This is a genomic window from Candidatus Laterigemmans baculatus, from assembly GCF_010367455.1.
In the GTDB taxonomy this organism is placed as follows: domain Bacteria; phylum Planctomycetota; class Planctomycetia; order Pirellulales; family Pirellulaceae; genus Laterigemmans; species Laterigemmans baculatus.
The window spans coordinates 1-57671 of sequence record NZ_WRPR01000077.1 but is presented as its reverse complement, the minus strand read 5'-3'; the positions used below and the strand labels follow the sequence as shown (position 1 = coordinate 57671).

The 57671-nt window shown below is 64.0% G+C and carries 40 protein-coding genes and 2 tRNA genes (1 of these 42 running past the window's edge); 29 read left to right on the top strand and 13 right to left on the bottom strand.

The window, feature by feature from the left end; genetic code table 11:
* Together trpE and GNK13_RS15290 are read left to right on the top strand one after the other, a co-directional pair.
* Nucleotides 1–102: the final stretch of an anthranilate synthase component I gene (trpE, locus tag GNK13_RS15295; RefSeq protein ID WP_164103429.1), read on the top strand. 1386 nt of this gene lie to the left of the window's left edge; the window shows 102 of its 1488 coding nt (coding positions 1387–1488); its start codon lies beyond the left edge, outside the window; the stop codon is at nucleotides 100–102.
* A gap of 268 nt (nucleotides 103–370) precedes the next feature.
* Entirely contained in the window at nucleotides 371–1873 is a 1503-nt protein-coding gene (locus GNK13_RS15290) for a Gfo/Idh/MocA family protein (protein WP_164103428.1), read from the top strand.
* 198 nt (nucleotides 1874–2071) lie between these two features.
* Here GNK13_RS15290 and rpsT read toward each other — a convergent pair whose 3' ends face one another.
* A complete protein-coding gene (gene rpsT / locus GNK13_RS15285; protein WP_164103427.1) occupies nucleotides 2072–2353 on the bottom strand; it encodes a 30S ribosomal protein S20 in 282 nt (93 codons plus the stop codon).
* A gap of 234 nt (nucleotides 2354–2587) precedes the next feature.
* Here rpsT and cobA point away from each other — a divergent pair, with 234 nt between their 5' ends.
* The 5 genes from cobA (at nucleotide 2588) to GNK13_RS15260 (ending at nucleotide 7767) form a co-directional block, all read left to right on the top strand.
* Nucleotides 2588–4141, top strand: coding sequence for a uroporphyrinogen-III C-methyltransferase (gene cobA / locus GNK13_RS15280; protein WP_164103426.1), 1554 nt, complete (start codon nucleotides 2588–2590; stop codon nucleotides 4139–4141).
* A gap of 89 nt (nucleotides 4142–4230) precedes the next feature.
* Nucleotides 4231–4557 (top strand): carboxymuconolactone decarboxylase family protein, encoded by a 327-nt coding sequence (locus GNK13_RS15275; RefSeq protein ID WP_203329088.1) that lies wholly within the window; start codon nucleotides 4231–4233, stop codon nucleotides 4555–4557.
* Nucleotides 4558–4607: 50 nt separating this feature from the next.
* The gene (mobA, locus tag GNK13_RS15270; RefSeq protein WP_164103425.1) at nucleotides 4608–5294 is read left to right on the top strand and encodes an NTP transferase domain-containing protein; all 687 of its coding nucleotides are present in this window, start codon (nucleotides 4608–4610) and stop codon (nucleotides 5292–5294) included.
* Entirely contained in the window at nucleotides 5291–6484 is a 1194-nt protein-coding gene (locus tag GNK13_RS15265) for a molybdopterin molybdotransferase MoeA (RefSeq protein ID WP_164103424.1), read from the top strand. Before mobA ends, GNK13_RS15265 begins: the two co-directional genes overlap by 4 nt.
* A 257-nt stretch (nucleotides 6485–6741) precedes the next feature.
* Nucleotides 6742–7767 (top strand): endonuclease/exonuclease/phosphatase family protein, encoded by a 1026-nt coding sequence (locus GNK13_RS15260; RefSeq protein ID WP_164103423.1) that lies wholly within the window; start codon nucleotides 6742–6744, stop codon nucleotides 7765–7767.
* A 54-nt stretch (nucleotides 7768–7821) separates the two neighbouring features.
* Here GNK13_RS15260 and GNK13_RS15255 read toward each other — a convergent pair.
* Nucleotides 7822–7894 (bottom strand) — tRNA-Ile (locus GNK13_RS15255).
* 739 nt (nucleotides 7895–8633) lie between these two features.
* Between GNK13_RS15255 and GNK13_RS15245 the strand changes: the two genes are divergently transcribed.
* The 4 genes from GNK13_RS15245 to wrbA all read left to right on the top strand — a co-directional run bounded on the left by GNK13_RS15245 (nucleotide 8634) and on the right by wrbA (nucleotide 11997).
* Nucleotides 8634–8990: a TadE/TadG family type IV pilus assembly protein gene (locus GNK13_RS15245; RefSeq protein ID WP_235935202.1), complete on the top strand. Its 357-nt coding sequence runs from the start codon at nucleotides 8634–8636 to the stop codon at nucleotides 8988–8990.
* A gap of 160 nt (nucleotides 8991–9150) precedes the next feature.
* Complete coding sequence (locus tag GNK13_RS15240) at nucleotides 9151–10311, top strand: vWA domain-containing protein (protein WP_164103420.1); 1161 nt, start codon at nucleotides 9151–9153, stop codon at nucleotides 10309–10311.
* 23 nt (nucleotides 10312–10334) lie between these two features.
* Nucleotides 10335–10829 carry a TadE family protein gene (locus tag GNK13_RS15235; protein WP_164103419.1) on the top strand — a complete coding sequence of 165 codons (495 nt, stop codon included), beginning with the start codon at nucleotides 10335–10337 and terminating at the stop codon, nucleotides 10827–10829.
* Nucleotides 10830–11379: 550 nt separating this feature from the next.
* A complete protein-coding gene (gene wrbA / locus GNK13_RS15230) occupies nucleotides 11380–11997 on the top strand; it encodes an NAD(P)H:quinone oxidoreductase (RefSeq protein ID WP_164103418.1) in 618 nt (205 codons plus the stop codon).
* Between the two features lie 5 nt (nucleotides 11998–12002).
* Here wrbA and GNK13_RS15225 read toward each other — a convergent pair whose 3' ends face one another.
* On the bottom strand, nucleotides 12003–13148 hold the full coding sequence (locus GNK13_RS15225) for an EAL domain-containing protein (RefSeq protein WP_164103417.1): 1146 nt from the start codon (nucleotides 13146–13148) through the stop codon (nucleotides 12003–12005).
* Nucleotides 13149–13427: 279 nt separating this feature from the next.
* Between GNK13_RS15225 and GNK13_RS15220 the strand changes: the two genes are divergently transcribed.
* The 3 genes from GNK13_RS15220 (at nucleotide 13428) to GNK13_RS15210 (ending at nucleotide 18728) form a co-directional block, all read left to right on the top strand.
* The gene (locus tag GNK13_RS15220; protein ID WP_164103416.1) at nucleotides 13428–14750 is read left to right on the top strand and encodes an AAA family ATPase; all 1323 of its coding nucleotides are present in this window, start codon (nucleotides 13428–13430) and stop codon (nucleotides 14748–14750) included.
* 21 nt (nucleotides 14751–14771) lie between these two features.
* Nucleotides 14772–18038: a serine/threonine-protein kinase gene (locus GNK13_RS15215; protein ID WP_164103415.1), complete on the top strand. Its 3267-nt coding sequence runs from the start codon at nucleotides 14772–14774 to the stop codon at nucleotides 18036–18038.
* A 120-nt stretch (nucleotides 18039–18158) separates the two neighbouring features.
* Nucleotides 18159–18728, top strand: coding sequence for a superoxide dismutase family protein (locus GNK13_RS15210; protein ID WP_164103414.1), 570 nt, complete (start codon nucleotides 18159–18161; stop codon nucleotides 18726–18728).
* A gap of 202 nt (nucleotides 18729–18930) precedes the next feature.
* Here GNK13_RS15210 and GNK13_RS15205 read toward each other — a convergent pair whose 3' ends face one another.
* From GNK13_RS15205 to GNK13_RS15190, 4 genes are all read right to left on the bottom strand, one after another.
* On the bottom strand, nucleotides 18931–20484 hold the full coding sequence (locus GNK13_RS15205) for a sugar porter family MFS transporter (RefSeq protein ID WP_235935200.1): 1554 nt from the start codon (nucleotides 20482–20484) through the stop codon (nucleotides 18931–18933).
* A gap of 223 nt (nucleotides 20485–20707) precedes the next feature.
* A complete protein-coding gene (locus tag GNK13_RS15200; protein ID WP_164103413.1) occupies nucleotides 20708–22105 on the bottom strand; it encodes a hydroxysqualene dehydroxylase in 1398 nt (465 codons plus the stop codon).
* Nucleotides 22106–22393: 288 nt separating this feature from the next.
* Nucleotides 22394–26053, bottom strand: a complete 3660-nt coding sequence (locus tag GNK13_RS22105) for a protein kinase domain-containing protein (RefSeq protein WP_164103412.1) — start codon at nucleotides 26051–26053, stop codon at nucleotides 22394–22396.
* A 235-nt stretch (nucleotides 26054–26288) separates the two neighbouring features.
* Nucleotides 26289–27392, bottom strand: a complete 1104-nt coding sequence (locus GNK13_RS15190) for an Lpg1974 family pore-forming outer membrane protein (RefSeq protein WP_164103411.1) — start codon at nucleotides 27390–27392, stop codon at nucleotides 26289–26291.
* Between the two features lie 389 nt (nucleotides 27393–27781).
* On the opposite strand from GNK13_RS15190, the gene GNK13_RS15185 reads away from it, so the two are divergent.
* Nucleotides 27782–35758 (top strand): dockerin type I domain-containing protein, encoded by a 7977-nt coding sequence (locus GNK13_RS15185; protein WP_164103410.1) that lies wholly within the window; start codon nucleotides 27782–27784, stop codon nucleotides 35756–35758.
* Nucleotides 35759–36111: 353 nt separating this feature from the next.
* Here GNK13_RS15185 and GNK13_RS15180 read toward each other — a convergent pair whose 3' ends face one another.
* Entirely contained in the window at nucleotides 36112–36372 is a 261-nt protein-coding gene (locus GNK13_RS15180; RefSeq protein WP_164103409.1) for a PLDc N-terminal domain-containing protein, read from the bottom strand.
* Between the two features lie 294 nt (nucleotides 36373–36666).
* Here GNK13_RS15180 and GNK13_RS15175 point away from each other — a divergent pair, with 294 nt between their 5' ends.
* Nucleotides 36667–37617 (top strand): hypothetical protein, encoded by a 951-nt coding sequence (locus GNK13_RS15175; RefSeq protein ID WP_164103408.1) that lies wholly within the window; start codon nucleotides 36667–36669, stop codon nucleotides 37615–37617.
* A 255-nt stretch (nucleotides 37618–37872) separates the two neighbouring features.
* Here GNK13_RS15175 and GNK13_RS15170 read toward each other — a convergent pair whose 3' ends face one another.
* The 4 genes from GNK13_RS15170 to GNK13_RS15155 all read right to left on the bottom strand — a co-directional run bounded on the left by GNK13_RS15170 (nucleotide 37873) and on the right by GNK13_RS15155 (nucleotide 41978).
* The gene (locus GNK13_RS15170; RefSeq protein ID WP_164103407.1) at nucleotides 37873–38025 is read right to left on the bottom strand and encodes a hypothetical protein; all 153 of its coding nucleotides are present in this window, start codon (nucleotides 38023–38025) and stop codon (nucleotides 37873–37875) included.
* Between the two features lie 31 nt (nucleotides 38026–38056).
* On the bottom strand, nucleotides 38057–38527 hold the full coding sequence (locus GNK13_RS15165; RefSeq protein ID WP_164103406.1) for a hypothetical protein: 471 nt from the start codon (nucleotides 38525–38527) through the stop codon (nucleotides 38057–38059).
* On the bottom strand, nucleotides 38524–38712 hold the full coding sequence (locus GNK13_RS15160) for a hypothetical protein (RefSeq protein WP_164103405.1): 189 nt from the start codon (nucleotides 38710–38712) through the stop codon (nucleotides 38524–38526). Before GNK13_RS15160 ends, GNK13_RS15165 begins: the two co-directional genes overlap by 4 nt.
* A gap of 1088 nt (nucleotides 38713–39800) precedes the next feature.
* Nucleotides 39801–41978, bottom strand: a complete 2178-nt coding sequence (locus GNK13_RS15155) for a trypsin-like peptidase domain-containing protein (RefSeq protein WP_164103404.1) — start codon at nucleotides 41976–41978, stop codon at nucleotides 39801–39803.
* A gap of 1151 nt (nucleotides 41979–43129) precedes the next feature.
* On the opposite strand from GNK13_RS15155, the gene GNK13_RS15150 reads away from it, so the two are divergent.
* The 5 genes from GNK13_RS15150 (at nucleotide 43130) to GNK13_RS15130 (ending at nucleotide 46171) form a co-directional block, all read left to right on the top strand.
* Complete coding sequence (locus GNK13_RS15150) at nucleotides 43130–43642, top strand: hypothetical protein (RefSeq protein WP_164103403.1); 513 nt, start codon at nucleotides 43130–43132, stop codon at nucleotides 43640–43642.
* 66 nt (nucleotides 43643–43708) lie between these two features.
* The gene (locus tag GNK13_RS15145; RefSeq protein ID WP_164103402.1) at nucleotides 43709–44749 is read left to right on the top strand and encodes a hypothetical protein; all 1041 of its coding nucleotides are present in this window, start codon (nucleotides 43709–43711) and stop codon (nucleotides 44747–44749) included.
* Between the two features lie 160 nt (nucleotides 44750–44909).
* A complete protein-coding gene (locus GNK13_RS15140; RefSeq protein ID WP_203545370.1) occupies nucleotides 44910–45203 on the top strand; it encodes a TlpA family protein disulfide reductase in 294 nt (97 codons plus the stop codon).
* Between the two features lie 395 nt (nucleotides 45204–45598).
* Nucleotides 45599–45683: transfer RNA gene (locus GNK13_RS15135), tRNA-Leu, on the top strand.
* A gap of 29 nt (nucleotides 45684–45712) precedes the next feature.
* A complete protein-coding gene (locus GNK13_RS15130; RefSeq protein ID WP_164103400.1) occupies nucleotides 45713–46171 on the top strand; it encodes an SRPBCC family protein in 459 nt (152 codons plus the stop codon).
* 25 nt (nucleotides 46172–46196) lie between these two features.
* On the opposite strand, the gene GNK13_RS15125 is transcribed toward GNK13_RS15130, so the two are convergent.
* Complete coding sequence (locus tag GNK13_RS15125) at nucleotides 46197–47960, bottom strand: DUF3352 domain-containing protein (protein ID WP_164103399.1); 1764 nt, start codon at nucleotides 47958–47960, stop codon at nucleotides 46197–46199.
* A 324-nt stretch (nucleotides 47961–48284) separates the two neighbouring features.
* Between GNK13_RS15125 and GNK13_RS15120 the strand changes: the two genes are divergently transcribed.
* From GNK13_RS15120 to GNK13_RS15085, 8 genes are all read left to right on the top strand, one after another.
* Nucleotides 48285–49220 carry a hypothetical protein gene (locus GNK13_RS15120; RefSeq protein ID WP_164103398.1) on the top strand — a complete coding sequence of 312 codons (936 nt, stop codon included), beginning with the start codon at nucleotides 48285–48287 and terminating at the stop codon, nucleotides 49218–49220.
* Nucleotides 49221–49415: 195 nt separating this feature from the next.
* Nucleotides 49416–50441, top strand: a complete 1026-nt coding sequence (locus GNK13_RS15115; RefSeq protein ID WP_235935198.1) for an AAA family ATPase — start codon at nucleotides 49416–49418, stop codon at nucleotides 50439–50441.
* Entirely contained in the window at nucleotides 50438–51352 is a 915-nt protein-coding gene (locus tag GNK13_RS15110) for a DUF58 domain-containing protein (protein WP_164103397.1), read from the top strand. The genes GNK13_RS15115 and GNK13_RS15110 overlap by 4 nt, the downstream gene beginning before the upstream one ends.
* Nucleotides 51349–52377 (top strand): hypothetical protein, encoded by a 1029-nt coding sequence (locus GNK13_RS15105; protein WP_203545369.1) that lies wholly within the window; start codon nucleotides 51349–51351, stop codon nucleotides 52375–52377. The genes GNK13_RS15110 and GNK13_RS15105 overlap by 4 nt, the downstream gene beginning before the upstream one ends.
* Complete coding sequence (locus GNK13_RS15100; RefSeq protein WP_164103395.1) at nucleotides 52377–53414, top strand: VWA domain-containing protein; 1038 nt, start codon at nucleotides 52377–52379, stop codon at nucleotides 53412–53414. The genes GNK13_RS15105 and GNK13_RS15100 overlap by 1 nt, the downstream gene beginning before the upstream one ends.
* Nucleotides 53415–53530: 116 nt before the next feature.
* A complete protein-coding gene (locus GNK13_RS15095) occupies nucleotides 53531–55573 on the top strand; it encodes a VWA domain-containing protein (RefSeq protein WP_164103394.1) in 2043 nt (680 codons plus the stop codon).
* Nucleotides 55574–56005: 432 nt separating this feature from the next.
* Nucleotides 56006–56578, top strand: a complete 573-nt coding sequence (locus GNK13_RS15090; protein WP_164103393.1) for a hypothetical protein — start codon at nucleotides 56006–56008, stop codon at nucleotides 56576–56578.
* A 302-nt stretch (nucleotides 56579–56880) separates the two neighbouring features.
* Nucleotides 56881–57546: a transposase gene (locus GNK13_RS15085; protein WP_164103392.1), complete on the top strand. Its 666-nt coding sequence runs from the start codon at nucleotides 56881–56883 to the stop codon at nucleotides 57544–57546.
* Nucleotides 57547–57671: the final 125 nt, after the last annotated feature.

Here is a 57671-nt window from a genome sequence, read left to right as displayed (position 1 = left end):
GTCGCCGACAGCAATCCGGACGCCGAGTACGACGAGACGGTCAACAAGGCGAGAGGCATGATGGCCGCGATCGAGCTGACCCACGCCCGCCTCGGCCTCTGAGACCCCGCCCCCCAGGCATCGGCCAGGAGAAGCACCCCCGACACCCACCCCCCGGGAGGGTCGCGAGGAACGAGCGGGGAGGGCCGGTGAAAGCGACGCCCTGGGCTGTGATGCTGGAGCCCTTCGGGCTGAGGGGGAAGTACTCGTGAGCGACCGGCTTCTGCTATACTTTACCCAGCCGACCAAACCTTCGTCGGACCCGCCTCACGAGCACTGTCGTACTCACGAAGCGCTCTTCAGTTCCTTCTTGGCCCTCCCAGGAAATCCTATGACCCAACTGAATCGTCGCCATTTTCTCGGCACCTCCGCTGGAGCGGCTCTCGCACTCTCGGCCAGCAGTCGCGTGTGGGCACAGTCGCCGAACGAAAAATTGGGCGTGGCGATCATCGGCACCGGCGGCCGGGGACAGTCGCACATGTCGGCGTTCCTCCAAGATCCGCGGAGCGAGATCCGGGCGATCGTCGACGTCGACGAAACGCACGCCGCCCGCTCGGCCGACGCGATCGAGAAGCAGCAAGGCAAGCGTCCGCTGGTCCTGGCCGACATGCGGCGCGTCCTGGACGACCCGTCGATCGACGCGATCAGCACCGCGACGCCGAACCACTGGCACGCCCTGTGTGGCGTGTGGGCCATGCAAGCGGGCAAAGATGCCTACATCGAGAAGCCGATCAGCCACAACATCGCCGAAGGTTCGGCGCTCGTCGCGGCCGCGAAGAAGTACAAGCGGATCTGCCAAGTCGGCACCCAATGTCGCTCGAGCGCGGCGGTTCGCGACGCGGTCGAGTTCCTGAACAACGGCGGCATCGGCGAAGTCAAGTTCGCTCGCGGCCTGTGCTACAAACGCCGCAAGTCGATCGGCCCGCTCGGCGATTACCCGATCCCCGCCGCGGTCGACTTCAATCTCTGGAGCGGACCGGCCCCCTACACCGATCCCCGCTCGACCCGCGAACGGTTCCACTACGATTGGCACTGGCAGCGTCTCTACGGCAACGGAGACCTGGGCAACCAAGGCCCGCACCAGACCGACATCGCCCGCTGGGGCTTGGGAATCGAAGAGCACCCGCGGAACATCATCAGCTACGGCGGCCGGCTCGGCTACAAGGCCGAGCGGAAAGACCCCAACTACGTCGACGCTGGCGACACGGCGAACACCGAAGTCACGATCTACGACTACGGCGACAAGACGATCGTGTTCGAAACCCGCGGCCTCGACGTCGACAACTCGGCGGACGAACAGATCAACCAAATGTTCGGCCCCAAGGGCAACAAGGTCGGAGTCATCTTCTACGGATCCGACGGCTACTTGGTCCAGAAGACCTACTCGGAGTGCGTTGCCTACGACAAGGACATGAACGTCATCAAGGAATTCAAAGGTGGCGGCGACCACTTTGGCAACTTCCTCGATGCCTGCTACAGCCGCGATCCGTCGGATCAGTTTGCGACCGCTCGCGACGGACACCTCTCGGCCGGAATGAGCCACCTTGGAAACATCTCCTACTACCTCGGTGAGGAGAACAAGGTCTCGGTCGACGAGCTCGAGTCGGTGATCAGCAAGGTCAAGAGCCGCGACGACAACGGCGAGACCCTCGCCCGGACCGTTCGGCACCTTCGCGACAACGGCGTCGACCTCGAGCGGTACCCGCTGTCGCTCGGCGTCCAGCTCGCCTTCGATCCGAAGCGGGAAGTCTTCACCAACGCTCCGCAAGCCAACCCGATGCTCACCCGCGAGTATCGCAAAGGCTTCGAGTGCCCGACGGCCGACGCCGTCTAAAGCACCCCCGAGCCAAAAGTACGTCAGCCTTTCCAGGCTGACGTGCCATAGTCGCCTTTCGCTCCGCGAAAGTTGCGGAGAAACGCTACTTTCGCGGAGCGAAAGGCGACTATGAGCAGCCCACGAAAAAACCCCGGAGCTCACTGCCCCGGGGTTTCTTTCTTGGTTCAAATTGCTGGCTGCGAGAAAGCCCTTCGCTCAGCTGGCGGCGGTGGCCGTCTTGGCGGCTTTGATCAGGTGCTGCAAGCGGCTTTTGGTGCGATCGGCGACGTTCGGGTGAATGATCCGCTTCGCACCCGCCTTGTCGAGCCGCTTAGCGGCCAAGCGGAATTCGGCTTCGGCTTTCTCAATATCCCCGGCCTTCACCGCAGCCCGGACCGCTCCGACCTGGCGGCGCATCACGCTCCGAACCGCTCGGTTGTGCATCCGGCGGGTTTGATTCTGACGCAGGTCTTTCTTAGCGCTCGCTGAATTCGGCATCGTGACAGCAAAAATAAACTTGAGGGAGAGAGAATATACGAATCGCGACTCCTTTCCGCGGGAAAGGACCGCTACTGTCGTGGACAATTAGTGCGAATCGCAGAGTATGCCAAGCCCCGGGTTTCTTGTCCAGCGGTGTTTCGAACCGCTCCCGGAATCTCCCCCGATCTGCGATATTTGCGCTCCTGCCTTCCGCGCTCGCCGCATTTTGACCGCTGCAGTCCGATTCACCGCATGCCCGCCTCTTCCCGACCCGTCTCGTTGCCCCGCGGCCCTTCGGAGCATCCCCGCGGAATCGTCTATCTCGTGGGTGCCGGTCCGGGCGATCCGGGCCTGTTGACGCTCCGCGGGGCCGAGGTGCTTGGCCAGGCCGACGTAGTGCTCTACGACGGCCTGAGCAATCAAGCGCTACTCCGCCACGCTCCCGGTGCCGAACACATCTGCGTCGGCAAACATGGCCAGAGCCGCATCTGGCAGCAGGAAGAGATCATCGACGAGATGCTCCGCCACGCCCGCAGCGGCCGGGCGGTCGTCCGTCTCAAAGGGGGCGACCCGGCGGTCTTTGCTCGAACGGCCGAAGAGGTCGCGGCGCTGCGAGCGGCCGAGATTCCGTTAGAGATCGTCCCCGGCATCACCGCGGCACTGGCTGCCGGTTCCTACGCCGGAATTCCGGTGACGCATCGCGGGCTGGCCTCAGCGGTCGCCCTGGTGACCGGACACGAGGAGCCGAGCAAGACCGAATCGGCACTCGACTGGGAGGCGCTGGCCCGGTTTCCGGGAACGCTCGTGATTTACATGGGGGTGACGACCGCCGAGACGTGGACCTCGGCCCTGCTCTCCGCTGGCAAACCACCCGAGACCCCGGCGGCGATCCTCCGCCGCTGCAGTCTGCCCGACCAGCAAACGATCCACTGCCGGCTGGATGAGGTCGCTTCGCGGCTGACTCCCGCGTCGCGATTGCGCCCGCCGGTGATCGTGATCGTCGGAGCCGTGACCGAGTTGGCGGCAACGATGTCGTGGTTCGACTCGCGTCCGCTGTTCGGCACGAGCGTTCTCGTCACGCGAGCGACGGACCAGGCGGAAGAGCTCGCCGCCCCGCTTCGCAGGCTCGGGGCGGAGGTCCTCCTCCAGCCAGCGATTACGATCGATCCGCCGGAGGACTGGACCGCGGTCGACGCGGCGATCGAACGACTCGGCGAGTTCGACTGCGTCGCCTTCAGCAGCTGCAATGGCGTCGCTTACTTCCTGCAGCGGATCTTCGCTCTCGGCAAGGACGTGCGGGCCCTCGGCTCCTGCACGCTTGCGGCCGTCGGCACGAAGACCGCCGAGGCGCTTGCGCGGTACCATCTGCGAGCCGACTACGTGCCAGAGACCTTCGTCGCCGAAGGGCTGGCGGCGACGCTTGCCAAAGCGGTCGCGGGTCGCTCGGTGCTCCTGCCCCGCGCGAGCCGCGGCCGCGAAGCGCTGCCCGAAAACCTCCGCCGCGCCGGTGCCGAAGTGACCGAAGTCGTCACCTACCAGCACCGCGACGTCCTCGCAGCCGATCCGGTTGTTCACGACGCGATGGCCGCCGGAAGGATCGGCTGGACGACCGTGACCAGCAGCGGCATCGCCGAATCGCTGGTGAACATGTTCGGCGACGCGCTGCACCAGACACGGCTGGTCTCGATCAGCCCCCTGACCTCCGCAACGCTTCGCCGCCTCGGCTTCGCTCCGGCGGCCGAAGCCACTGAGGCGACGCTGGCGGGGATCATCGAAGCCCTCCAAACCGCCTCCTCCACTCCCTAGCTGGATAGGACCAATTGGGGTCACGATCAATTGGGATCACAGCCCTTTTCCAATCCTGCCATCTCCCCATTCCCCTGAGCTCGCCGTCGATGATCCCGAAATCGTACCAGCAGATGCACGCTGACTACCCGGCTTTCATGCGGGCTTACGAGTCGTTTGGCGAAGAGGCGCGGCAGGCGGGGCCTCTTTCCCCGCGGGAGGTCGCGCTCGTGAAACTGGCGATCTCGATCGGAGCCGGTCTCGAAGGAGCCGCCCACTCCCACTGCCGCAAGGCCTTGGCAGCCGACTGCACGCCGGAGGACCTCCGCCACTTGGCCCTGCTCTCCGCCCCCACGATCGGCTTCCCCACAATGATGCGAGCCCGTTCCTGGATCGAGGACGTGCTGCAGAAGTCCAACGAAAAAAGCGACTCGTGAGTTCCGCCAGGCTGTGGGGCGTTGTGCTGGTCGGGGGTCGATCGTCGCGGATGGGTCGCGACAAGGCCGCGCTCCCGCATCCCGCTGGCGGCACCTTCCTCGAACAGGCGATCACTCGGTTGCTTGCCCTCGGCTGCCCCGTCATTCTTTCGGGCACGGAAACAATCCCGCCAGCCTTCCAGAGCGAGTCGGCATTCCAGAGCGAGCCAGCCTTCCAGAGCGAGTCGCCCTTCCAGAGTGAGCCAGCCGTCACCGCCCTCGCCGACCCGGGCCACCCCACCAAGGCAGGTCCGGTTGTGGGTTTGGTCGCGGCCTTGGAGCATGCGGCAGCAGCCGGTGCGACCGGGATCTTGGCAACTCCGGTCGATATGCCCTGCCTGACCAGCGACCATCTCAAGTCGATGCAGAGGGCGTTTAGCGAACTTGCCAAGACCCGCGAAGATGCCTCCGAGGCTCCAGCCGCCCGCGAACTGCCCCTCGTCGGGACCTTCGATGGCCAGCACCGCGAACCGCTGATCGCGATCTATCCCCGGACAGTGCTCGCTTCCCTCCAGCACCTTGCCGCTGCCAGCGACCGCAGCCTCACGCGGTGGCTCGCCGCGGAACCGCATCACCTCCACTCCCTGCCCACCGCGGCCTCTCCCAACGTGAATACACCAGCCGAGTACGAGCAACTCTGTAGCGACCCTGCACCTCCTGCACCTCCTGCACCTCCTGCACCGGGGCGCACCCCATGAGCGCGTTGGATGTAATCGACGACCTCGCGGCTTGCTTACGGACCGCTGGCACGATGCGGTTGCCGCTAGCGGACGCCGTGGGTCGAGTGCTCAGGAGCGACCTGAGAGCCGATCGCGACAGTCCAGCCGCGAACGTCTCAGCAATGGACGGCTATGCGCTGCGAGCCAGCGACCTGCGGGCCGGCGCCGAGCTGGCGGTCACGGGCGAATCGACCCCGGGAGCACCTCCCCCGACGACTCCCTCCCCCGGCGAAGCGATCCGGATCTTCACCGGGGCGGTCGTTCCACTGGGCTGCGATGCAGTGCTCCGCCGCGAGGATGTCGCGGAACAGCCCGAGCGAATTCAAATTGCCGCCAGCGGCGAACTTCCCTCCGGACGCCATATTCGCTTTCAGGGCGAGAACAGCACCGCCGGTTCAACGATTCTGTCTTCTGGCTCCATGCTCAGCCCCGGAGGCATCGCCGCCGCAGCAAACTTTGGCGCGGCCACGCTCGAGGTTTCCCGGCCGGTGCGAGTGCAGACGATCGTCACCGGCGACGAACTTCTCCGCGTCGACGAACCGGTCCAGCCGTGGCAGCTCCGCGACTCCAACGGCCCGACGCTCGCAGCCCTGCTTCGCCCCCATCCATGGCTTGAACTGCTCCCGGCGATGCACGTTCGCGACGAACTCGAGCGGATCTGCGAGGCGGTCGAGCGGGGGCTGCAAAATGCGGACGCTCTCCTGCTGACCGGCGGGGTCTCGATGGGCGACTACGACTTTGTCCCGGCGGCGGTCCAGCGAGCCGGCGGCCGGCAGATTTTTCATAAGCTCCCGATCCGCCCCGGTAAGCCGATCTTCGGTGCCGTGGGCCCAGAGCAGCAGTTGATTCTCGGGCTGCCCGGAAACCCCGTCAGCGCAGCGGTCGGAACCGTACGCTTCGGCCTCCCACTGCTGCGGCGGATCGCCCACTGCGATCCGTGGATGCCCAGCCGCCCGCGGGTCGAGCTCCGCGACGACGGCTCCCTCTCCAAGACCCTGCCCCTGCACTGGTTTCGGCTGGTTCGGCTCACCGGCCACGGAGTTGTGGAAAGGGTCGCCACCCAAGGTTCCGGGGACCTCGTCTCGCTGGCCCTCAGCAGCGGCTTTATCGAACAGCCCCCGGGCACCAGCGGCCCCGGCCCCTGGCCCTACTGGAGCTGGACCGACTGAAGAATCGTCGCCTGCCGGAGCCGTAGAACGTAGGGCCGCGAGCGATGCCCGCGCTGGCGACTTCTCCCGCTAATCGCTGACGAGCGGCGCGCCTCCGGAAGCCGTGCCGTCATGGCAGGCACGGGCTTCGCAGGCAGAGTGAAGCATGGACCGGGGGAAGCATGGGCGTGGATCGGGGTGACGCTGCCCAGAGCGCGACCAGCGGAGCGCGACCAGCGGAGCGCCACCATGATCGCCGCGGAGGTGAGGAGTCGAGCATGAACGACGAGCTGCGGAACGAAAGTGGAGAGACGTCGAAGGGGCGGCCCCGGCAGGGGCCAGTATCGCTGTCGGTGGGGCGCGTTTTCGGAATGCTGGCGGCGGTCGTGCTCCTGCTGACGCTGCTGGCCTTCCTCGGCAATTCGGCGTGGTGGCTGGACGTGCTCAACCAAGGCCGGATGCAGTATCTCACGATTGCACTGGTCCTCGTGGTGATTCTGCTCCTGACGCGGGCTTGGTCGTGGCTGGCCATCGCGGTGGCAGCAGCGGCGATCAATGCTTGGTTTGTGGCACCGTGGTTCTGGGGAGCTCCCGAGAGTGCGCCCGCCGACGCCGACCGCGACCTGCGTCTGATGGTCCTCAATGTCCGCGGGCCAAGCGAAGACTTCGAACCGGTCCTCGAACTGCTTCGCCGCGATCGTCCGGACCTCGTGGTGCTCAACGAGGTTGACCCCGCGTGGCTTGAGCAGATCCGCGACGTGTCTGCGGGATACGAGATCTACGATACTCCGACGCAAGGCAAATTCGGCGTCCTGCTGCTGAGTCGCCTTCCGGTCGAGTCGGTGGAGGTTGAGACCTTCACCGGCCGGTGGTCTCCGAGCATCGTGGCGCGGCTCGACATGGGCGGCCAACCGGCAGTGCTCATCGCCACGCACCCGCCGGCGCCGCTGGACTCGAAAACCTGGGAGAACCGCAACGAGCACCTCCAGGAGCTCGCCCAGTACGTGGGCGGGCGGGCCGAGCCGGTCCTCGTGGCAGGCGACCTCAACATCACGATGTGGTCGCCGCACTTCGACGAGCTCGTCGAACAGGCCGATCTCTCCGATACGCGCGACGGCTTCGGGTTGCATCCGACGTTTCCAGCGTCGCGATGGGGCCTCGACCTTCCCTGGCCGCTCCGGGTGCCGCTGGACCACGTGCTCGCGACCGAGGAATGGACCACCCTCAGCTGCCGAGCCGGCCCGAACGTCGGCTCGGACCACCTGCCGTTGATTGTGGACGTCGCGCTGCGAAAGCGGGATTAGGTCCCGCCGAGTTTTGGCGGCTGTCGGCGGGCCGTGGCGGGAGGGTGAAGAAAGTAGGGCCAGAGGGATTCGAACCCCCGACCAAGGGATTATGAGTCCCCTGCTCTAACCGCTGAGCTATGGCCCCGAATGGCGTTTCTCTTATATGCGAAACTGCGTCCTCTGCGACGCTTCCGCTGGAGCATTTCCACCGGAGTACCAAATAGGAGACCCAGCAGAACGCCCGCAGCTTCGCCGCCGCGGCCCAATTGTACCCGCCGAGCCCGCCCGAGCGACCGGGCAGAAATTCCTGCCGACACCGGAGTCGCGCTCCGCCCGAGGGATGCCCGCGCTCGCGAACTCCTCCCGCAGCCGCCCTCACACCCCCATTCCTTCACCGGCCCCACCCCTTCACCGGCCCCATCCCTTCACCGGCGCTGTCGGCGAGCCACCGGCTTCTTGGTGGCGAAGTAGCGGACCAGGTACCCTCCCGCGTGGAGCTCCAGCGCGCGCTGCATCATCAAGACCTCCGCGAGCCCTCCGGTCAACGAGCCGGGCCAAACTGCCACCACTCAGCCTGAGGATGACTGCTCGCTGGCAGGGGGGGAACGAAAAAACTGCGGCCGCGGCGGCGCCCCCGAAATTGGCGAGCTAGGCTTCCACGAGAGACCCCAGGTGCGCCCGCTTCTGACCGACCTCGTGGTGCGGAGGCGGAACGCGAGTGGCGTGTGGAGAGCCTTCGGAACATGAACCACCTCAACGAGTCCCCGCCCACAGCCGGCTGCGGCCACTCCGCCCCCCACGGCCATGCAGCTCATCGCAGCCACACAGCTCAACGTCACCGTCGTTTGGGTCTCGGAGGGCCGCGGCGTCGCGGTGCGGCAGCGGTGGAAACGGCCATCGCACTGCCGCTCCTTCTCGTCCTTGTGTTTGGCGCGGTCGAGCTGGCCGATGGGATTTTTTTGAAGCAGGCGCTCACGGTCGCCGCCTACGAAGGCGCTCGCGAGGTCACTCGTCAGAAGGGCACGGCTGCCGCTGGACAGCGCCGGATCGATGAAGTCCTCGCCGCTCGCGGGATCACCGAGTACGGCTATTCGGTCGAGCCAGTGGCAACTGAGGAGACGCCGCGGAGCACGCGGTTGACGGTGCGGCTGACCGCCCCGGTGGATTCGGTCTCCTGGAGCCCGCTAAGGCTGTTCACGGGAAAAACGATTGAGAAGACGGTCTCGATGGTCCGTCAATGAAGGCTCCCCATCCACGCCCAACAGCGCAGGCTCAATGATGAAGTTTCGTTTCTGCGATTCGTGCGAAGCCGACGCCTTGGCCACCGGCCGAACGCTCCTTGCTGGAAGAGCACCGAAAGCGCGTCACTCTCGAACGGCCGGCGGCCGTCGCGGGGCATCGATGGTTCTGATCGTCTTCATGCTCTTTACATTCGTTGCCGCCGCGGCGATCACCGTCGATTTCGCCCACATGCAGTTGGCCAAGACGGAGTTGCGGGTGGCGACCGACGCGGCGGCCAAAGCGGGTGCCGAAGCGCTGGCGAGAACCGAAAACCGAAATCAAGCGAGAGCCGCCGCGGTTGAGTACGCCCGCTTGAACACGGTCGCTGGCGAACCCTTCCGGATCCGCCGGAGCGACGTGGAACTCGGTCGGCTCGCATTTGGCAGCAACGGTCGGTGGGAGTTTGTTCCGAATCTAGAACCCGCAAACGCCGTTCGGGTCGACGGTCGTACCGGCGGCGGAGCGCGGCACTCGGCAATTCCCTTATACTTCGGTCAGATCCTCGGACGCGATTCTTTCTCTCCACGGCATCAAGCCACCGCAGGCCAGCAGCAAGTGGAGATTTGCCTCTGCCTGGACCGCTCCGGATCGATGCTGTTTGACATGTCGGGCGAAGCGTACTCCTATGCACCCGGCAACCCTTATCTGATTGCAAACCGCTCGATGGGTGAGATGTGGCGGAACCATGTTTCGCCTCCCCATCCCACAGCCAGCCGCTGGGCGGTGCTCGCCCGAGCGGTCGACGTTTTCTTGGACGAAGCGGCGGACTACAACCCGCCGCCGCGAACTTCGCTCGTCACCTGGGGCTCGGACTACCAGATGCCACTGTCGCCTTACACGCGATTCGAGCGGTCGAGCGTCAATGTTCCACTCCCCTCGCCGGAAGAACACTCGTGGCCAACCAACCGGAGTGCCGTGGCGAGCGCTGTGGAACAGTTGGGGCGGAACCCCATGATGGGCTCGACCAATTTGGCCGCCGGTCTCGATGCTGGCATCGAAGTACTGGCCGGGCCCAACTCCCGCACCCTTCCTAATAAGGTAATCATCCTCTTGACCGATGGTCAGTGGAATGAGGGCCGCGATCCGGTGGCCGCCGCGGAGGATGCGAAAGCTGCCAACATCGTCGTCCATACGATCACGATGATGACCGCCCATCAGGCCGATCTCGCGGAAGTCGCGGAGATTACCGGCGGGCGGTACTACCACACCCGAAGCGAACAAGAACTCCGCGAAGCCTTCCAAGAGCTGGCCCGCTCGATTCAGGTCGTGTTGATCGAGTAACCCGACGTCCATGGCAAACGCCCATGTCCACATACCATCAAGATCAAGCGAGCCATCTCTCCGGTGGCTCCTCTTCTTTCCGCACCCGGCTGCGAGGCCCCACTCCGCGCAGCCGCCAGGGGGAGCCGAAACGGGGCCGGCGAGGGAACGGGCGACGAGGCGTGACCGCTGTCGAGTTCGCCGTCGTCGCTCCGGTGATCTTGCTGCTATTTCTGAGCGCGATTGAAGTCACCCGGTTGAACTTCCTCCGCCACACGGCCGCCAACGCTGCCTACGAGGCGGCCCGGCACGCCATCATCCCTGGAAGTACCGCCAGCGACGCCGACGCCGCCGCACTGCAACTGCTGGCCGCCGTCCAAGCCGATCGAGGAGTCGAGATCGACGTGGAGCAAACGCTCGAACGCGTTTCCGTCACGGTCACGATTCCGGTCAACCTCAACTCGTGGGGTGTGAGCCGGTTTACCTCGGGCTACACGATCGTCCAGTCCTGCACGCTCTCTCGCGAGACGAACCGCTAAAGGGTTGTCGTAAATCCAGTCGCGTGTCCGCTGAGCCGACGGCGCTAGCCGCGGGTGCACCAGCGAAAACTCCGGGGCTGCGAGGCCCGAGGCTAAGGCTCTGCCAGAAAACCCAGCTGACACCCTCCCCCCGGGAGCCCGACCCTGGGATGGTGAAAAGCCCGGAAGAAAAGGGCGTCAGAAGTAGAAACGGCGAGTCAAAACATCATCCTCCCGCTTGCGGGAGGGTCGGGCTCTTAGGCCCGGGGAGGGCAATGGGTTTCGGCACGAACTCCCGATGAAGCCGTTAAAAAAGAAGCCAATTCGTTGAGGAAAAAGGGTCACACCCACTCATCGCGCGAGCGTCTACCAGCCCCTCCCCGCTCGTTCCTCGCGACCCTCCCGGGGGGAGGGTGATGGGGAAGCGTGCTTTTCTGACAGAGCCAAGGCCCGCGACAGGCACGGAAGATGCGGTTCCGCGATTCTGCTATCGTGCGAGCCGCGATGCTCTGCAGCCCGCTTTCACGCTCGGCTGCCCCTGCCCTCCCCTGCTCCAAAGGATTTGCACACCATGGCGGTCAAAGTCCAGATTGTCTTCCACAGCCTCTACACCCACGTCTACCAGTTGGCCGAAGCGGTGGCCGAGGGTGCTAAGGAGGTCGCCGGCGCCGAAGTGCGGCTCGCTCAGGTACAGGAGACACTCTCGCAGGAGATCTTGGAGAAGATGGGGGCCGTCGAAGCGAAGAAGAGCTTCGCCCATATCCCCATCGCCGATCCCCAGGACTTGGCCGACGCCGATGCCATCCTTCTTGGTGCACCGACCCGGTACGGCGCCGCGTGCGCGCAGATGCAAGCGTTCCTCGATGCGACCGGCGGGATGTGGGTCAAAGGAGCGCTCGTGGGAAAGGTCGGCAGCGCCTTCACTTCGACGGCGAGCCAGCACGGAGGACAAGAGACCACGCTCGTCCACATGCATACCTTCTTCTATCACCAGGGCATGGTGGTCAGCGGTGTCCCCTATGCCGCTCAGGAACTGCTGAACCTTGAAGAGATCAGCGGCGGCACCCCTTATGGGGCTTCGACGATCGCCGGTCCGCGCGGCGAGCGAACCCCGACGGCGAATGAGTTGGCGATCGCCCGTTTCCAAGGCAAGCACGTGGCCCAATTGGCCGCCAAGCTGTCCGCCTGAGCGGCCTACAACGGGAGACCGGGAATTTCGGCTGGTGCAGGCATGCCGTAGTAGAAGCCCTGCGCCAGGTCGAACTCGAGCTCTCGGCAGACTTGACCCTCGGCCTCCACCTCGACTCCTTCGGCTAGCGCCGAGATCCCCAGGTCGCGAACCATCCGCACCAGATTCTCGATCATCTTCCGGCGGTGCTCGTCGGCTTTATGGATGTCGCGAATGAGCGAGATGTCGAACTTCACATAATCCGGGCGAGCCTCAACCAGTTCCGCCAACCTCGCTTGGCCGGAACCGAAATCATCGTAAGCCAGCTGGATTTCCAGATCCTGGAGGTGGGCCGAGAGCTCTTTCATCATCGCCGGCTCGGTCACGGCCGCCTCGTGGATCTCCAGCACGATTTGGTGGTTGCCCGCCATCTCGCGGAGCGTTTCTAGCGACTGGCTCAGCCCCGGACCGCTCATTTCCTTGGGATGCGTATTGACGAACAGCGTTGGCTTGCCGCCGAGCTCTCGTCCGACGCGGATCCCTTCCCAGCGGAGCAGACAGCTCAGCTCCACTTCCAGATTGAGCTGAGCTGCCGCATGGAACATGGCGCCAACGCTCTCGAGCCCAAACGCCCGCCCGCGGCCAAGCACTTCGCAACCGACTTGGACCCCATCGGCGAGGCGGACGATCGGTTGAAAGTGCGGGACCACGAGCCGCTGGCTCATCAGCCGATCGAACTGGACCAACGCCAGCGCCTGGTCGCAGACATTCTCAGCGATCGTGCCATTGTTGAGGTTCGTGGGCGACTGTCGGCGGACGCGAAACGGCGCCTCGGCAAAGTGAATCAAATCCTCTTCCTGGACCTTGACGGCCACCTCCCCGAGACGCTGCCCGTTGACATAAGTCCCGTTGGTGCTGTTGAGATCGCGGAGAAAGAGCTCGCCATTATTCACGGACAGCGAAGCATGGGTTCCGCTGACCGTATTGAATTGCAGCGCCAGAGCGGTTCCCGCCGCAGCCCGTCGGCCCACGACGAAGGGATTCTCATCAACCGAGATCAGTCGAACGGCCTCTCCCGCTCGCGTCGGACCGGAGAGAAACCATGCATCTTCCATCGCGGTCAAACCTTGGCGGGAGGAATCGTGCGGCAGGGATTCGAGATTGGTTTGCATCACGATCGACTTATCAGTGGACCTACGAAAATGCGCCACGCGGGGACGGGCCAGCGAAGTCAGACGGCCCATTCACCCCCCCAATGTGGCGCAGCACGCCAAACAACTCTAGAACGCAAACCAGCCAGGCGTCGGCGTTTTCAATAGCAATCACCTGCGGGTTGCCGCCGATAGATCCGCGAGCGGTTCCACCCCGGAATGGCAGAAACGACGAGCTATGGTTGTACGACCCGCCGCTTCTGAGCCACTTGGCCCACTGATCTACCGCAGGTTTTGCATATGTCGCTCGTTCACGAGACTCACCCGATCGATTCGGGATACCTCAACGGCCTGCTGTCCGAAGATACGTACTGGCCGATCCAGCCCCGCGACAACCATGAAACAGGTCTGAGCGAAGCTTACATCGAAGGGTTAATCCTCAAAATCGTCGCCTCCGGAGGAACCCTCCATGGGCGCGCGATCGCCGAGGCGAGCGGACTTCCGTTTCGCTTGATCGAACCAGTTCTCGACGTCCAGCGAACGCGCAAATTGATCGCGCATGTGCGCCCGGCGCCTTTCAACGATTATTACTATTCCCTGACCGAAGCCGGTCAGCGGCGAGCGCAGGAACAATTCCGTCAGTGCGCATATGTCGGGCCCGCTCCCGTTCCCCTCTCCGACTACGTGTTGAGCGTCGAAGCGCAGATGGCCGGGCTCGAGCCGATCGATCGCGATCAGCTCCGCCGAGCGCTGTCGAGCATCTCCTATCAAGACGAACTGCTGGATCAACTGGGACCGGCGATCAACAGCAATACGGGATTATTCCTGTTCGGGCCGCCCGGCAATGGTAAGACCACGATCGCCCGCTGCCTGACTTCCTGCCTGGGTCAAGAGATTTGGATTCCGCATGCCATTCTCGATGATGGAAACCTCATCAAGTTGAAAGACGACGCCTTCCATCGACCAGCTCCGGTTCCCGAGGGAGGTGGACGGCTGCTGGAGATGCAGGAGTACGATCGCCGCTGGGCCCGCATCCAACGGCCGACGGTGATCGTTGGCGGCGAGCTGACGATGAACAATCTCGAGGTTCGACACGACGCGCGAAGCAACATCAGCGAGGCTCCGCTGCAGATGAAAAGCAACTGCGGCTGTCTGCTGATCGACGACTTCGGCCGTCAGCGCGTCGCCCCCGAGGAGCTGCTCAATCGCTGGATCGTCCCGCTCGAGAGTCGCTGCGATTTTCTCACGCTCCCCACTGGGAAAAAGATTCAGATTCCGTTCGAACAACTTATCATTTTCTCGACGAACTTGAATCCCGACTCGCTGGTCGACGAAGCCTTTCTACGTCGGGTGCCTTATAAGATCCTCGTCGGCGATCCGACCGCCGCCGAGTATGCGCGACTGATGGCGGAGATGGCCGAATCGCTCGGTTTCCCTCCGGCTCCCGAAGCCGCCGACTATCTGTTGGCTCGCTACAAACACGAGAAGCGAGGGCTGCGGCGGTGCCATCCGCGCGACTTGCTCACTCAGGTCCGCAATTTCTGCATCTACCGCAAAACCCGTCTCCAGTTGCGTCCGGAGTATTTAGATCAGGCGTGGCGAAGCTACTTCAGCCAACTGTAGAAGCCCCGATCAGTAACGATTATGAGTACCATCGAAGCAACTCTCATTCAGCCCGGTTATGAACCGATTCCCGGTTACCGGCTGGAGGAACAGATTGGCAGCGGCGGGTTCGGCGAAGTCTGGCGTGCCGAGGCACCGGGAGGGCTGTATAAGGCCATCAAGTTTGTGCATGGAGCGCTGAACGAACGCCAGGCGACGCGGGAGCTGCGGTCGCTCGAGCGAATCAAAGGAGTCCAGCACCCCTTCTTGCTGACGCTCGAGCGGTTTGAAGTCGTTGCCGGGCGGTTGATCATCGTCACCGAGCTGGCCGATGGGTCGCTCGAGGACACCTATCGCCGTCACCGAGAGCGCGGCTCCTGCGGCATCCCCCGCGCTGCGCTCTTGGCGTATTTGCACGATGCAGCCGACGCCCTCGATTACCTCCACAATCGCTACCAGCTCCAGCACTTGGACGTCAAACCAGGCAACCTGTTGATGGTTGGCGGACATGTCAAGGTTGCCGATTTCGGGTTGCTCAAGGATCTTCGCGACGTCGAATGCTCCATGATTGGCGGCCTGACTCCCATCTACGCGCCGCCGGAGGTTTTTGACGGGCGGCCGAGCCCGACCAGCGACCAGTACAGTTTGGCGGTGATGTATCAGGAACTGCTGACCGGGACGCGGCCCTTCACCGGAAGAACGATCGCACAACTGGCGACGCAGCACGTTCACAGCGCCCCGCATCTCGAACCCCTCCCCCCGTCGGACCGTCCGGTTATCGCCCGTTCGCTCGAGAAGAATCCGTCGCGGCGGTACGGCGGCTGTTTGGAATTAGTCGAAGCGTTGCGAGCGGCGGGGGATCGTGCGGCCCAGCCGCGGGGCCGTGGTGATGCGAGCACGCCCCGCAACGGCGAGAGCTGGGAACTCGACAGCGATACGCGGACGAGCACCTTGTTCGACACGGGCCGCCCGCAGGTAGCAGCGGTCGAAGATCTGCCCAGCCTCTCGGCGGGCTCACTTTCGGCGGGCTCACTCTCGGCGGACCCACTCTCGGCGGGCCCAGCGGTGCTCTCCGCGCAGGCTGCCGCCCAGGTCTTGTTGGTCGCCGTCGGTGGAGCCGGAGCGGAATGCCTGCAGCGCTTGGGCGAGCGGGTCGCCGCCGAGCAAGGTCCGTCGCCGCTGGAACTCCACTCGGTCCTGATCGATACCGCGTCCGACGCACTCGATGCGGCGAGGAATCGCGAGAGCTGCGAAGGGCTGCCGCCCTCGACGCCAATCTGGATTCCGCTCCGCACGCCGGCCCAGTACCGCGACAATGGCACTCGACACCTCACGAGCGTCAGCCGCCGGTGGGTCTATAACGTTCCTCGCAGCGGCCGGACCGAAGGGCTGCGGCCGCTCGGGCGGTTGGCGCTGGTCGACCACGGTGAAATGGTGTTCCGCAAACTGTCCGAGGCCGTCGAAGCCGTGGCGGCGGCTGCGGGTGAGCGAACGCCACAGGTCTATCTGGTCGGTTCGCTCGGCGGCGGCACCGGCAGCGGCACGGCGTGGGATTTGGTCCACTTGCTCCGCCACCTGCTGGACCAGCATGGACTTCCGCAGGCGACCGTGACGCCTCTGCTCGCCTCTCCAGCACTTGAACCCTCGTCGCGGGAACCGTTGGCGGCCGCCGATTGCCATGCCGCGCTCTCGGAGATGCATCACTATCTCCTGCCGGGTAACAGTTATCCCGGCGACCCGGCAGTGGGTTGGCCGAGCGTTCCGGCGGCCCGCTCGCCGCTCAGCCAGGCGTATGTGGTGGCGGCCCGCGAGGGGGCCCATCCGTCACCGACGCCGATGGAAATGATCAGCGATTACATCTGGGCCGACTCCACCATCGCCGGCGCGGTGCTTCGCGCAGCCCGCGAGGCGAAAGGAGGTACCGAGGCCGCGGGTGGGAGTCACGAACCGGTCCTCCGCTCGCTGGGGATCGTACCGCTGCAATCGGCTGACCAGATTGAACGGCCGAGGCTGGCCCGCGCAATCGCTTCGCGGCTGCTCCACGGGTGGCTGGGGCATCCCGCCGACGCCCGCGAGTCGGCAGCGCGGGTGCGAGAGGAGCTGGCGGGTTGCTGCGGATTGGATGTCGCCTCGCTCGTCGCCGACCGCGCGGCTCCCCTGCCCGTCGCCGCCGACGCACGACGCTCGGTCCTCGCCGAGCGGCTCCGCCGACACGCCAGTCGAGCTCGGCTCACTCCCGAAGCGATCGAGGGCGGGCTCCGCGAGCTCGAAGCTGCCCGCCCCGCGACCGGTGAAGCGTTCACGACAGCGGCAGAAGTCGCGATTCGTTCGCTCCGCAGCGAACTGTCGTTGCGGCTGAAGGATCGTCGGCTGGACTTGACGACTGCCGTGCTGTGCGTCAGCCAGCTCGCCGATGCGCTCCGAGTCGCCGCCGAAAGCCACGCCACATCCAGCAGCCGACATCGTGCCGCGGTGGAGCGAGCTGCGATCGCCTTCCAGAGTGCCGCCGCAGACCATTCCGCCGAACGGCTGATCGGTTCGCTCGAGCAGCCCGGTCCGGCTCTGCAGTTCGCCGAAGAGCGATGGCTGGCGGGTGCCGAGTCGCGTGCTGGACGGTTGTTGAGCGAGCTGGCCACGCAGCTTTCGGCGCTCGTCGAGTCGCTCACCGACCATGCGGCCCAGCTGGCGATGGCGATCCAAGAACTCGGTGACTCGCGACCGCGTGAGGCGAGTGTCAACCAAGAGCCGTGGGCGATCCTCCCTGCTGAGATCCGCGGCCGGGGTGACAAGTTGCTCGCCGCCGTCCACCGCGCGATGGTCGCTCCGCTGCTTTCGGATCCCGTTCGAGAACCGGCCAACGCGGTCGGCGGGAAGACAATCGCCGAGGCGAGTGGTTCCGCCACGCAGCAGGTTCTCGAAGGAGCCCTCGGTGCGGCTCCCTCCCCACCACCTGCGACCACCGGGGCGGGCCCGGCCTCGGAGGAGTCGGCGGACCCGATTCTGCAGGCCGTGCATGCGGCGCGACCGACGCTTCTGGAGTGTGGCGGTCAGCAGCGGCTACTGCTGCTGGTAGGCAGCGAAGCCGAGCGAACGGCGTTGCAGAACCGCGTCGCCGATGCCCACGGAGGAACCCTCTCAGTGGCGGTGATTCCCGGGATCAGACCGCTCCTGGTGCACGAAGCGCAGCGGATTCCCCTGTCACGCGTGCTCAACCGGCTGGTGACGACGCTCGGCGGCGACGAACGGATTTCGGCGAGACTGCAGTCCAGGTCCGATATTCGCTGGAACAGCCCTGAGGCGGCCGAGTAGGGGCGGCAGAGATTCGCTCTCCGACCTGCTACAGTAGAAACTCTAGCGATTACGATGAGTTTCCGGGGTCGCTCCCATTTCACTTTCCCCTCCCTGTTTCCGGAGCTTGAGAACATGCGCATGATTTGCACCCTCCTGATTGGCACCGCCCTGGCCCTCGGCAGCAGCTTCGCGCTGGCTGACGAGCATGCTCACGGCGAAGCGGGCACGCACGCTCACATGGAGATGCCGAAGCTTGGGATCGCGATCCTGGTTCCCACCGAAGGCAACAAGACCCGAGGCATGCTGCGGTTGTCCCAGATGGGCAAAGACCTCAAAATTACCGGCAAAATCCGCAACCTGACCCCCGGCGAACATGGTTTCCACATCCATGAGTTCGGCGACCTCCGCAGCAAGGACGGCACCGCCGCTGGCGGCCACTTCAACCCGACCGGCCACGAGCACGGTGCCCCGGGAGAGAAAAGCCACGTCGGCGACCTCGGCAACATCACCGCGAACGAGCAAGGCGTCGCCACGGTCAATATCGTCTCGAAGGATACGCCGCTCGGCCTCATCCTCGGCCGCGCTTTTGTCGTTCACGCAGGCAAAGACGACCTCAAAAGCCAGCCGTCGGGCGACGCCGGACCTCGCGTCGCAACGGGCGTGATCGGAGTCGGCAACCCCGAGTTCAGCGCCCAGCCGAAGAACTAAGCAGGCCTTTCGCCGATGCGGTCTGAACACTCGATCAGCCGCCAGGCGCTCGGCCGGACCATTTATCAGCCGCCGGGCGCTAGCCCCCGGTTTCCGATAACGCCGTGAAAACCGGACGCTAGCGCGTGGCGGCTGATGCGTCCGATCGAATGCCCGGCGGCTGATTCTCTGGCCCCATCTTTTCCTGACGTCATCTCGGGCGTCAGCGGATGCCGAGCCGCTTTTGGATCTCTTCGAGTGGCACTCCCTTGGTCTCCGGCATCACCGCCAGCACCCAAATCAGTTGGACGAACATCATCAGCGCGTAGAACGCGAAGATGTGCCCTCCGGACCACTCGGCGATCTTCGGAAACGTCCAGGAGATCAAAGCCGCCATCGCCCAGTGGGTAAAACTGCCGAGGGCCAATCCCCGGGCGCGAACGCGGTTGGGAAAGATCTCGCTGATGAACACCCAGATCACCGCACCCTGGCTGAAAGCGTGTGAGGCGATGAAAGCGATCAGACCGATCAGCACGATTCGGCTGCCTCCCTGCGCTTCTTCGGCCGCTGCGGCGAACGCGGCCCGGGCTTCCGCCTCAGCTTCCCGCGTTGCTCGTTCGAGCGGCACACCGTCCTGCGAGGCGGCCTCGCTCGGCGGCTCCGCGATTCGTTGCTCGACGTTCTCGAGAGCATCGGCCGCTTGCGTCGCGGCTTGGAACTCGGCTCCGTAGGCATAGAACGCCCCGGCGGTCGCGCCGAGGCTGAGGATGTAACCGAGCGATCCGATCAGCATCAGCCGCCGTCGTCCAAAGCTGTCGATGATCGCCATCGCAATCATCGTGAACAGCAAGTTCGTGCCGCCGACCGCGACCGCCTGCAGCAGCGCTTGGTCCGTCCCGGCCCCGGCCATCTTGAAAATCGCCGGGGCGTAGTACAGCACCGCATTGATTCCGGACAACTGGTTAAAGGCAGCAATCGCCACGGCCAGCAGAATCGGCTTGCGATAATTCCTTCCGAAGAAGGGCTCCTCGAGTTGGTGATGTTCCAGATCGATCGACTCGCGAATTTCCCTCAGTTCGCGTTCGACATCGTCGCGGCCAAGCCTCGCGAGCACCTCCCGAGCTTCGGAATCGTGGCCCTTCGTCATCAGCCAGCGGGGGCTACGGGGAACCAACCACAGCAGCACTCCAAAGGCGACCGCTGGCACCGTCTCGACGCCAAACATCCACCGCCATGCGGTCTCTCCGAAACCTGCTTGGGCGATGAGATAGTTTGAGAAAAAAGCCAATAAGATGCCGAGCACAATATTGAACTGCGTGACGGCCACCAACCGTCCCCGCAATCGCGCCGGCGAAATCTCCGCGATATACATTGGCGAAACGACCGACGCGGCTCCGACCCCGATCCCGCCGATGAATCGAAACAGCATGAACGAATACCATTCGGGAGCAAGTGCGCTGCCGATGGCTGACACCGTGAACAGAATCGCCGTGAGCGAGAGGATCGCGCGACGGCCCCAAGCATCGGCCGGTCGCCCCACCGAGATCGAACCCAGAATCGTCCCCACCAGCGCCGTGGCGACCGTGAATCCCAGGGCGCCGCTGGACAGTTCGAACTGGACTTCCAGAGCCTCGGTCGTGCCCGAGATCACCGCCGTGTCGAAGCCGAACAGCAACCCACCGAGCGCCGCCACCAGGGTGCTCAGAAAAAGCAGCCCACTGCTGGAGGAGTGGCGATCGGAAGCCGCCGGAGTCGCGCTCATCGAGGTAGCACTCATGTTTCTCTCCCGTCAGGCACGTCGGAGTTTTGCCATTTTGAGCCGTAGGCGCTAGCCTCGGGCCCCTGAGCCGTAGGCGCTAGCCTCGAGCCCCTGAGCCGTAGGCGCTAGCCTCGGGCCCCTGAGCCGTAGGCGCTAGCCTCGGGCCCCTGAGCCGTAGGCGCTAGCCTCGGGCCCCTGAGCCGTAGGCGCTAGCCTCGGGCGCATCGGGGCCCCCTTTTCCTTAAACCCGACTGCGAGGCAGATCGGGAAGCAGCGCGCAGCGGACTTCGCGGGCGCAGTACTTGCCGCCCCGCACCGCCCCTTCCTGGCTGCCAAAGAATTCTTGCTGCGTCCAATCGCCAGCCAAAAACAAGTTGGGCACGGGTGTCCGCTGCTGAGGACGAGCCGACATGGCACCGGGAAGGGGCCGCACCAAATGCTGGCGATGTTTGAGAACGACCGACTTGGTCACCACAGCATCGGCCACGACTTGGTTGACGCTGCCGATCGACTCCACCACCATTCGCACCAGCGCATCATCCTCCAGATCCAACAACTCATCGGCTGGGGAGACGATCACCGAGATTCGACTTCCCCGAGCGACGGGATACGTGTGCGGCGACTGCTCTTGATAGACCGGCGCGTGCGTCCGAGCGACCAGATAAAAGCCGGGGCCACCGGTAACCGCTCGGTCAAACCAAATCTGCACGGAGATCGCCGGAGCGACTGGAAGATTGGCGATCTCCGCAAAGAACGTCTGCTCGCGGAGTGCGGATGGCATCAGCGGTGCAAAGATCCAGGGGGGGACCGCCACCACATACGCGTCCGCCTCGACGCGCTCGCCATGGTCGAGCTCAAAACCCTCGACACGTCCGCCAGCGGCATCGCAATGAATCGCGCGGAGGGGGGTCCCGGTGCGAATCGTGGCGCCTCGGTCGGTAAGATAGCGGCCCAGCGGCGCAAAGATCAGATCGTCGCGAGCCCCCTCATAGCCGCCCAGGCGGATGTTGCGGATCCCATAGATCGCGTTGTGTGCCCAGCCGAGAAAGTCGTAGGCGGAAAACTGATCCGGATCGGTAAATTGCAAGCCGCGGCAGAGCGGGCGGAGCACCCGCTGCATTACATCTTCCCGCCCACCCGCTTTCCGCCACCACTCGGTAACGGTCAAGCCATCATAATTTTTCTGGATCGCTTCCAAACTGGCAAACGCCGGCGCGGCCAACGGAACGATCGATAATTTATCGAGGATACCTAGATAATCATTCTGGCTGAGCGCGCGGAACAGTGTTTTGAGGGGAGCATGGATGGGGTTCAGACCATACGTTGCATGGTGGCCATCGCGGTCCTGATAGTGGACGTCATCCATCCAAAACAAGATATCATCGGCGAACTGCCCAATCTCGTTCAACAGCGTCATGAATTCACTGTAGACGCCCAGAAAGATGTGCAGTCCCTGCTCGACCCATTCGCCATCCTGATCGCGATATGTCGACGCGCGGCCTCCCAGAAAAGGCAAGCTCTCGACCACCGTGACCTGCAGACCGGCGTCGACCAAATATTTGGCACACGTCAAACCGGCCAATCCGCCGCCAGCAATCGCCACACGCCTCGCACCCTCTGCCGGCATCTTGATCGCCATGGATGAGTTCCTCGGTGAGTGGCCGTTGCTTTTCCTCAGCACCCTTGCGGGTACAGCACCGTAGCAAACCTGTCGCGCCAATCAACTCTCTTCGCTGCAGCAAAAACTCGCTCCGCGAAAGTTGTGCGGCCCATAGTCGCCTTTCGCTCCGCGAAAGTTGCGCAGGACTTCGTCGCCTTTCGCTCCGCAAAAGTTGCGCGGCCCATAGTCGCCTTTCGCTCCGCGAAAGTTGTGCGGCAACGCTACTTTCGCGGAGCGAAAGGCGACTATGGAGCTTTCTGACAGCGCCTAATACTCCTCCGGTGGCGAGACATCGAGCATCACGACCGATTGCTCGCTCCTGAGTAGATGGCAGGCCAGCATCGTGCCGTCGGGGGAGAACTCGAGTTGGCTGATCTCGGCGGCGAGGTTCTCCAGTTCGCAAACCAACCGCCCACTCTCCACGTCCCATACCAGCACGGTGCCGCTGCGGTCGCCGCTGACCACCGAGCGTCCGTCGGGAGAAAAAGTCACCGCCGTCACTTCGTCGCGGTGGCTCGAGAGGAGGTGCAGTTCGCAGTTGGTTTGGAGATCCCAGATCTTGACCAGCCGATCCTGGCTGCAGGAAGCGAGTCGCTGGCCGTCGGGGCTGACCGCGAGCGCTTCGATCGTACTATGGTGCCCCCGCAGCCGCGCCACTTCCCGTTGGTCGGCCACATTCCAGATCAGCACATCGTCGAGCGAATCGACGGCCACCTCCGTCCCATTGCGGAGAAAGACGGCATCGTGACACTGCGCAGCGGGAATCGCGGTGGCCTTGCCCGTGGCGGTATCGAACAACCACAGGACATCGCTCACCCAATCGGTGGCTGCCAGGGTTGAATCGTCAGGTGAGACGGCCTGGGGCTCGATGGAAGTCTCGCACCCATCGACGTGCCAACGGGTGACGAATTTGCGATTCCGCAAGTCCCAAACCTCCACCGTTCCCGGACCATTGCCGAAGTACAAGCAGGAATTGCCGGGCGAGATTGCGACGCTCTCCCGCGACTGGTCGTGGACGTCGACCACCGTCTCCAGGTTTTCTGAGTGGGGATTCCAGAAGGCGAGGCTTCCGAACTGGGCGCGAACGAAGTAGCGGCTGTCGGGAGTGAACGCGCCGCCGCCACTGACCTGCTGTCCCGGCGGAGTCGGTAAGATCCGCTGCGGCTGCGAGTCGAGGTTCCAGAGGTGAACTTTTCCATCGCGGCCGGCCGACAGCAGCCGCGGTTCTTGGGGAGCGAATTCGAGCGCGTAGACGCGTCCAGCATGGGCTTGCCAGATCCGCGTCGGGCGAGCCGAGCGAATCGGCGACTTCTCTTTGAGGGCGGCGATTCCAAGCGTCTCAAGATCCCACAATCGAATCGCCCCGTTCCAGTCGCCCGTGGCCAGCCAGCGGCCATCGGGCGAGAATGCGACGCTCCGCACCGAATCGAGATGCTCGCCTACAAAAACCTCCCGCCGCAGCCCTTTGCGTGGAGTTCGCTTCGAGGAGAGATCCCAGACTCGAACTGTCTTGTCGATGCTGCCGGTGGCGACGAAGCGATCATCGGGCGAAAAAGCGACCGAGGTGAGACGTTCTTGATGCCCCCGCAGCAGGTGCTTGTCGGATTGGGCTGGTAGGTTCCAGATCATCAGGGTGTTGCCATCGGGGCCGCCCGCCGAGGCCATCAGTTGACCGTCACTCGAGACGGCCAGCGCATGAATCGCTTGCCGTCGGTTGGGGATCGGGGGAGCGTCGCTCTTCAATTCGCCTCGGGGGCGGCCATCGGACGCATCCCAGAGCCGCACGACCGGTTCCGGACCGCACGAGATCAGCCCCCGGCCATCGCGCGTGAAGGCGACCTCGGACGCCTGCCCTTGGGTGTGGGCCACCCGCGTCCATTCGGTGCTGGCGGTGGCAAGATCGCAGACGCGGATCGTGCCATCAAAATGGCTCGCTGCGAGCCGCTGTCCATCGGGGGAGAAGGCGATGCTGCTGACCTCCTCCACCGCCAGCGTGACCGCCTGACGCGGCGGAACGAAGTCTCCGTAGGCCCCGAAATCGGCCGACGCGTCGAGCGTCGCGATGCCCTCCTCGTCGCTCGCCAACGCCAGTCGGCTCCCGTCGGGGGAAAAAGACGCGTCATAGACGGCCGACTCGCGGGAAGCCAGCTCGCGATGCTCGAGCATCCCTCGCCGCCAGAGGTAATTCCACTCGAACCCGCGGCGGCTCGCCGAATCCGCTGCCGAGCGGTGGGCCGCGAGCAGACCGACGTACTGCTGCAGATCGCCCTTCTCCCAGGCGAGCGAGGCGAGCTTCAAGTCCGCCACGTAGAGCAGCCGTTCGATCCGCGCGGCGTGCCGCTCGGTCTCCCGTTGGAGATCCTGGGCTTCGAACAGCAGTCGCTGCTTCTCTTTCGCCGCGCGTCGTGCCGCTTCGCCATTGGCCACCGCTCGCGCCCGCTCCCGCTCGATCACCGAGAGGCTGGCGGCCAACAGCATGCAGAGAGCCACGAGCATGCCGAGCGCCACCGGCACGAGCGTCCGGTGCCGCCGCATCCACTTGGCTCCCCGATCGACCAGCGTCGGACGGCGAGCGTGGATCGGCTCGTCGGCGACGAACCGCCGCAAATCGTCGGCGAACGCCTGGGCCGATGGATACCGCGCCTGTGGTTCCTTGGCGATGGCCTTGAGGACCACCGTCTCCAAGTCCCGCGGGACCTGCGGATCGACCGAGCGCAGCGGCGGCGGATCGACTTCCACCACCTGCCGCAGCATCGCCGCCCGGTCGGTGCCCGGAAACGCGGGCCGGAGCGCGAGCAGTTCGTAGAGCGAGATTCCGAGCGAGTACACGTCGCTCCGCGCGTCGACTTCCGCCCGCTTGCCCTGGGCTTGCTCGGGGCTCATGTAGCGGAGCGTGCCGAGCACGTCGCCGGTCATCGTCATCCCCGCATCCGCTTCGAGCTGGGCCAACCCAAAATCGGTCACCCAAACCTTTCCCTCTTGGTCGAGCAGTAGGTTGGCCGGTTTGATGTCGCGATGCACCACGCCCAGGCTGTGGGCATGCTCGAGAGCCTCGGCCACATCGGCCCCCCAGCGGGCGGCCATGACATAGCGGTGTCGACCCCGCCGCGCACGCTCGGTCGAGCCGCTCGCCCAGATGGCCGATTCGGCGCTGCGGGTGCCGCCATTCTCCCGAGCCGCCTGCGGAGCGACAGCGGTATCGGCTGCCGGAAGATCGACCGCCGTACGGTCCGACTTGGCCAGCTCGGCTGCGGGCAATTCGATTACTGCGGGCAATTCGGCTTCGCGAATGCCACTGCCGAGGCCGGCTCCCGCAGCCCGCTTGGCAGCCGAAGCCGCCCCGGCACCGGTGGGGGACTCGGCCCTGGCGGGGGCCTCGGCACTGGCGGGGGTCTCGGCCCTGGCGGGAGCAGGGGGACGGTCGAGCCCCGCCTCGCTCCGCAACGTGGCGACGAGCTCGGCCAGCGACTGTCCCTCGATGAACTGCATGGCGTAATAGTGCACGCCCCGCTCGCAGCCGATCGAAAAGACCGGCACGATGTGCGGATGGACCAGCGTGGCCGCGGCGCGGGCTTCGTTTTTGAACCGCAGCAATTGGCGGCCATCGAGCACGCTGGCCATCGGGAGGATCTTCAGCGCCACGTGTCGGCCGAGCGACAACTGCTCCGCTTCGTAGACCACTCCCATGCCACCGCGGCCCACCTCGCGGATGATCCGGAATTCGCCCACCATCCCGGCTTGCGGCGGGTGCCCCGTTTGCGGCGGATGCGGGGAGGAGAAGGGGGAGCCGCCGGGAGCCGCGTCCGCTGCCAGCTCCACTCCCGCGTGCAACTCTACTTCCGGGGGCAGCGTGAACTCACCGGCCGAGGAACTGGCCCCCTCGGACGCTGTCGTTGCCGGATCGTCATACGCCTGTTCGTGCTTCACCGGTCGCTCGACTCGGTCGGAAAAATAGTCGCCTTTCGCTCCGCGAAAGTAGCGCAGAACAACGCAGCTTTCGCGGAGCGAAAGGCGACTATCCGGATAATGCCTCAGCCGCCGGGCGCTAGCCCCCGGTTCCCGAAAACGGGGTTAAAAACCGGACGCTAGGGCGTGGCGGCTGATTTCGTTTTTGCAGTACCCAGTATACCGGTTTGAAGCGAGCCGGTTAGAAGCGGACCGGTTAGAAGCGATATTCGGCGCGGGCGACGAAGCCGTCAAAGGTCAGGTTGTCGCTCATGTCCCGCAGGTCGTCGTTGCGGACCCGGTGGATCCACTCGTCGGTCTTCACCGCGCCGAACCAATTGCTGATCGTGTACCCGGCCGAGAGCCGCCAGCTCGGCGAGCATTGCCAACCGGCTCCGACCTCCAGATCGAGGACCGAGAGGATCCGCCCGGCGTCCCAGGAAGTGCTGACCCGGACCGGATCGACGTTGCTCGAGTGCAGATAGTCAGCCTGGAACTCGCCCGCCAGGAAGCTTACCCCGGTCTTGCCGTAGCAGAACAATCCGTGGCGGCCATGGTGCTCCAGGTCCGCTCCCAGCCGCAGCCCGAGACCATTGAACTCGACGTCCGAGGTCACCGTCTCGGTCAACCCGGCTCCGCTGTATTCGACCGCCAATTCTTGATCGAGTCGCCCGTAGCGAGCCCCGATCGAGAGATTCGCGGCGGTGCAGTGATTCGAGAGGACCAGGAACCGGTAGGCGAGGTCGGCGGTCTGAAAATCGATCTCGGACTCACCGCCCGCTTCGAGCACATTAGCCGCCGCGTTGAGCTCGTTGGGATGGACCAGCAGCTTCACCAAGGAGCGGGCCGGGTCAACCGCGACGCGATCGCTCGAGTCGCTAAAGAAACCGGTGTAAGCAAAGCTGAGGCTTCGTGATTCATCCAGAGCACGGGTGATGCCCGCCTTGAAGCCGAGGTCGAATTCGCCATCGAGCAGCCCCACCGCTCCCTCCGGGACGTTGCCGTTGACCGGCAATGCATAGGCGACCTCGGTGTCGCGGGCACGGAGCAAGAGCAGCTCGCCGAACAGCCCGCTGCGGTGCGCCCAGGGAGGTTCCGGACAGCACTCGGCGATGGCCGGCAATCGGCTCCCGGCGACGTGCCCCACGGGCTGAAGCACCCCGCCATCGACCGCGAGCTCGGGATCGCCGCTCAGATCGATCCAAGCCGGGATGGGCGCCACGCCGGTTTCCGAAACCGGACCCGTCTCCGCAGCTCCCGCCGCTCCGCAAGCCAATACGAGCCAACTCGCCAAATATCCAAAGCGCCAACGCATCGCCATCGCCCACATCCTTGTGGTTCGCAGTCCATCCGGTGAGATCCTGCTTCTTGCTATCGGTCCCCCCAGGTGGTTCAGGCGAAAACTTGTCGCCCCAGCCCGTTAACCCGCACCTTCGGAACAACGCGCATCGTTCGCGTGCGGCACGAGACCGGGTGTCAAATCAGCCGCCACGCGCTAGCGTCCGGTTCCCCCAGCGCTTTTCGAGAACCGGGGGCTAGCGCCCGGCGGCTGATGAATCACCCGCGGCTAGCGCCGTCGGCTCAACCTATCGCTGGCCTCGTGGGTGGGGGGCTCAGGCAAGCCACTTGTGCCCCCCAGTCCGCATTACTAGCGTAATCACTCCGGCTTAACATCTTTGATCGACCACCGAGTCCACACGGAGCGCAGCGATGGCAGACCGCAAGCCTTGGGTTCGGGGCAAGCGCAAGGGGCATTTGCATCCTCGCCGTCCTCGTCTGAACTTTCCCGTTCGCGGCGAGCAGTTGGAAGACCGGCGGATGCTTGCGGCGGTCGTCACGGCCGCTTCGGCCGGTGCGTTCGCCGCTTTGGCCGACTACCTCGACACCTTTGTCGACGTCAGCCAAATCCTGCCTCCCACGGCGCAGCAACGGCTCGGCTCGGATCTGGGAACCGGCGAGACGCTGACCTACCAGGCCTATGCCGGCGAGAGCAACCAGGTCTCCATCTCGCAGCAGTTCGGCGATCTGTTCTACGTGGTCAACGAAGGCAACTCCGAGCTGCCGGTGATTCCGGTTCCCTTGGCGTTCAATCCGACCGTCCTCAACGACCTCGGCGTCGGCTTCTCGTTCGTGGTCGAAGTCACGATCGACATCGGCGACGTGATCAACCTCCCCGGCGCCACGGCGATCGTTCCCAACGCGACGTCGATCCTGGAAATGATCCCCGGGATCGGCGGCCCCGATGGGATCTTGGCCGAAATGGCAAACATCTACGGCGAAGGGCTCACCTTCGGGCTCGGCGAAATCGTCAGTTTCCTCGGTGAAGGAGTGAGCTTCCTGCAGGACGCCGTCAACACCGCGATCGGCCCGATCGTCTCGGTCGTCGGCGACGTGGTCCACGCGGCCTGCGAGGCGATCGATGCGATTCCGTTCGTCGATCCCGACTGCGACGACGTCACCGATTTCAGCGAGACGCTGCTGACGAGCCTCGCCGACAATCTGAACCCGCTCCCCGAAGTTCCCACGGCGCTGTTGAACCTCGGCACCGCTCTGCTCGAGGGATTGACCAGCACCTTCACGACCGAGAGCGTCGTCGTCTCGACGCTCGACGGACCCGACAACATCGACCTCCACACCCTCCGCGGAGTCGACCAGCTCGTCTTTGCCGGCAGCCAAGACGACGTCATTTTTGCTGGGGGCGGTGACGCCGACATCAAGCTCTACGGCGAAGAGGGGCGCGACACGTTCGTTCTGAATCTGGTCGTCGACGTCCCCCGCTACCACGTCGACGGCGGCGATGGCAACGACATCCTCTCGATCCTGGGAACCGAGGGGAACGACACGATCCGCCTGATCAGCTCCGGTGGAAAGCTGCAAAAAGTCGTCCTCGAAGCGCCCAATCCGCGGAGCGGTCAGACTGCCAGCGAAGTCCAGCGAGTTACGCTCCCCTCTGGGGTCAGCGGTGGTAATTTCGTGCTCGGCTACAACGGCGAGTCGACCGCGGCGATCGCGAGCACCGCCGGCGGAAGCGACGTGCAAGCGGCGCTGCTAGCGCTGCCTGGGCTGTCGAGCGGCGACGTCAGCGTCTCCGGCGGAATCGGCGGCCCCTACACGGTGACCTTCGGCGGCTCGCTGGCCAACCGCGACATCGGTTTGCTCACGGCCGACGGCTCGGGGCTCGTCGTGACCGGTGGCCCGATGACCGCTTCGACCATTCGCGAAGCCGACCCTACCCAGGGAACCAACGAGGAGCAGACGATCGCGCTGCCCGCGTTGACCGACGGAGGCACCTTCACGCTCTCGTTCAATGGCAGCGGGCCGAGCGAGCCCCTTCCCTTCGATGCCACCTCCAGCGAAGTCCTGCAGGCTCTGGCCGATCTGTCGACCGTGCCGGCTGGCAGCATCGACGTCACAGGCCCGGCCGGCGGCCCTTGGACGGTCGAATTCCAGGGCTCGCTCGGAGCGACCGACCAGCCCGCGATCGTGGCCAACGGCGCCGCCCTGACGTCCTCGATCGCCGCCAGCGTCGCGCAGACCCAAACCGCCGTCGGCGCGACCAACGAGATTCAGCGGATTTCGGTTCCCGCCGCGGCGACCGGCGGCACGTTCCGGTTGTCCTTCAACGGCGACACCACTGCTCCGATTCCGGGCAACGCCACGGTCTCCCAGGTGCAAGCCGCCCTGCACGCGCTCTCCTCGATCGGCAATCCCGGCAACGTCGTCGTCACCGGCAGCACCGGTGGGCCCTGGGACGTGGAGTTCACCAACGAACTCCGCGGCCGCAATCAACCGGCGATCACGACGGTCAACACCGACCTCCGCGGCGGCGTGAGCGTGCTCGCGGCCGAACTCGTCGCGGGCAACGGAACCAATGAAGTCCACTCGCTCAGCACCAATGGAGCGACCGCCGGAACCTTCAGGCTCACGTTCGACAACGGCACTTTCGCTCGCAGCACGGGCGAGCTCCCCTACGACGCGACGCCGGGCGAAATCGAAGCGGCACTCGAAGCGCTGACCTCGGTCGGAGCGGGCAACGTTCGCGTCAGCGGGCCGGTCGGCGGACCCTGGCAGATCGAATACGTCGCCGACTACGCCGCGGCCGACCAAGTCCTGATCCAGATGGATGGGACGAACCTCGACACCGGCTTCGTGACGTTCTCCGCATCCTCGGCCCAAACCACCACCGGCGGTGGCGGCAGTGACGAAGTCCAAACCGTCACGATCACTCCCAGCGGCGGAAGCACGACCGGTGGAACGTTCACGCTCCAAATCGACAGCCCCCAGACCGGCGCGGTCACCACCGCAGCGATCCCCTTCGACGCCGATGGCGCAGCGGTCGAAGCGGCCCTCGCCGCGGCCGGTCTCACGGAGGTCAGCGTCACCGGACCGGCGCAAGGCCCCTATACGATCACATTCGTGGGCGGGCTCACCGACACCAACATCGGCGGCTTATTGACCGCCGACACCAGCGGCCTCTCGGGCAATTCGGCCGAGGTCCAAGATGCCGTTGCCGGAGACAATGAAGTCCAGCAGCTCACGCCCTCGGTCACGACCACCGGCGGCAACTTCACCCTCGCGTTCCAGGGAGCCACGACGCCTCCCTTGCCCCACAACGCGACGGCGGCCCAAGTCGCCGCGGCTCTCGAAGCGCTTCCCTCGATCGGCGCCGGGAACGTCATCGTCAGCGGCTCGGCGGGCGGCGCGTGGACGGTCGAGTTCACCGGAGCGCTCTCGAAAACCGCGGTTGCCGAGCTGATCCTCGCGGACGCGACGAACCTGGCCGGTGCCCTGAGCGTCGCCGTGGTCGATGACTTCCAGGCCGCTCTGGCGGGGACCAACGAGAAACAATCGATCAGCTTCTCCCCCGATCCCAGCTCGGGCACTTTCACGCTCCGCTACAACGGGGCGACCACCGCTCCGCTCGACCATCAGGCGACCGCCCTGGCCGTCCAAAACGCACTTCGCGCCCTGCCCACGATCGGCGCCGGGAACGTCGTCGTCACCGGTCCAGACGGGGGACCGTGGTCGGTCGAATTCGTCGAAGCCCTGCGGGCGGAGAATCGACCTTCGATCACCGTCGACACTTCGGCGATGGTCCGCTCGGGGCTGACAGTGGCTGTCACCGACAATGCGACGCAGGCCCGCGGGACCAACGAACTCCAGCGCATCGCATTGCCGTTCGGCGTTACCAGCGGCGACTTCACGCTCACGTTCAATGGCGAGACGACCACGGCGATCGACTTTGCCGCGTCCCGCTCCGAGGTGGAAGATGCCCTTGAGGCCCTCACCTCGATCGGCTCGGGAAACGTCAAAGTCCACGGCCCGCAGAAAGGTCCCTGGACGATCGAGTTCACCGGCGCGCTCGCCGAAACCGACCAGCCGCTGATCCAACCCGATGGAACGAATCTGGTCGTCGATGGCGGCCCCGTGGTGGTCGAGGAAACGACCAAAGGCAACGACGGGGCGGCGAACGTCGTAATCGGTACGACGACTTTCCAGGAACTGATCAGCGTCGAGCAGATCCAGATCGCCGCCGGCGGTGGCGACGACACGATCATCATCGAAGGCGACACCGGCGTCCCGCAAATTCTGGTCGATTCGGGCGACGGCACCGACGTCCTGGAACTCGTCTCCGACGCCAGCTCGCCCACGTTCGTGGCTCCGATTTTCCCCGATGGCACGCAGGCGACGATCGAGATGGATGGCCAGAGCGTCCAGTTCGCTGGCGTCGAAGGGGGAGTCATCTTTGACGCCGCGGGGCGAGCCGGTGAGGTGACGGTCAGCGGCACCGATGAGGCGAACGATATCCGCTTCCAGGGAACTGGCAGCGGCGCCGCCACGTTTGCCAACGACGGGCAAGTCACGATTGCCCTGCGGAATTTTGCGGCGGCCAGCGGCGTCACGATCGCGGGACATCAAGGCGACGACACGATCTCGGTCGCTCCCAATGGAGTATCCGAGTTCGCGCAGTTCACGATCACCGGGGGTGGGCCAGCCGGTGCGAACTCGGTCCGTTTCGAAGGGACGCCCGACGTCGCGGGCTCCGGCGGCGTCGACGACTTCACTTACACGCCGAGCGCCGCGGCGGCCGAAGATGGTCGGGCAACGTACAACCTCGGCGGCGGTACTGTGGTGACGCTCGACTTCTCCGGTTTCAGCGGCGTCGAGTTCGTCGGCCTCGGCGGGACCGACTCGCTGACCGTTCACGAACCGCTCGCCGGCTCCCGCGATACGGTTCTGTTCAATCCGCGAGTCGGCAACAACGGCTCCTTCCAGTTCATCTCCCAGCCGGGTGGGCCGACGACGGCGCTCGTCTACTCGACCGTCGACTACCACAGCATCGAGCTCCGCGATTTCAACACCGGTACGGGCGTCGATACCTTCAGCCTCTCGAGCGACGATCTGCCGGGCGTCAACAGCACCGCTTCGGTCAGCGGCGGAACCGCGGGTGTGACGACCGCCGCTTTTGGGGACCAATCGACAACGTTTACGCACGACGTCGATCCCGACAACCCCGACATCCTGACCTTCGAAATCGGCACCGCCAACGACCTGGTCAGCGTCACGCCCGGTCGCGGGATCACGCTCGTGATCAACACCGCGCTCGGCGACGATCGCTTGCAGTACCTCGCAGCGGATGGCGACATCACGCTCGACACGGTCAGCGCGACGATCTCACAGCCGGGGCTCGGCGACGTCCAGTTCACCAACGCCGAAACGGTCGAGCTCCTCGGCAGCGGCATCGGGGGACTGAGCGTGCTCGGGGCGGCTCTGGAGAATCGCTACCGCTACACGCCCCTCGCGGCCCAGGGAGGCCGGTTCCGCTCCGACCAATCCGACGCCGATTTCGTGTTCGCTCAAATCGGCGGCAACTTCTCGCTCGGCGGCGGCAGCTCCGCCCGCGACAGCGTCCTGGTCGAAGGCTCTTCGGGGCCCGACCGAATGTTCGTCGACGGCCCCAGCCGCACGGTCCACACCAGCGACGCGTCCGGCACGCTGCTCAAACCGGTCCAGCTCCACGGCTCGATCGAAAGCGTCTCGCTCGATTCGGGCGATGGCGACGACCTGCTCCGCGTGCTCCCGGCAAGCGATCTGTTCGTGCAGGTCGATGGCAGTGCTCCGAACGCCAGCGATCGACTGCTGGTCGAAGACGCGGGAGTCGGCGACCTGGTGCTGCACCGCGAGGCGGCCGATGGTCGCAGCGGTTCGGTGACCGTCGGCGGCTTGCTGCCCATCGACTACGCGAACGTCGAACGCGTCGACATCCTCCCGCTCGATCCGGTCACCGGCGGCACCGGCAGCGACGGTCTGGGGCGGCTGGTCGTGTTCGATGCCGACCCGTTCGAGCACAACGAAAGCCTCCCGAACCGCAGCGACTACCCTGCCCTGTTTGAGATCCCGACCAACCCCAACATCGACCCTGGAATCGCCACAGGCGTGTTCCCTGGCGGCCCCAATCTGCCGGGCCCCGAGCTGCCGGGTGATGAAGACTGGTACCGCTTCGACGCGACGACCACTGCCACGCTCCGCTTCGAGCTGCTCTTCGAAGCGATTGGGACGCTCGCGAACGGCAACCCCGGCTTGCCCGGCGATGGGCAGTTGCAGATTGAAGTTTATGATCCCAGCCACAACCGGATCGCCAAGATCGTGGGCGAAGGGGCTGCGACGCACACGGTCGGCGTCGAAGGAGGCCAGAGCTATTCGTTGCGCGTCCGTGGGCTGACGCCGCAAGCGATCAACAGCTACGACATCCGCGTCGTGAGCCTCGACGAGATCGGGCCACAGGTGACCGATCTGTTCATCACCGACGACGTGCTCACGGCCGCCGACGAATCGGCTTACAATCTGTTCGACGTCAAACCGGCCCAAGGTCCGACGCCGCTGGTCCACAGCCTGACGATCCAGATCCGCGACCTCAGCGAGCGTTTTCCCGGCTTCCTCTATGGAGCGCTCGACGCACCGATCGCCGCGGCGGTGGGCCAGTATCAGCTGGTCGGGGACCACAATGGGATCGTCGCCATCGACTCGATCGAAGTCGTCAACGATCCGGTCGTGGTGGGCGAGCATGCGACCGCCACGATCCGGCTCCACTTCGCCAAGCCGCTTCCGGACGACCGCTTTACGTTGACCGTCCGCGACAACCTGGTCGACCCGGTGGGAAATCGCTTGGACGGCGAAAGCAACGCCAGCGAGCCGCAGGACAACCCGGCGCTGCCGTCGGGCGACTCGGTTTCGCAGGGCGATTTTGTCGCTCGCTTTACCGTCGACAGTCGGGCCGAGTTTGGTACGTGGGCGGCCGGCAGCGCCTACATCGACACCAACGGCAACTTCCTGTTCGATCCCGAGGCCCAGTTCAGCGACGATACGAACGAAGACATTGTCTATAAACTCGGCTTCCAGACCGACAACTTGTTCGCTGGCAACTTTGTGACCGACCCGTCGGCCGCCGCCGATGGTTTTGACAAGCTGGCCACCTACGGCAAGTACGCGGGCGTCTTTCGCTGGTTGATCGACACCAATAACAACGGCGTGCCCGATCTGGTGGTCGCCGACGGAGCGGGGATCAACGGGCGGCCGTTCGCAGGCAACTTCGATGGCGATGCGGCCAACGGCGACGAAGTGGGGCTGAAGGATGGCAACCGCTGGTATCTCGACACCGACCATGACTTCCGCGTCGACACGACCTTCAGCGGCGATCTGGTCGGGCTGCCAGTGGTCGGCGATTTTGATGGCGACGGAATCGACGACCTCGGGGCCTGGGCCGACGACCTGTTTTCGCTCGACCTGAGCAGCGACGGGATCGATGGCTTGCTCGACGCCCAGTTCCGGTTTGGCTTCCCCGGGGTTCGCGAAATCCCCTTCGCCGCCGACTTCGATGGCGACGGCGTCGACGATTTAGGGCTCTGGAATCCCGATGCGACTGGCCTCGCCCCGGGCGAGCACGGAGAGTGGTATGTGCTGATGAGCCAAACCGCTCCCATCACCGATCGCATCACGCCAGCGGTGGACGGGACGAGCGGCAATGTGATCCACTTCACGCCCGAGCCGTTCGGCCCCGACCTGTACGCTAGCTTCGGCGATGCGTTTGGCTTGCCCGTGGTCGGCAACTTCGATCCGCCCGTCGTTCCGGGAGCGGGCACCGCGGTCGAGCCCGTTTCGGTCGTCGGCCTCCGCATGACGAATCTGGCCAATCGGTACGACGTCAACGAAAGCGGCCAGGTCACCCCGCTCGACGCGTTGCAAGTCGTCAATCACTTGAATCGCGGCGGCGGCGGAGCGCTGGCGGCCGGCCTCGGCATCGAAGCCGGCGGTATCCAGCGGACGCTCGGCGCGATGCTCGACGTCAACGGCGATGGAAACGTCTCGCCGCTCGACGCGCTGCAGGTGATCAACTATCTAAATCGAGGCAGTGGCGGGGCCAGCGGCGAAGGCGAAAGCCATGCTGCGGCGCCGCTGCCCGAATTCGAGAGCGATTGGTTCGCTGGCGAGCTCGCCCGAGCCGGCGACGAGCTGGCGATTCTCCAGGCCTCCCCGCGGCCAAGCCAAGCGAAGGAGGTTGAAGCCGTCTTCGCCCACTGGCCCAGCCCGCTGCGGCCTTGGAGCGGACAGTTCGAGGACGACGAGGAACCGCAAGGCGACGCCGACAACGCGGCTCCCTGGGACGCCCCGCTCGAATCACGCGTCTGAACGAGGAAGACTAGCTGGACAGCGCCACTTTCTCACGCTGAATTGCCATAAAGTCAGCAGTGCCCAGCAGTTGGCTATCAAGTCGTTTAACGGCGAGCCGTCCCGCTCCGAACCAATCCAAAGTGGCGCTGTCCAGCTAGGCTCTGTCAGAAAACCCTGAGCCGACGGCGCTAGCCGCGGGTGCTGCAGCAGAAATCCCAGGGCTGCGACGCCCGAGGCTAGCGCCTACGGCTCAAAGGATCGAAAACTCCATTTCACCAACACCCTCCCCCCGGGAGGGTCGCGAGGAACGAGCGGGGAGGGTGCAGACGGGTCATGAGAGGCCCGAGGAGGAAACGGGTGCTGCCCTGAGCTCACAACGCCTCGCCACGCCCGCTGCGGCTGTTGCGTCCGATCAGCAGATAGATGATCGCGCCGATAAACCCGGTGAATACGAACACCAGCACCCACACGATCCTCATAGTGCTGTCGAGCGCCGGGTTTTGAATTGCGGAGACGAGGGCCCACACCCACAGGACCAAGGCGAGGATCCCGAGGATCAGCCACAGAAAAAACAAACCTCCGACCCACAACCCGCCTGCGTCGTTTTGGGCCAAGAAGAGTAAGTCGCGCATGTCGCTGGGCCTTATTGAAGGACGGTAACGGAACCAAGCGCCGACCGCGGCGCCGCGAGCCCCCACCCCGACAATCCAAGCCGACCGTCGCATTGTAAGCCCCCGGGGAGGCCCCCGCAGGGCGGATGTCCCCTCAGCGGTCGGCCCGCGATGCCGTCCGCAAGACGTCCGCGTCCTCAGTCGTCGCGACCGGTCTGCCCAAACCGAGCGGGACCGCTGGGCCGCTATGATAGTGACCCGCGCAGCGTCGGTGCTGCGTCCGGACCTCTGTTCATTCGTCGCGGTCGACTGATCATGCAACCCTCTACAGCCCCTGGGACGCCGGCGCGAATCAAGACAACGCATCTGGTCGTGCTGGCAGCGGCGAGCCTGTCGATGGCGCTCGGCGTGGGGTGCTTAGGGTTCGCCATCCAGTGGTTTTCCCAGAGCTCTTCGGTTTACTCGCACGGCGACACGACCGCTCTGGTTCTGCAGGTAAGCAGCAGTGTGCTGGGGCTGTCCGCTGCGATGGCGGGCGCGGCCCCCGCGGTGTTGGCCGAAGGGCACCGCTTGTTTCGGTGCCTACTGGTTAGTGCACACCTCCTGATCGCTTGGTTCATTCAGGTGGTGGGCTACTTCGACATTCTCCAGTTCGGTGCAGAGTTTATTGCGGCGCTTTGCGTCTCCAGCCTCGTGGGCCATCTGGGCGTCTTCGCCGGTCTCGCCGTCGGGATTTTAGTGTTCGCCGCCATGTGGGGTTGGCGACTGACGCTTCGCGAAGGCGAAACAAACCGTCCCACCTTCAGCCTGCGTGGCATCCTGATCGCCACGGCAGTCGCAGCCCTGTTGTTCGCCTCGCCGCGGATTGTCACGCCCCCGGTGACTGAAGCCGTCAACAGGATTTACGACTATTTCGATTTGCACTCGGAGCCATCGGCAACCGTGATCTCGGGGGAGGCGGATCCCGCGAGTGGCCCCTTGTTCGGTTTGGTGTTCGGGCTGGTCCTGGCGAGCACGCTTGCATCCGCGATTTCGGTGCGCCGGAGTCGCTGGGGATGGGTGGGGTTGAGCACAGGGGCGATCGCCGTTGGAACCTTCGCGTTCGCCGTCGGATCAATGGCTGGAAGCCCAGCTCCCCCGCCGGGATTCGCAATCGTGCTCGCTGCGGCACTTTTCTTCGGCTCGCTTCAGGCCACGCTGCAAACTCGCCTATGGGAAGCGTTCGGTTGGCGGCTAGTGCGAATTCGTCGTGGCCCGATGGGGTGAATCGCCGGAGCCTGCCTTCGCATTCTGAGAAGTGTCGACGATCACTCACGACCCGTTGCCAAGCTCCACAGCGGGGCGGCAGCGGTTCTCGGAATTCGCTCCGTTCAGTCAAATCGCGGCAGCTTACAGGAGAAGGTCCACGACGGCACGTCCAGGCCAATTGCAAAGCGTAGTATTTCGCTGACAGCAGTTTTCTCACCAATCGCTTCCAGGTCCTCTGCCCCCAAGTAGATGAATGGAAGGGGCGGTTCCGCCTCACAGCTTCACGGTAAATATCGTTTTCTGACGCCATGCAATTAACCTGCAGCCACGGATTGCATGATTGGACGAGACGGCCAGAAAGCGGCTGACATGCCAGCCGGTGGGATCGATGCTGTCGGTGCGGAGGCCCTCATCCTCGATCGTCACGATCGGTTCGACCACTTGACCCCCGCGCGAATTACCAGCGAGTCAAAATGGCGACGATTTCTCCGACGTCGCTGGTCTCCGCTTCAGTATCGTCGCTCGGCGCGTTCTCGTCCGAGTAGGCGTAGCCAATCAACCCGTTCGCCCGCACTTCGACGTCCAGTTCGCGCGTATCGTGCTCCCATTCCCAGGAAAGGGCGACGAATCCTGAGGGCGAGGCCGCGATGCGGGGACGTGAGATCCCGGTGAAGCTGCTGAGAGCGACCAGTATCTCCTTGGCGTAATCGATCGACGCATCGGCGATCGGCAAAGCCCCATAACTGTTCCAGTTCGCCGGCAGCTCCCGGAGCCTATCGAGGTGGTCCAGGCACTCGTAGCGCCACGGGGCGGGCTCGCGCCGGGCCAGCGTCACCATCAGCCCCTCGTCGCCACCTTCGTACGCTTGCGTCCGAGCGGTTCTTTCCTGGTGAAAGGCCAATGCCGAGTCGTCCAGCACGTTACTCATTGCATCTGCTCCCAGCGATTTGTGCGGGCGTCGTTGGTGGTCAAGCTCTCGAAACCCTTTACGGCCCAGCGATGAGCGGCGTTGAGGCTGGTTTCCACTTCGACGCCGTCGCGGTGGATCACCCGGCCCGTCAGCTTCATCACGATGTAATCGCCTTTCGGATCCAGGGCGACGGCGGTTTCCACCTAGAGCCGCCCTGCCTCGCCCGGCATATCGTAGACCTGATTGACGGTGAGAACGGTCTCGACAACCGGCGGGTCATTGAACGAAAGAGAGCGTTCCTGAGTCATCGAGTTCCCGTGAGCATTCGGAGCAACCGGCGTTTCACAGTAACTGCCTCCACTCTTGCCGGTTAACGTGGCCGACGCCACCGTCTCTCACCTCTTCGTCACCACCGGCCCCCCGGATCGGATGAATCGCTGGGAATCAGAGCCTCCAGCCCCCGTCGCTGGCGGACTGTGCCGGCTAGACCAACGGTGGCGGCGACGGCTCGCTTCAGCCGATAAGCAGACCGGGCGCCGCGGCTGGCCCTTCACTTGGCCGCGGTGACGAACTGCCAGCGTGCGATCCGCTGGCGAGCGATGCACTCCGTGGACCACCACGAGGCCAGCCTGCAGCGGACAGGCCGCCCGCAGGGCACGTGGCCTCTTTGGAGGCCCCGACCGGCCCCACTAAGTCCGCTCAACTGGCGGGGCCGTGGCGGGGGGCTTTTGCTATCGTTTTCAATTCGTTTCCGAATCGCGGCGAATTGGCAGCGGATGCGGCATTTCCAGACTGCTGGAACGCTGGCAATGGATGGCGACGAGGAATCGCCGCGCGGCAAAGCAGGGAAAACACCTCTACGAACCCTCCACCGCCGCGTGAGTGGAATGCGGGCGACGCTGCCCCCCAGCGGCCCAAGAGCCAGATCGGCATCCGATCCGCCGGCCGCGCCGTCTAGCGTCGCTGCTACCGCTGGAACTCCTGTGACAAGCGGAACCGGCACTACTTCCACTGGCGGGCAATCCTCCGGGCTAGAAAATGTGCAGTTGCCTCCCACAACTTGCCACGGTCGATCCAACCGACGCGCGCTGGCGAGACCGCAAGCCCCTAGGCGGGGAAGACGGCCCATCTGCCGGTGAAGTGGGGGCCACCAGGACGCCTAGCTGATTGTTTCACGCGAGCAATCGCTAAACCTGGAAGCATCGATTGAGACCACCGAGCCGTGCGCGAGCACTAACCACTGAATTTCATCGAGTTCGAAAGCTCGGCTCAGTTCTTTGGCACAAGGCAGTCAATCGGCAGCAGCGCTCGTGGCCATGATTGAAGTCAACGCCGCCCGGAATCTAGCGACGTCGTGGTCGCGCAACAGGATCTTTCCTTCGGGGCCAACCAGAACTAGGCATGGCTGCAAATGCCGCGTGAGGTAGTCGGCAGAGACGGACGAGTAGCTACGAATCCACGCTACGGGCCAGTCGACCTCGTGTTTTTTAGAATGCATCCTGAAGTCCGGCTCCCACTCCTCCGGGTCGGTGTACAGGCTGATCATCGTACAGTCTCCTGCATCGCTAATCAGGTCCTGATGAAGTGCTCGCAGATTCGGGAGTTCCAGTGTGCAAAGCTCCGAATGCATCATCCAAAAGCACAGCACGACCATCTTGCCCCGCTGCTCGGAGATCCGAAATGTCGTGCCGCTTAGCGTCTCGACCTCGAAATCGGGCGCCGCGGTTCCCACACTTGCTGGCCTGACAATCGGGCGGGTATCGGAGTGAGCCACCGTAGGCCGGGCCTCGGGACCCTTTCCGATGAGCCGCTGGCTCGTGCTACGTGCGACTTCGGCGGGAATTACATAGGTCTCGACTTGGTTGTTGGCCGTGGCAATGACGATGCCCACGACTTGGCCCGAGTGATCCACCACTGGACCTCCGCACATTTCCGGAAGAACGAAGATATCCGTGCTGTACACGCGAGGAAATCCCGTGAAACGGCCGCTGGGATAAAGATCTCCGGTCGACGGACTCATCAGCCCGGAAAGCTGGAAATGGAGCTGTACTGTCTGGCCGTCTCGCTCGACCACTGCCCGCATACGATCGCCCACGATTTTGCCAGGGAAGCGGCCATCATCAGGCCCTCCGGTCAGCATGATGAGGCTCTTGAAGTCCGGTGTGGGAGTTCCCTCGATTTGCGTGACAATATCGCCCTTGTGAAACGGACTGCCGAAGAACTTTTCAGACCCGCCTACCTTCCATACTCTTGGAGCGGGGTCAGTTGACTGCAATTGAATGGACGGAATGATGCAGCCTGTTTCTGCTAGAACCTCACGACCGGGATGCGATATGATGCCCACAGTTCCAGGTGCTTGTCGGCACCCCGTGGCTGCAACCATCGTCCCCAGAAGTGGTGTGCCGCGGTCACTCCAGCGGATCTGTGGCAACTCGATGCCCGACACTTTCAAAAGCGCCAGGTCATGCTCGTGCGACGTCCCATGTACCGGAGCTGGCAGTTCCCGTCCGTCCGCCAGTCGAATCGATACATCGCCGAACAATTCGCTCGACTTAGTAAGGACCCAGCCCTTGGGCCCCACGATGGTTCCCAATACCTTCTGCTCTCCGTCGCACAGCACCTCCACCGCAATTGGTGGGAACGAGACGATGGAGCGATGAAAGGCGGAATCGATGCTTCCCAATCCGTATTGCGGTTTGAGGTCGATGCGGCGGCTATTGAAGCGATTGATAATGGGGGCGACGTGAGCATAGACTTCGTCTTCGGAAGGCGATTCAAGTCGTTTTACTTCAACTAAATCGTTCCAGTGCCGCTCAAATAGCTCGATTCCAACATGTCTAGTGCTGGCCCTGGTCAGGCTGCCATTACCTGAACACACGCCCACAAGGCGTCCTTGCATGTCAAAGAGACCTCCGCCGGAATCGCCTTGCTCGACCCGACAAGAGCTGACGACGATCCAGGGAGCGGCATCCGCAAGCACAATTCGGCCCATACGGACGGTAGGAGTGCGGTTACTGGCAGGGGCATCAATAGACGGATACCCGATTCCGACGCAGAGTTCCTCCGGCTTCATCTCGGCCGATTTCCCGAACGCCACGTAGGGCCACGGGCCGTCATCCAAGATTCTGAAGAGGGCGATGTCCATGGACTCGTGCGAACCAAGCAGCTGAGCCGGAACACTGCGGCCATCGGATAGATGAACGAACACTTCTTCGCCGGGGGTTTCGGCGTGATGCGCGCAACTGACCACGTACCCGTCCGCAGTTGCAATGACGCCGCTCCAGCCATGAGCGCCTTCTAAAGACACTGTGATCTTCACAACGGCTGGGCTGGCCGTCTTGCAGACGCTTTGAACGCGCCGCTCGACGGACACTAAATCATCCGAATCTGGTTGCGCCCCTTGCGAAGATTGCAGCTGAATCACCATGATCCAACCTAACCAAACCAGCAAAATGAAAAGCATACGCATGAGAAGACTCGTACCGGACGAAGGATAATACCGGGCGTGATTTCTTTCAGTCGCCGCCACCGATCCTGCTGATTCGGCTCATCGTCGCTGCCCAAATCACCGTCGTCAAATCACGCGGGCAGCGTACGACGCAGCGCTCCGGCGCGCCGCGGTCAATCCTCGGGCCACCAACCGGGGCGTGAAACGCAACCTTCGCTCGAACATTCGTCATCGACTGAGTGGCTTTCCGAAGTGCCGGCCGGATACGCACCAGCAGTTTCTAGTCGTCGCCCATATAAGATCATCCCTTGCTCGCCCGCTAGCCGTGCCACGGCCCGGCCAGCCGATGGGAGTGAGCTATTTCGGTCGATCGGAATCGGCAGTTTGTACGCCTCATGTGCGGAGGTGCTCCGAATCCTCCGGGAGCGTGCTCGGTTCGACAGGGAATGTGCACATTCTGAATCCATCGCGGGCGATTCCGCGGCAGTTGCCAGATGGCGCGTCGGCATTGCCGGCGAAGGGCTAGAAGTCATCCGTCGCGTGGATGAACTGCCCCGCACGAGCTGGCATTACCATCTCAGCGCGAATCTGGTCTTTGGCGTCGCTGACGCACCGGATGCGCCGGATCGGCCAGGCACGCAGACGATTTTGATTTCGGTGTGGCTCGCGGACTACTCGGGTTCCCAAGGGCAGGAAGATCGGTTCCGGCCGCTCCGCACCACGCGAAAGTAAACAGCCGGGACGGGAGCCTCGGGAGGGCGGGCCGAGCAGGCGAGGCCAATCGTTCACCACCACCGTTGGCGGTCGGTCCGCACGTGAATCGAAATGTCACGCCAGTGCAAAATTTCGCGACAATCGGAATGTTCTCGGGCTTGGCGAGTCGGCTCGTCGGTTGCCCGTGTTGCCCCTGCAGATAAGTCGTGAAAAAAGCGACGTTTCGCGAAAACCCACCATTTGCGGGCTCGGGGCGACATCCCGCCCCGCCGCGGCGAGGAGTCGATCAATGGCGCATTCCAAGCCGTTGTTCTCGCAGGCAGGAACTGAAGGAACGACTCTCTTTCCGAAGCTGGAAGCATGTTCGGTGGTCTGCAGCCCTTGCGGGCTCCGACTCGCAACTCACCTCGGTTGGCTGGATAGCAGGTATAATCTCGGTGCCGATGAGGTGGCTGAACATGCTGGGAACGATGCGACGCTTTTCTATTCGATCGCTGCTGATTGCAACCGCGGTTGTCGCGATATGCGCTGCAATGCCTGTTCGTCGTGCCATTCTGCAGCGACAGGGCAGAGAATGGGTTGCCGCACAGCGCGGGCACGTGATCCTCAAGCACAACTACGGACGCGAATCGGAGTGGTACGATGCCGGCTCTGCACTGAAGGTCCCGCAATTCGCGATCGACCTGCTCGGGATCGACGCTTTCAATCCCGTGACTGAATTGATATTCGATTGCGACCAGCTTACCGAGCTCAAGCCTCTCACGGATTTGCGTTCGTTGCAAAGCATTGTGGTTAACATCGAGATGGCGGACGGCATCGACTTCACACCGCTAGCCGACTTGCCCCACCTACGCAAGGTTCACTTTACCGAATGGTCGTTTGTGACCAAGGAGCAGCTCGACGCGCTGCGCGAACTCCTGCCGGACGTAGAAATCGTATCGGATTCCCATCCTGAGGCCGTCCGCCACTAGACTCCTCGGCGGGCGACCATGCTATCACCAAAGACGATTAATGCGGTTTAAAGGGACGTTGCACCCATGTTTGGACGACCTTTTCGCCTCCCCTGTTTCGCCAATGCGGTTCTCGCTATCTCGTTGGCCATCGCTGTGCTCGCCGCCCCCAGCTCCACCAACGCGGCCGCAACGAGTCTGGACGATTTCGGGGCGTTGCCTCCCGCAGATCAGCGCGCTCTGCTCGAGAAAACAATTCGACGCAGAATCGAGCTCACGCAAAATGTCCGCTTCGAGATCGAGACCGCGATGTTCAACGCCGAGGTGGATGAGCTCCACTATGAATTCGACCCGCGTTTACGTGATGAAGAGAAGAAAGGTTACCAGCGCAGGTACAGCCAGGCGAGAATCGGTGCAAGTTACCTCTCGAAAACGACGGAGATTTCTCGTGACGGTCGTCCCGTAAAAAGTTGCGTCGTCAACCTTTTTGACGCTCGAAGCGGGGTCAATAGGGGCTATGTCACACATTCTGAAGGACAGCATGCGGCGAGTGGCCGAATCGGCAGGTACCAGGACATAGTCGATACCCACAATACGTACAACTTCTGGTATCCGGGTGAGAACCGGTATTTCGGAAATTCGCTGCTCGCCGGGCTGCTGTCGGGGTTGGATGACGCGGAGATCACCGTCGACAGAGAGCGAGGGCTGGTGATACTTCGCACTCGGCAGTCCGATGCCAGCACCGGAGAATTCGCCGAAACCACCGTTGATATTGCCCCGGCACGAACATTCTTACCCGTCCGCTTCCGGAGGTACATTACCGAAAAGGCTTCTGGGGAATATCGATTTTTCGTCGCATTCGACGTACTGCAAACAAGAGAATCAAAGGGACTCGACCTCCCGGTGCGCATTCGTAAGGTGATCAGCAACGGCGTTGAGCGGCCCGGGCATCAAACGGCGATCAACGACATCGTTGTGAAAAACATTGAGATCGGCAGCGTCGAACGTTCGGACCTTGTACTCCAGTTTCCGGCGAACACGAGGGTCATCGATGAAATCGAAGGGGGGGCCCTACACGGTTGGTCCCAACAGATCGATTTCCGGGGAAGTTCAGCCGCTCGTGGATGACGCGCTGAGGAACTCCTATGAGCAGCTGATTGGGAAGCCGACCCCGGAGTTACCGCTTGACGGATGGATTGGCGGGAGTCGACCTGACCTCGCAGGACGACCTTACCTGGTTCATTTCTGAGGCGTCTGGTGCGCGCCATGCAAAGGAGATTTTCCAGACTTGCGACAACTGGCGGAGGATGGAGTGACCATCGTCGGCGTTCACCCGGACGGGACCTCGCCGGAGGAGGTGGAGCAGGTGTTGGGCGAAGCAAAGCTTGGGTACCCGACCGTCGTGACGCCCTTAAACGCTGCAAAGTCGAAGGAAGCAGCCATCGTGGGCTATCCTCGCAACGTCGTACCCTACTACGTCCTGGTAGACGCGGACGGCCAAGTCACCGCACACGGCTTCCTGAGTGATGATCGCTTGACGATCAAGCTAGACGAACTCCGCGAGGCAGGACAGTCCGACTAGCGGACGGCCATCGTTCAGAACCATCACGCTCGCGACGGGAACTCACGGCACCGGTTCGGTCTGTGGATTTTTGAAGCGGCGGAGCTGGCCCGGCTTGGCTTCTGTGAATCTCGCAGGGTCCATCAGGCGTTCGACTCCAATTCCCACCGGCCGAATTGTAATTTAGGGCCAAATTTTACAATTCGGGAGGGCCAAGTTGTAGCCCCGGGCCGCAAAACAACCCTACAGAGGGGGCGATCTCGTCCGGGCTCCACGACGGCCCGAGAGAGGCTACAATCAGCCCGCCGAACCGACCGTGAGCCGTGGCCTTGGTGCCCTATTTGGTGCCCAAACCGGGAACGCAGCCCGCCCCGCCAACGCCACACGCACTATTACTTATAAACAAAACCACTCTTGGCCGGGTGGCGGAATGGCAGACGCAGGGGATTTAAAATCCCCCGGGGAGTAATCCCTGTGCGGGTTCGAGTCCCGCTCCGGCCACTTGTTCTTTAGCTACTCAGGAGGATTGGATGCCAAACCAAACGGGAACGGTTCGGCTGCACCGTGTGCTGCGGGCGCCGGCGGCGCGGGTTTACAAGGCGTTCGTCGACCAACGCGCCCTCGAACGCTGGTTGCCGCCGTTCGGCTTCACCGGCTCGATCGAGGCGATCGACGCTCGCGTTGGCGGCGGCTATCGGATGTCGTTCACGAATTTTGGGACCGGGAGCAGCCATTCTTTCGCGGTCGAGTTCGTGGAACTGGTCCCGGGCAAACGCATTCAGCATCGAGACCGCTTCGACGATGAGAATCTGCCCGACGAAATGCTCGTTACGATCGACCTTCGCAGCGTGGCTTGTGGCACCGAACTGAAGATCGTCCAAGAGGGCATTCCCGCCGTCATCCCCGAGGAGATGTGCTACCTCGGCTGGCAGGAGTCGCTCGAGCAACTGGCCCGGCTCGTCGAGCCCGAAATTCCCGACAACGGTTAGCGGCGAGTGCGCAAAGCCAGCGCGGTCACTGTTCCCCTGGGGGCAAGGCGAAGGTGACGATGCGAAAGCCGTCGGGTTCGGGGACGATGAAGCTGCCGGTCGTCTGCAGGTAGCGGCTCATCGCTGGCCACGGCGGGAGCTTGGTGAAGTCGAAATTGAGCAGCTCTCCGCTGAGCCCCGGCAGCCCTCCGCTCAGCACCCCCGACCGCAGCTGCTCATAGAGCCCCGACAGGCGATTGTCTTGCCGCTGGTAGCTGATCATCGAGGTCCGCTCGGGGAACTGGGCTGCCACCTGCTGGTACTCGGGCGACTCGGCCAGGGGACGTAGCGACTGCCGCTCGCCCAGCGTTTGCCGGAGGTACTCAGGGTTGGGTGAGACCATCAAACTCCCTTCGGCAACCGCCACGGCGAAGCTCAGCGGCGGCAGCCCGCCAACGGCCGGGACATCGGGCTCGAAGCGATACACCTCCTGGTCGCCGGCCCGCAGCGTCTCGGCTCCCGCACCTTCAGCGTACTGGCGGACCATCTGCCGGAGCTCCTCCGCGTTCTCGACACCGATGGCCAGCACGGCTCGCTGGCGGGTCAGCTGCCGCGCGTCGGTCGGAATCTCCGCGGCGATATGCACCGGGCCCGCAAGGTTGGCAGCGAGCTCGGCAAAGCTCATTCCCGAGGGGCCAATCGGGCGGCTCCCCATCGTCGACTCGAAAGTTCCCTCGCCGCTCGTCCGGTCGACCAGCGTTTCGAGCGTGTCGTAGAACCGCTGGGCGCTCCAGTTGATCTGGGAGTACAGCGACACGTCCTCCTTGACCCAGTTGGGCGGCCGCTGGGCAGTCGCCGGCAGCGTCATCGCCTTCCACAAACCGTCGACCGGCGTGTCCACGTGGCCGTAGGTCGACGACAGACTGTCCATGCCTCCTTTGCCGATATAGAACGAGCCCCCAAAGCCGCGGAACTGCTCCAGCCCCATGCGATCGATCATCCCGCGGATCACGGCCGGGTTCGGGTTGCCAACCATCCGTGAGTCGACTGCGGCGGCGACGACCTGCGCGGGGTTCACGTACCAGTGGGCTCCCGAAGTTTCGCCGCTGGGGATGACTCGCCGCGACACATGCTGGAACTCGGCATTCTCGGCCAACGTCTCCGCGTCGGCCGTAGCGCCGCGGCGAGCGGTCTCGGCCAGCGTTTGCAGCCGGTCGCTGAAGACGACGGTCGAACCCTCGGCAAAGTAGCTGACGTTGGGGACTCGCGCGTCGCCGCCGCGGCGCCACGACTTCAGCTGCGAGTCGGTCGTCTCGAGCGTGGTCGGCTCGGCCCCCTCCCCTTGCAGCTTGGCCTCAAGCCGCTGGAGCATCGCCTCCGCTTTGCCGGCGTCGCCAAACTCGGCGACCGCCACGAGCGACAGATCGTCGGCCGAGTTGCGGACCACGGCCAGCGAGAGCTCGCCCTCGACTTCGGTCCACAGCTCGGTCAGGTCGATCCCCGCCCCGCCCGTCAGAGCCGAGACGCGATCGACCACGCTGGTAAAAAAGTCCTCAAACGCGGGATCCTCGGCCTGAGCCCCGAAGGAAGAATCCCGCCACTGCTCGCGAAACGCCGCAACGTCCGGCAAGCGAGCGAAGAACAGCGTCTCGGCCGGCAAGTAATCGGCCGCCTGCTGCGGAGTCCGCTCCGTGTTCGTTTGAGTTTGGGCTGGCGGTTGAGTTTGGGCTGGCGGTTGGGCGACGGCGCTGGAGAGCGTTCCCGCCACGGCAGCAAAGAGCAGCAAGATCAAAGGTGCGGTTCGGATCATCGGTCGGCTCCGGTCAGCGGTCGGTGTCGCCCCAGTCGTGGATCTGGCCCCAGTCGTGGATCTGGCCCCAGTCGTGGATCTGAATGGTCAGAGACATCGCCCGCAGTCACACCAGCCGCCACGCGCTAGCCCGGATTGTTCATCAGCCGCCGGGCGCTAGCCCCCGGTTTCCGAAAACGCCGTGAGAATCGGACGCTAGCGCGTGGCGGCTGATAAATCGCTCGGCGGCGGATGCTCCTTGGGGGCATGTCAGTTGCACCAGCACTAGGGCGGCAACCTGCGTACCGGGAAAACGAGCAACGTGAAAATCGAGGGGGTGACAGCGTGATCGGCCGCGTGGGACGAGCAATCGTCGCTTTGTGCTGGATCGCCAGTACGTGCGGGATCACGGGGGCGGCTGTGGCGGTCGCCGCGGCGGTCCCGCAAGCAGCCGACGCGGAAGGGGCGAGCGAAGCGGCCGAGCAGCCCGTTTCCGAGCGATCCACCGACTCCGAGCGTCCCTTTAGCCCGCTGCACGATTTCCTGGGAATCGACCCCGAAAGTGGTGAGTTTGTCGATCGCCCGTCCGGCTCGCGAACGGATCCAACAAGCACGGAGCCAACAAGCACGGGCGAAGAGGTAGAGTCGAAGGAAGAGCGTGACGCCACAAGTCGCGCGGATTCTTCGCCGACGCGTTCTTCGGATCCAGTCGCCGAGGCCGAGGCAGCGACCGAAGCGGTGCGGCGGTTCACCGAACGGCTGGGTGGCGGCTCACTCGAGGAAGGCTCGTTGTCTGAACTTTCCAGCCTGTTCGGCGAACGGCTGGGCGAGGATCGACTGAGCGGGCTCACTCGACGCCTGGCGTGGCTGACCGCCGGACTGCTCTCGCTGTATCCGCTGAGCATCTTGCTGGGCGAGCTGTTTGGGGCGTGGTTTCGCCAAGACGCTGCGGAGCTGACCGACCTGGACCGCCAGTACCGGCGGACCCGGTTGCTGCGGCGTCTGCTGCTCTCGGCGTGCTGGATCGCGCTGATCATCCTCGGCACGATCGCCAGTTTGAACAGTTACTGGTGGGGCCAGCCCCGCTCGTTCACGCTGTTCTGCGTCGCCGCTGCGGTCCTGGGAATCGCGATCGCCACGCTGACTTCGATGATCAAGGAAGCAGCCAAGCATTACTCGCTGACCCTGCTCCGCCAGATGCGGCGCGAGCAGCTGGAAATCCGCACCGATCTCGATGAGCTTTGCAAGCGGATGCGGCAAGTCACGATGAGCCGAGATTGAGCTGGACGGCACCACCTTGGATTCGTACGCAGCAGGACGGATCGCGGAAAAGTCGTTTAACGGCAAGCCGAAGGCGACTGCTTTCTAAAACACCGTCGCCTTCGGCTTGCCGTTAAACGACTGAGTGACCCAGGGGTAAGGGTGAAGGCGGGTTGACTGACAGAGCCCCATTGCGACGCAAATTTAGAGGGATCCGTGAGAGCCAACGACTCTTCCGTCGAAACTTCCACTGCAGCGGACGACCCGGCGAGCGCCGAGGACGCTGCTGCGGTGCGGTCGGGCATTGAGCGGGCGATGGCCGAGATCGGCCGCGTCGTCATCGGCCAGGACGAGTTGATTCGTGGCATGCTGCTTGGCTTGCTGTGCAACGGACATGTGCTGATCGAGGGCGTTCCGGGATTGGCCAAGACGACCGCAGTCGCCACGCTTGCTCGCACGGTCCACACGACGTTTCGCCGCCTGCAGTTCACCCCCGACCTGTTGCCGAGCGACGTTATCGGCAGCGAGATCTATCGCCCCGAAGAACACCGCTTCGAAGTCCAACCGGGACCAATCTTCGCCAACCTGGTGCTGGTCGACGAGATCAACCGCGCTCCGGCCAAAGTCCAGAGTGCACTGCTCGAAGCGATGCAGGAGCGGCAGGTTTCAATCGCGGGCCAGACCCTCCCGCTGCCCCAACCGTTCATGGTGCTCGCCACCCAGAACCCGATCGACCAGCAAGGAACGTACGCGCTGCCCGAAGCCCAGATGGATCGATTTCTGCTGAAGCTGGTGGTCCGCTACCCGGCGCGTCGCCACGAGCGGGCGATGCTGCATCAGTCGCTCCACCCGGCCGACTCGCCCGAGCCGATCGAACCGGTTCTGACGCCCAAGTCGTTGGCCGCTGCCCAAGCCGCGATCGGGCGAGTCTCGGTCAGTCCCGCGATCGAGGACTACGTGGTCGATTTGGTAGCCGCAACTCGCGATCCCTACCGCTTCGGCTCCGAAGTCGGCGACTTGGTGCGGTTCGGCGTCTCTCCGCGAGGCACGTTGGCGCTGGCCCATGTGGCTCGCGCTTCGGCCTTCGTTGCCGGCCGCGATCACGTCACGCCAGACGACGTCAAAGCAGTAGCGACCGCCGTCTTCCGCCATCGCATCGTCCTCTCCTACGAGGCACTGGCCGAACAAAAAGCGGCCGACGATGTGCTGGCGATGATCCTCAGCCAAGTGCCGGTCCCATGAGCAAGGGCCGCTCGCGTGCGGACGGTTCGACCTCGGGCCGCTCAGGCGATCTGCTGCAGCGGGTCCACCGGTTGCGGATCCACTGCGGGGCGTTGGTCGACCAGCAGCTGGCTGGCAGCTACGCCTCGCCCTTCAAGGGACAGGGCATCGAGTTCGAGGAGACGCGGCCCTACCAAGCAGGCGACGACGTGCGGGCGATCGACTGGCGGGTCACGGCCCGCTCGGGTCGACCGTTCGTCAAGCTCTTCCGCGAGGAGCGGCAGTCGACGGTTTATTTGATCATCGACGGCAGCGGCTCGGTCACCGCCCCGCCGTTCGGTGCGACGCCCTGGGATCGGATCTGCGAAGTGGCTGGGGTATTGGCCCTCGTGGCCAGCGCGGACGAGAATCGCGTGGGGCTGCTGCTGTTCACCGATCGCGTCGAGTTGGCGATTCCGCCGGCCGGTGGAACCGAGCACGCGATGCGGATTCTCCGCGACGTGGTCGCTTGGGAACCGGCGAGTCAGCCGACGGATCTGCGTCCACCGTTGGAGCGACTCCTCCGCACCGAACGGCGTCGCTGCACCGCGGTCGTGCTGAGCGACTTCCTGGCCGCTGGGTACGAGCGCGCCCTGCGCATCGCTGCCGCTTCGCACGAGCTCATCCCGATCGTCTGCCACCATCCGCTGCAGAGAGAAGTGCCCCGCGTCGGGCTTCTGCCGACGCGCGACCCGGAGTCCGGGCGGATGCTCTGGCTCGACACCTTCAGCCGTCGCCAGCGAGAGGAATACCGCAGGGCTGCCGCAGCGATGGAGAGGCGACGCGACGAGCTCTTTGCCCGCTTGCGTCTCCCGGTGCTGCACCTGAGTAGCCACGAGGATGTGGCAGTCGCCCTCCGCCGGTTCTTCGATCGCCGGGGAGAGCCGCGATGATGGGGCGCGACACCATGATCCCGGGCAACTTCGTGAGGCTCGTCTCGATAGGACTCACCGTCGCCGCGGGGCTCCTGGTCGTTTGCGGCGTCTCCAACACCGAGCAAGCGTTCGCAGCCGAAGAACCGCTCGCTGCCGAAAGTTCGGCCTCCACCGAAGACCCGTTCGTCGTCGTCTTCGAAGCAGGTCGCGATCGCGTCGCGGTTGCCGAACCTGTCTCGCTCACGCTCACGGCCTCGGCCCCGCAAGGCTGGACGATCAAGTTGCCGGAGTTGCCCGAGCGATTTGGCGAGTTGCGGGTGATCGAAGCCGACAAGCCGCGCGAAGTGCTTCGATCCGGACGCGTGACGCAAACGCTTCGCTTCACCGTCGAAGCGTACCTGCCGGGTCGCCACCGGATCGATCCGCTGCCGGTTCGGTTCTTGAGCGATGAGGCGGTCCCCCGCACTGGTTCCTCTTCCGTCGAGCGGCAGACGCCACTGCTGGCGATCCGTGTCCGCTCGTCGCTGGGCCTGCTCGACAGCGGCCAACTCCGCGAGATCCATCCGGAGGTAATCGTTCCGTGGACGTGGCGAGAGTGGGCCTTAGCGGGGCTGGTAGTCTCCGCGACGGGACTCGCAGCACGCCTCGCCGCGATCGGCTTCCACCGCTGGAGCGACTCTCGGCCGATGAGTCCGCGGAGGCTGCAGAGAAAGCTGGAACAGCTGGACGAAGCTCGATTGAGTCGAGCGATGGCCAGCGACGAGCTGATCGTGGCCGTCGCCGAGGTAGTCCGCCAACGACTGCAAATCGCTGAGGGTCCGCGGCCGATCTACCGAACGACCGACGAGTGGATCGAGCACGTTGCCGGTCGCCCCGAGTTGGCCGCTCCCGTGCGTCGGGTGCTCCGCGAGGCGGATGCGATCAAATTCGCCGGAAGCGTCGCCACGGTCGAGCAAGCGCGGCAGTGCATGGAAGCGGCTCGGCGGATCGTGCATGATTCGCTCGACGAGTCCAACCGGGCTGTCAGCGGAGGCGGAGGGTGATGTTCGAGCCGCCCGCCAGTTACGCCTTGCTATTGCTCCTGGCTCTGCCGGTGCTCGCACTGTGGCAGCACTCGCAACGCCGTCGCCGTGCGGTCCCGCTGAATGTCTCGTATCAGCTGGGCACGCTGTCGTGGACGTGGCGGCGGTCGACGCTGTGGGTCGTCCCCCTGCTGCGGCTGCTCGGCATGGCGGCGCTGATTATCGCTGCGGCAAAGCCGTTTGACTGGCGAGCCGCCGAGCTGACCGACAGCGAAGGGATCGCGATCGCGATGGTGGTCGATCGATCGGGCAGCATGCGGCGTGACGATATTCTGCTTGAGGGGCGTCGGGTCTCACGGCTGAGCGCGGTGGTCGATGCCGCCAACCGCTTCATCATCGGGGACCGCGGCTCTGGGTCTCGAAGCCATGATCTGATCGGGCTGGTCCGTTTTGCGGGCGACGCCGAAACGGTCTGCCCGTTGACCTTGGACCATGAGCAGGTGGTGGCCAGCCTCGAGCAAATGCGGCCAGCTGCCGACTACCGCCGTGACGGGACCGCGATCGGAGACGGCGTGGCACTGGCCGTGGCCGAACTCCAGTCACTCGACCGCTCGCTGCACCTCCGCGACCCCACGGCCGAGCTGACCCGGATCATCGTTCTGTTGACTGACGGCCAGCAGAACGCCGGCGAGCTCACTCCCGGCGAAGCGGCTCGGCTGGCCCAACACTATGGCATTCGCGTTTATGCGATCGGCTTGGCGGAGAGCGAATCATCGGGCCAAACCGATCCACTGCGGTCGCTCGCCGAGCGAACCGGAGGGACTTACTTCCGCGTCTCCGAGACTCGATCGTTGCGAGCCATCTATGACTCGATCGACGCTTTGGAGCGAACGCAATTGACCCAGCGCCGGTTGGCCACGCGCCGCCAGTGGGCCGTCGAATGGTTTCGGCTGGGGCCGTGGGAGCTGCCACCGCTGGCATGGATCGGCTTGGTAGCGCTCGCCGCCGAAACGATCCTTCGCCGCACGATTTATCTACCAGCTGTTGGAGATTTGTAGACCACATAGTCGCCTTTCGCTCCGCGAAAGTTGCGTGAGAAATGCTACTTTCGCGGAGCGAAAGGCAACTATGTGCGAAAGGCAACTATGGCGGCTTTGTCTAGATAGATTCGCCCATGACATCACTCCACTCCATCTCCGATTCGATCGCCGCCGCTGTCGATGGTTTCGTCGAGCCTGAGCGGCTCACGTGGCTGTGGCTGGTGGCGGCGTGCGCGGTCGTGATGCTGGTCGCTGAAGCGGTGCGGACGCGTCTCCGCCGGCGGTTGTTCGCGGCTTTCGGCAGCCCGCGTTTGGCACAGCCCAGCGACGTTCACAGCGCGGGAGCCGGACGGCTGCGGCGGTGGTTGAGCTTTGGCAGCCGGATCGGGGCGCTCATCTTGATCGTGTTGGCGATGGCCGATCCACGTGGCGGGGCCGCGCTGATTCCGGTCAAGCCGGTGAATCTGCAGACCGTCGTCCTGCTGGACCGCTCGCGATCGATGGCGGCCCGAGATGCGAGTCCCAATCGTTTTGCAGTGGGGCAGGAAATGGTTCGCGGGCTGGTCGAAGAAGCCGGTGGTGGGGCGGTGGCGCTGGTCAGCTTTGCCGGCGTGCCCCAGATCGAGATGCCGCTGACACGAGACTATCAAGGCTTGCTCGAGCGGCTCGACCGCCTTGCCCCGAGCAACGGGCCCGCGGCCGGCACTGATCTTCAGGCCGGGCTGGAAACCGCAGCCACCTGCTTTGCTGAACGGATGCAGTCCCCCAAACTTTTGCTCGTCATCACCGATGGGGAGACGCATGGTGTCGAGCCCGAGCTGTCGGCCACTCCCCTGCCCCAAGGAACCGAGGTTCTGGTGATCAGAGTCGGAGATGCCGACGAGGGTGCCCCGATTCCGCTCGAGGGCAGCGAGCAAGACCGGGCCGACTCGCAGCCTGCGAGCTCGGCAAACACAGTGGCTGAGTCGTTCCTGACTCACGAAGGACAACTCGTGCGATCGCGGGCGAATCCGCGGCTGCTTCGCGAGATCGCCGAGGGGCTGGGAGGCGAGTTTGTTTCGGCTGAGGCGGCTTCGACGGCGGTAGCCGGTTTGCTCAGTCGCACGCTGCGCGGGGCGAGGGAGAATACTGAGCGGTCTTATCGGCGACAGGCGGCCCCGCGTTTTCATTGGCTGCTGCTCGCCGCTGTCGGCCTGCTCGGCCTGGAACTGCTGCTGATGGAATCGCGATCCTCGGCCGTCGTGAATTCCAGTTTCGCCAGCGGTCTGCAGCGCCCCGCCGCATGGCTGCTCCTCGCGGCAGCGACGATTTTTCACGATGGGCAATCGCTCAACGGACAGCAGACCAACCCTCGATCACCCACGGTTCAAACACCCACGCCGCTCCGCCGATTGTCGGTGCGCGAGTCGAGTCAGCTCTACAATGCGGGAGTCGACGCCTACCGCGATGGCCGCTGGGGGGAAGCCGAGGCGTTGTTCGACCGGGTGCGACGCTGGGGAGACGAGGAACTGCAAAGCAAAGCTCGATTTAACTTGGCGAACACCCAGTATGCAATTGCCAACCGCGGTGGCATCTCAAAGCAAGAGGCGATCACGCGGCTGCAGACGGCGATCGAGCTGTACCGGCAGACCCTGGCCGAGGGACAGCGGAGCAGGGACGCGCGAGCCAATATCGAGATCACCTACCGCCGCCTGCGGCAGATCGAGCAGCAGTCGCCCGACTCGCAAAGGGGTGACGGAGACGAGAACCGGCGTGGAGATCAGTCCGAATCGGGTGCCGATGGAGCTGGCGAGCAAGCGGGCTCCAACCCAGGCGATGCAGACCAAGGCGACACCAGCCAAGGCGATACCAGCCAAGGCGATTCGGGGCAAGGCGATTCGGGGCAAGGCGATTCGGGACAGGGCGACTCGAGGCGAGAAGGCTCGGGAGAGCACAGGCCCGGTCGGTCGGGTCGGAATGATGGGGGCTCTAATTCCGGACCCGCCGCGCCACCGGAGGCGTCGCCCGAGTCGGATCTGGAAGAGCCGCTGAGCAGTGGTGAGGCCGAGGACCAGCTGCGTCGGATCCGCCAGCGGGCGAGGGAGAACGAGCAGAACAGGAGGGCCGAGCAGGAGGCTGGGGATGAGCCGCAACCGCCGACGGAGACGGCTGCGAGCCCTGGTGGTCTCCCCTGGTGAGCGGTGTTCTCCGCTGGTGAGCGTAGCTACGGACCGCATGGATTCTTTCGTCCAGATCACTCATCAGCCGCCGGGCGCTAGCCTCTGTCAGAAAACCGCTGTTCCCCATCACCCTCCCCCCGGGAGGGTCGGGCTCTCAGGCCCGGAGAGGGGCCCGCTGAATCACTCCAATTAGAGGCTCGACGTCGCGCATCGCCCTCCCCGCTCGTTCCTCGCGACCCTCCCGGGGGGAGGGTGTCGTTAGGGGTTTTCTGACAGAGCCTAGCCCCCGGTTTCCGAAAAGGCGGTGAGAACCGGACGCTAGCGCGTGGCGGCTGATTTGACGCGTTGGTGCGGCTCGGCTTGGGCATCCCGATTGCACGAACTGGGGTTTGACAACGTTTGCGTCTCGTGCTCGGTTCCCGCCGGCCCACTCGGATGGAGTGAAAAATCATGCGTCTCATCCATACCTTCGCAGCCTCCGCCTTCATCGCCGCGTGCACCTTGAGCGGTGGCAGCGTGGTTGGCGATTCGGTTCGCTTGACCAACGGCGACACGATCGTCGGCAAGGTGATCTCGCTCAACGGCAAGGAACTCGTGATCGACAGCGAGAACTTTGGCGAAGTCAAGATTCCCCGCGAGAAGGTGGGCGTGATCGGACTGGGCGACAAGCCGCTGAGCGAGGCGCTCGGAGCGGCGGACCGCGTCCCGCCCCCGGTCAGCAGCGAGCTTCCCTCGCTGCAGAGCCCGATGGTACGCGAGCAGATCGATCGTCTGCTGCAGCAATCGCTCGGCGGAGGTTTCGGCAACGCGCGTCAGCAGATGGAACAGTCGCGTCAGGGGCTGAAGGAGTTGCAAAAGGATCTCGGGCCCGGCTCTTCCGCCGACGCCCTGGACGGCTACATCAAGATGCTCGAGATGTTCGGAGCCGGCGCCGCCCCAGCGCCCGCAAATCAGCGTCCGCAGACTCAAACTCCGGAGAACCAAGAGTCGGCGGAAGAAGCTGCCGAGCCCAGTGCGCCATAGTCGCCTTTCGCTCCGCGAAAGTTGCGTGAGCAATGTTGCATCGCCAACTCTCGCTCCACGAAAGCAGCTTCACATGGCGTCGCGGGGGTTGCAAGACCGATAGGATGTGGATATCGCAATCACTGCAACTCCATAGTCGCCTTTCGCTCCGCGAAAGTAGCGCATACCACGTAACACAGTCGCGTCTCGCTCCGCGAAAGTTATGCAGGCCACGTAACACAGTCGCGTCTCGCTCCGCGAAAGTTATGCAGGCCACGCTACTTTCGCGGAGCGAAAGGCGACTATTGCTCGGAGCACGTGCAATGTTCGAGCCCGGACTTCTCGGCGAGTTATTCGACCCCACGGCGGAATTGGATATCCGCGACCACTACCGGCCTCATTGGTCTCAAGCCGGCGCGATCATCTTCGTCACTTTCAGGACTGCGGACTCCATCCCCCAAGAAGTTATCTATCGCTGGGAACGTGAGAAACAAGATTGGATGCTGCGGCATGGCTGCCCCCCAGATCAGCACTGGTCCAAAGTGCTCCCGACGCCGGACCGCGTCGTGCGTGGCCAATTTCGCAAAGAGTTCGATCGCTGCCGTGAAGACTTCCTCGATAACTGCCATGGGGCGTGCCAACTCCGCAAGCGAGAACTCGCAGAGATTGTGAGCGAGACCTTATTGCACTTCGATGGCGATCGCTATCGCATGGGCGATTTCATCGTTATGCCAAACCACGTCCACTTGCTGGCTGCTTTTGCCTCCGAGGAGTCTCTGGTCAACCAGTGCGACTCATGGCTGCATTTCTCGGCGCGACAAATCAATTTAGTGATTGGTCAGAAGGGGAAATTCTGGCAACAGGAACCCTTTGATCATTTGGTCCGGAGCCCTGAGCAGTACGAATATCTGCGCAGGTATATTCGGGACAACGGCCTCAAAGCAGGATTACCAGAGCAAGATTACTTCTATCGGGTCTACGAGCCATAGTCGCCTTTCGCTCCGCGAAAGTTGTGCAGCCAACGCTACTTTCCATAGTCGCCTTTCGCTCCGCGAAAGTTGCGCAGACAAACGCTACTTTCCATAGTCGCCTTTCGCTCCGCGAAAGTTGCGCA

Bases quoted from the DNA above. Each gene is read 5' to 3' on its own strand.
- GNK13_RS15290 (WP_164103428.1), top strand. From the start codon at position 371: ATGACCCAACTGAATCGTCGCCATTTTCTCGGCACCTCCGCTGGAGCG.
- rpsT (WP_164103427.1), bottom strand. From the start codon at position 2,353: ATGCCGAATTCAGCGAGCGCTAAGAAAGACCTGCGTCAGAATCAAACC.
- cobA (WP_164103426.1), top strand. From the start codon at position 2,588: ATGCCCGCCTCTTCCCGACCCGTCTCGTTGCCCCGCGGCCCTTCGGAG.
- GNK13_RS15275 (WP_203329088.1), top strand. From the start codon at position 4,231: ATGATCCCGAAATCGTACCAGCAGATGCACGCTGACTACCCGGCTTTC.
- mobA (WP_164103425.1), top strand. From the start codon at position 4,608: ATGGGTCGCGACAAGGCCGCGCTCCCGCATCCCGCTGGCGGCACCTTC.
- GNK13_RS15265 (WP_164103424.1), top strand. From the start codon at position 5,291: ATGAGCGCGTTGGATGTAATCGACGACCTCGCGGCTTGCTTACGGACC.
- GNK13_RS15260 (WP_164103423.1), top strand. From the start codon at position 6,742: ATGAACGACGAGCTGCGGAACGAAAGTGGAGAGACGTCGAAGGGGCGG.
- GNK13_RS15240 (WP_164103420.1), top strand. From the start codon at position 9,151: ATGGTTCTGATCGTCTTCATGCTCTTTACATTCGTTGCCGCCGCGGCG.
- GNK13_RS15235 (WP_164103419.1), top strand. From the start codon at position 10,335: ATGTCCACATACCATCAAGATCAAGCGAGCCATCTCTCCGGTGGCTCC.
- wrbA (WP_164103418.1), top strand. From the start codon at position 11,380: ATGGCGGTCAAAGTCCAGATTGTCTTCCACAGCCTCTACACCCACGTC.
- GNK13_RS15225 (WP_164103417.1), bottom strand. From the start codon at position 13,148: ATGCAAACCAATCTCGAATCCCTGCCGCACGATTCCTCCCGCCAAGGT.
- GNK13_RS15220 (WP_164103416.1), top strand. From the start codon at position 13,428: ATGTCGCTCGTTCACGAGACTCACCCGATCGATTCGGGATACCTCAAC.
- GNK13_RS15215 (WP_164103415.1), top strand. From the start codon at position 14,772: ATGAGTACCATCGAAGCAACTCTCATTCAGCCCGGTTATGAACCGATT.
- GNK13_RS15210 (WP_164103414.1), top strand. From the start codon at position 18,159: ATGATTTGCACCCTCCTGATTGGCACCGCCCTGGCCCTCGGCAGCAGC.
- GNK13_RS15205 (WP_235935200.1), bottom strand. From the start codon at position 20,484: ATGAGTGCTACCTCGATGAGCGCGACTCCGGCGGCTTCCGATCGCCAC.
- GNK13_RS15200 (WP_164103413.1), bottom strand. From the start codon at position 22,105: ATGGCGATCAAGATGCCGGCAGAGGGTGCGAGGCGTGTGGCGATTGCT.
- GNK13_RS15190 (WP_164103411.1), bottom strand. From the start codon at position 27,392: ATGGCGATGCGTTGGCGCTTTGGATATTTGGCGAGTTGGCTCGTATTG.
- GNK13_RS15185 (WP_164103410.1), top strand. From the start codon at position 27,782: ATGGCAGACCGCAAGCCTTGGGTTCGGGGCAAGCGCAAGGGGCATTTG.
- GNK13_RS15180 (WP_164103409.1), bottom strand. From the start codon at position 36,372: ATGCGCGACTTACTCTTCTTGGCCCAAAACGACGCAGGCGGGTTGTGG.
- GNK13_RS15175 (WP_164103408.1), top strand. From the start codon at position 36,667: ATGCAACCCTCTACAGCCCCTGGGACGCCGGCGCGAATCAAGACAACG.
- GNK13_RS15165 (WP_164103406.1), bottom strand. From the start codon at position 38,527: ATGAGTAACGTGCTGGACGACTCGGCATTGGCCTTTCACCAGGAAAGA.
- GNK13_RS15155 (WP_164103404.1), bottom strand. From the start codon at position 41,978: ATGCGTATGCTTTTCATTTTGCTGGTTTGGTTAGGTTGGATCATGGTG.
- GNK13_RS15150 (WP_164103403.1), top strand. From the start codon at position 43,130: ATGCTGGGAACGATGCGACGCTTTTCTATTCGATCGCTGCTGATTGCA.
- GNK13_RS15145 (WP_164103402.1), top strand. From the start codon at position 43,709: ATGTTTGGACGACCTTTTCGCCTCCCCTGTTTCGCCAATGCGGTTCTC.
- GNK13_RS15130 (WP_164103400.1), top strand. From the start codon at position 45,713: ATGCCAAACCAAACGGGAACGGTTCGGCTGCACCGTGTGCTGCGGGCG.
- GNK13_RS15125 (WP_164103399.1), bottom strand. From the start codon at position 47,960: ATGATCCGAACCGCACCTTTGATCTTGCTGCTCTTTGCTGCCGTGGCG.
- GNK13_RS15110 (WP_164103397.1), top strand. From the start codon at position 50,438: ATGAGCAAGGGCCGCTCGCGTGCGGACGGTTCGACCTCGGGCCGCTCA.
- GNK13_RS15105 (WP_203545369.1), top strand. From the start codon at position 51,349: ATGATGGGGCGCGACACCATGATCCCGGGCAACTTCGTGAGGCTCGTC.
- GNK13_RS15100 (WP_164103395.1), top strand. From the start codon at position 52,377: ATGTTCGAGCCGCCCGCCAGTTACGCCTTGCTATTGCTCCTGGCTCTG.
- GNK13_RS15095 (WP_164103394.1), top strand. From the start codon at position 53,531: ATGACATCACTCCACTCCATCTCCGATTCGATCGCCGCCGCTGTCGAT.
- GNK13_RS15090 (WP_164103393.1), top strand. From the start codon at position 56,006: ATGCGTCTCATCCATACCTTCGCAGCCTCCGCCTTCATCGCCGCGTGC.
- GNK13_RS15085 (WP_164103392.1), top strand. From the start codon at position 56,881: ATGTTCGAGCCCGGACTTCTCGGCGAGTTATTCGACCCCACGGCGGAA.